Source organism: Pseudomonas sp. PGPPP4, from assembly GCF_002256045.1.
GTDB classification, from domain to species: Bacteria; Pseudomonadota; Gammaproteobacteria; order Pseudomonadales; family Pseudomonadaceae; genus Chryseomonas; species Chryseomonas oryzihabitans.
The window spans coordinates 168,819-222,796 of the sequence record NZ_NKID01000008.1; the positions used below are offsets into that span (position 1 = coordinate 168,819).

At 63.7% G+C, this 53,978-nt stretch carries 58 protein-coding genes, 1 tRNA gene, 1 pseudogene and 1 riboswitch; of the genes and pseudogenes, 33 read left to right on the plus strand and 27 right to left on the minus strand.

Annotation, left to right across the window (positions count from 1 at the left end; all coding sequences use genetic code 11):
* Positions 1–12: 12 nt before the first annotated feature.
* From CFE50_RS15700 to CFE50_RS15735, 8 genes are all read left to right on the plus strand, one after another.
* Positions 13–2,253, plus strand: a complete 2,241-nt coding sequence (locus tag CFE50_RS15700) for a chemotaxis protein CheA (protein WP_286734792.1) — start codon at positions 13–15, stop codon at positions 2,251–2,253.
* 82 nt (positions 2,254–2,335) lie between these two features.
* Positions 2,336–3,454: a protein-glutamate methylesterase/protein-glutamine glutaminase gene (locus CFE50_RS15705; RefSeq protein ID WP_286734795.1), complete on the plus strand. Its 1,119-nt coding sequence runs from the start codon at positions 2,336–2,338 to the stop codon at positions 3,452–3,454.
* A 34-nt stretch (positions 3,455–3,488) separates the two neighbouring features.
* Entirely contained in the window at positions 3,489–4,229 is a 741-nt protein-coding gene (locus CFE50_RS15710) for a flagellar motor protein (protein ID WP_286734797.1), read from the plus strand.
* Between the two features lie 173 nt (positions 4,230–4,402).
* A complete protein-coding gene (gene motD, locus CFE50_RS15715) occupies positions 4,403–5,266 on the plus strand; it encodes a flagellar motor protein MotD (RefSeq protein ID WP_286734798.1) in 864 nt (287 codons plus the stop codon).
* Positions 5,267–5,301: 35 nt separating this feature from the next.
* Entirely contained in the window at positions 5,302–6,090 is a 789-nt protein-coding gene (locus CFE50_RS15720) for a ParA family protein (protein WP_007160359.1), read from the plus strand.
* 57 nt (positions 6,091–6,147) lie between these two features.
* Positions 6,148–7,068, plus strand: a complete 921-nt coding sequence (locus CFE50_RS15725; RefSeq protein WP_286734801.1) for a chemotaxis protein CheW — start codon at positions 6,148–6,150, stop codon at positions 7,066–7,068.
* A gap of 73 nt (positions 7,069–7,141) precedes the next feature.
* Entirely contained in the window at positions 7,142–7,621 is a 480-nt protein-coding gene (locus tag CFE50_RS15730; RefSeq protein ID WP_007160357.1) for a chemotaxis protein CheW, read from the plus strand.
* Positions 7,621–8,037, plus strand: a complete 417-nt coding sequence (locus CFE50_RS15735; protein WP_007160356.1) for a DUF2802 domain-containing protein — start codon at positions 7,621–7,623, stop codon at positions 8,035–8,037. Before CFE50_RS15730 ends, CFE50_RS15735 begins: the two co-directional genes overlap by 1 nt.
* 34 nt (positions 8,038–8,071) lie before the next feature.
* On the opposite strand, the gene CFE50_RS15740 is transcribed toward CFE50_RS15735, so the two are convergent.
* Positions 8,072–8,995 (minus strand): aspartyl/asparaginyl beta-hydroxylase domain-containing protein, encoded by a 924-nt coding sequence (locus CFE50_RS15740; RefSeq protein ID WP_286734805.1) that lies wholly within the window; start codon positions 8,993–8,995, stop codon positions 8,072–8,074.
* 170 nt (positions 8,996–9,165) lie between these two features.
* On the opposite strand from CFE50_RS15740, the gene CFE50_RS15745 reads away from it, so the two are divergent.
* Positions 9,166–9,705 carry a DUF2058 domain-containing protein gene (locus CFE50_RS15745; protein WP_027597961.1) on the plus strand — a complete coding sequence of 180 codons (540 nt, stop codon included), beginning with the start codon at positions 9,166–9,168 and terminating at the stop codon, positions 9,703–9,705.
* A 9-nt stretch (positions 9,706–9,714) separates the two neighbouring features.
* Here the strand turns inward: CFE50_RS15745 and CFE50_RS15750 are convergent, their stop codons facing one another.
* Both CFE50_RS15750 and CFE50_RS15755 read right to left on the minus strand, forming a co-directional pair.
* The gene (locus tag CFE50_RS15750; RefSeq protein ID WP_286734809.1) at positions 9,715–10,359 is read right to left on the minus strand and encodes a YciC family protein; all 645 of its coding nucleotides are present in this window, start codon (positions 10,357–10,359) and stop codon (positions 9,715–9,717) included.
* A gap of 30 nt (positions 10,360–10,389) precedes the next feature.
* The gene (locus CFE50_RS15755; RefSeq protein WP_286734811.1) at positions 10,390–10,956 is read right to left on the minus strand and encodes a cysteine hydrolase family protein; all 567 of its coding nucleotides are present in this window, start codon (positions 10,954–10,956) and stop codon (positions 10,390–10,392) included.
* A gap of 275 nt (positions 10,957–11,231) precedes the next feature.
* Here CFE50_RS15755 and CFE50_RS15760 point away from each other — a divergent pair, with 275 nt between their 5' ends.
* Positions 11,232–12,017, plus strand: coding sequence for a DUF2076 domain-containing protein (locus tag CFE50_RS15760; protein WP_027597958.1), 786 nt, complete (start codon positions 11,232–11,234; stop codon positions 12,015–12,017).
* Positions 12,018–12,078: 61 nt separating this feature from the next.
* Here the strand turns inward: CFE50_RS15760 and CFE50_RS15765 are convergent, their stop codons facing one another.
* Positions 12,079–12,516, minus strand: a complete 438-nt coding sequence (locus CFE50_RS15765; protein WP_286734814.1) for an Lrp/AsnC family transcriptional regulator — start codon at positions 12,514–12,516, stop codon at positions 12,079–12,081.
* A gap of 149 nt (positions 12,517–12,665) precedes the next feature.
* Here CFE50_RS15765 and yedA point away from each other — a divergent pair, with 149 nt between their 5' ends.
* Both yedA and CFE50_RS15775 read left to right on the plus strand, forming a co-directional pair.
* Positions 12,666–13,571, plus strand: a complete 906-nt coding sequence (gene yedA, locus CFE50_RS15770; RefSeq protein ID WP_286734817.1) for a drug/metabolite exporter YedA — start codon at positions 12,666–12,668, stop codon at positions 13,569–13,571.
* Positions 13,572–13,798: 227 nt separating this feature from the next.
* The gene (locus CFE50_RS15775; protein WP_058791644.1) at positions 13,799–14,464 is read left to right on the plus strand and encodes a YceH family protein; all 666 of its coding nucleotides are present in this window, start codon (positions 13,799–13,801) and stop codon (positions 14,462–14,464) included.
* Here the strand turns inward: CFE50_RS15775 and CFE50_RS15780 are convergent.
* Genes CFE50_RS15780 through CFE50_RS15805 form a run of 6 tightly spaced genes read right to left on the minus strand, consistent with a single transcriptional unit; the run spans position 14,452 to position 21,080 of the window.
* Positions 14,452–16,032 carry a BatD family protein gene (locus tag CFE50_RS15780; protein ID WP_007160347.1) on the minus strand — a complete coding sequence of 527 codons (1,581 nt, stop codon included), beginning with the start codon at positions 16,030–16,032 and terminating at the stop codon, positions 14,452–14,454. The genes CFE50_RS15775 and CFE50_RS15780 overlap by 13 nt on opposite strands.
* Positions 16,029–17,702 carry a tetratricopeptide repeat protein gene (locus tag CFE50_RS15785; protein ID WP_286734821.1) on the minus strand — a complete coding sequence of 558 codons (1,674 nt, stop codon included), beginning with the start codon at positions 17,700–17,702 and terminating at the stop codon, positions 16,029–16,031. Before CFE50_RS15785 ends, CFE50_RS15780 begins: the two co-directional genes overlap by 4 nt.
* Positions 17,699–18,697 carry a VWA domain-containing protein gene (locus tag CFE50_RS15790; RefSeq protein ID WP_286734822.1) on the minus strand — a complete coding sequence of 333 codons (999 nt, stop codon included), beginning with the start codon at positions 18,695–18,697 and terminating at the stop codon, positions 17,699–17,701. Before CFE50_RS15790 ends, CFE50_RS15785 begins: the two co-directional genes overlap by 4 nt.
* On the minus strand, positions 18,690–19,184 hold the full coding sequence (locus tag CFE50_RS15795) for a DUF4381 domain-containing protein (RefSeq protein WP_007160344.1): 495 nt from the start codon (positions 19,182–19,184) through the stop codon (positions 18,690–18,692). Before CFE50_RS15795 ends, CFE50_RS15790 begins: the two co-directional genes overlap by 8 nt.
* Positions 19,181–20,119: a DUF58 domain-containing protein gene (locus tag CFE50_RS15800; protein ID WP_286734826.1), complete on the minus strand. Its 939-nt coding sequence runs from the start codon at positions 20,117–20,119 to the stop codon at positions 19,181–19,183. Before CFE50_RS15800 ends, CFE50_RS15795 begins: the two co-directional genes overlap by 4 nt.
* Position 20,120: 1 nt before the next feature.
* Positions 20,121–21,080, minus strand: coding sequence for an AAA family ATPase (locus CFE50_RS15805; RefSeq protein WP_007160342.1), 960 nt, complete (start codon positions 21,078–21,080; stop codon positions 20,121–20,123).
* A 317-nt stretch (positions 21,081–21,397) separates the two neighbouring features.
* Between CFE50_RS15805 and CFE50_RS15810 the strand changes: the two genes are divergently transcribed.
* Positions 21,398–23,488: an LTA synthase family protein gene (locus CFE50_RS15810; protein ID WP_286734829.1), complete on the plus strand. Its 2,091-nt coding sequence runs from the start codon at positions 21,398–21,400 to the stop codon at positions 23,486–23,488.
* A gap of 58 nt (positions 23,489–23,546) precedes the next feature.
* Here the strand turns inward: CFE50_RS15810 and CFE50_RS15815 are convergent, their stop codons facing one another.
* The 3 genes and pseudogenes from CFE50_RS15815 to CFE50_RS15825 form a co-directional block, all read right to left on the minus strand.
* Positions 23,547–23,762 carry a cold shock domain-containing protein gene (locus CFE50_RS15815; RefSeq protein ID WP_160923550.1) on the minus strand — a complete coding sequence of 72 codons (216 nt, stop codon included), beginning with the start codon at positions 23,760–23,762 and terminating at the stop codon, positions 23,547–23,549.
* Between the two features lie 120 nt (positions 23,763–23,882).
* Positions 23,883–24,191: pseudogene (locus tag CFE50_RS15820) on the minus strand (cold shock domain-containing protein membrane protein); the annotation flags it as partial.
* 166 nt (positions 24,192–24,357) lie between these two features.
* Positions 24,358–24,828, minus strand: coding sequence for a Dps family protein (locus CFE50_RS15825; RefSeq protein WP_132832088.1), 471 nt, complete (start codon positions 24,826–24,828; stop codon positions 24,358–24,360).
* Between the two features lie 211 nt (positions 24,829–25,039).
* Between CFE50_RS15825 and aspS the strand changes: the two genes are divergently transcribed.
* From aspS to CFE50_RS15900, 15 genes are all read left to right on the plus strand, one after another.
* Positions 25,040–26,815 (plus strand): aspartate--tRNA ligase, encoded by a 1,776-nt coding sequence (aspS, locus tag CFE50_RS15830; protein ID WP_286734832.1) that lies wholly within the window; start codon positions 25,040–25,042, stop codon positions 26,813–26,815.
* Positions 26,816–26,920: 105 nt separating this feature from the next.
* Positions 26,921–27,667: a YebC/PmpR family DNA-binding transcriptional regulator gene (locus CFE50_RS15835; RefSeq protein WP_007160337.1), complete on the plus strand. Its 747-nt coding sequence runs from the start codon at positions 26,921–26,923 to the stop codon at positions 27,665–27,667.
* Complete coding sequence (ruvC, locus tag CFE50_RS15840) at positions 27,667–28,227, plus strand: crossover junction endodeoxyribonuclease RuvC (RefSeq protein ID WP_007160336.1); 561 nt, start codon at positions 27,667–27,669, stop codon at positions 28,225–28,227. Before CFE50_RS15835 ends, ruvC begins: the two co-directional genes overlap by 1 nt.
* A gap of 46 nt (positions 28,228–28,273) precedes the next feature.
* Positions 28,274–28,876, plus strand: a complete 603-nt coding sequence (gene ruvA / locus CFE50_RS15845) for a Holliday junction branch migration protein RuvA (protein WP_007160335.1) — start codon at positions 28,274–28,276, stop codon at positions 28,874–28,876.
* 4 nt (positions 28,877–28,880) lie between these two features.
* A complete protein-coding gene (gene ruvB, locus CFE50_RS15850; RefSeq protein ID WP_007160334.1) occupies positions 28,881–29,933 on the plus strand; it encodes a Holliday junction branch migration DNA helicase RuvB in 1,053 nt (350 codons plus the stop codon).
* Positions 29,934–29,984: 51 nt separating this feature from the next.
* The gene (ybgC, locus tag CFE50_RS15855) at positions 29,985–30,434 is read left to right on the plus strand and encodes a tol-pal system-associated acyl-CoA thioesterase (RefSeq protein WP_007160333.1); all 450 of its coding nucleotides are present in this window, start codon (positions 29,985–29,987) and stop codon (positions 30,432–30,434) included.
* A gap of 2 nt (positions 30,435–30,436) precedes the next feature.
* Positions 30,437–31,129, plus strand: coding sequence for a protein TolQ (gene tolQ / locus CFE50_RS15860; RefSeq protein WP_132832092.1), 693 nt, complete (start codon positions 30,437–30,439; stop codon positions 31,127–31,129).
* Positions 31,130–31,140: 11 nt separating this feature from the next.
* Positions 31,141–31,587 carry a protein TolR gene (tolR, locus tag CFE50_RS15865; protein ID WP_007160331.1) on the plus strand — a complete coding sequence of 149 codons (447 nt, stop codon included), beginning with the start codon at positions 31,141–31,143 and terminating at the stop codon, positions 31,585–31,587.
* Positions 31,587–32,690: a cell envelope integrity protein TolA gene (gene tolA, locus CFE50_RS15870; protein ID WP_037006956.1), complete on the plus strand. Its 1,104-nt coding sequence runs from the start codon at positions 31,587–31,589 to the stop codon at positions 32,688–32,690. The genes tolR and tolA overlap by 1 nt, the downstream gene beginning before the upstream one ends.
* On the plus strand, positions 32,687–33,985 hold the full coding sequence (tolB, locus tag CFE50_RS15875; protein WP_027597944.1) for a Tol-Pal system beta propeller repeat protein TolB: 1,299 nt from the start codon (positions 32,687–32,689) through the stop codon (positions 33,983–33,985). Before tolA ends, tolB begins: the two co-directional genes overlap by 4 nt.
* A 59-nt stretch (positions 33,986–34,044) precedes the next feature.
* Positions 34,045–34,566, plus strand: coding sequence for a peptidoglycan-associated lipoprotein Pal (gene pal, locus CFE50_RS15880; RefSeq protein WP_007160328.1), 522 nt, complete (start codon positions 34,045–34,047; stop codon positions 34,564–34,566).
* Positions 34,567–34,572: 6 nt separating this feature from the next.
* Positions 34,573–35,400 carry a tol-pal system protein YbgF gene (ybgF, locus tag CFE50_RS15885; protein ID WP_286734842.1) on the plus strand — a complete coding sequence of 276 codons (828 nt, stop codon included), beginning with the start codon at positions 34,573–34,575 and terminating at the stop codon, positions 35,398–35,400.
* A gap of 71 nt (positions 35,401–35,471) precedes the next feature.
* On the plus strand, positions 35,472–36,122 hold the full coding sequence (gene queE, locus CFE50_RS15890; protein ID WP_039975761.1) for a 7-carboxy-7-deazaguanine synthase QueE: 651 nt from the start codon (positions 35,472–35,474) through the stop codon (positions 36,120–36,122).
* 2 nt (positions 36,123–36,124) lie between these two features.
* On the plus strand, positions 36,125–36,799 hold the full coding sequence (gene queC / locus CFE50_RS15895; RefSeq protein WP_027601711.1) for a 7-cyano-7-deazaguanine synthase QueC: 675 nt from the start codon (positions 36,125–36,127) through the stop codon (positions 36,797–36,799).
* Between the two features lie 59 nt (positions 36,800–36,858).
* Positions 36,859–36,934, plus strand: a tRNA-Lys gene (locus tag CFE50_RS15900).
* Between the two features lie 177 nt (positions 36,935–37,111).
* Here CFE50_RS15900 and CFE50_RS22655 read toward each other — a convergent pair.
* From CFE50_RS22655 to CFE50_RS15915, 4 genes are all read right to left on the minus strand, one after another.
* Positions 37,112–38,131: a site-specific integrase gene (locus CFE50_RS22655; protein WP_353744006.1), complete on the minus strand. Its 1,020-nt coding sequence runs from the start codon at positions 38,129–38,131 to the stop codon at positions 37,112–37,114.
* Positions 38,132–38,241: 110 nt separating this feature from the next.
* Positions 38,242–40,107 carry a MobH family relaxase gene (mobH, locus tag CFE50_RS15905; RefSeq protein WP_286734845.1) on the minus strand — a complete coding sequence of 622 codons (1,866 nt, stop codon included), beginning with the start codon at positions 40,105–40,107 and terminating at the stop codon, positions 38,242–38,244.
* 210 nt (positions 40,108–40,317) lie between these two features.
* Positions 40,318–41,073, minus strand: a complete 756-nt coding sequence (locus tag CFE50_RS15910; RefSeq protein ID WP_153005851.1) for an anti-sigma factor family protein — start codon at positions 41,071–41,073, stop codon at positions 40,318–40,320.
* A complete protein-coding gene (locus tag CFE50_RS15915) occupies positions 41,070–41,576 on the minus strand; it encodes a sigma-70 family RNA polymerase sigma factor (protein WP_081323636.1) in 507 nt (168 codons plus the stop codon). The genes CFE50_RS15910 and CFE50_RS15915 overlap by 4 nt, the downstream gene beginning before the upstream one ends.
* Before the next feature lie 136 nt (positions 41,577–41,712).
* Between CFE50_RS15915 and copM the strand changes: the two genes are divergently transcribed.
* From copM to CFE50_RS15935, 4 genes are all read left to right on the plus strand, one after another.
* A complete protein-coding gene (gene copM / locus CFE50_RS15920; RefSeq protein ID WP_242871025.1) occupies positions 41,713–42,066 on the plus strand; it encodes a CopM family metallochaperone in 354 nt (117 codons plus the stop codon).
* Between the two features lie 5 nt (positions 42,067–42,071).
* Positions 42,072–43,553 carry a YncE family protein gene (locus tag CFE50_RS15925; RefSeq protein ID WP_286734851.1) on the plus strand — a complete coding sequence of 494 codons (1,482 nt, stop codon included), beginning with the start codon at positions 42,072–42,074 and terminating at the stop codon, positions 43,551–43,553.
* A gap of 29 nt (positions 43,554–43,582) precedes the next feature.
* Positions 43,583–43,957: a COG4315 family predicted lipoprotein gene (locus CFE50_RS15930; protein WP_058793837.1), complete on the plus strand. Its 375-nt coding sequence runs from the start codon at positions 43,583–43,585 to the stop codon at positions 43,955–43,957.
* 129 nt (positions 43,958–44,086) lie between these two features.
* On the plus strand, positions 44,087–45,250 hold the full coding sequence (locus CFE50_RS15935; protein WP_286734854.1) for a TDT family transporter: 1,164 nt from the start codon (positions 44,087–44,089) through the stop codon (positions 45,248–45,250).
* Positions 45,251–45,415: 165 nt separating this feature from the next.
* On the opposite strand, the gene CFE50_RS15940 is transcribed toward CFE50_RS15935, so the two are convergent.
* From CFE50_RS15940 to CFE50_RS15960, 5 genes are all read right to left on the minus strand, one after another.
* Positions 45,416–45,766: a DUF190 domain-containing protein gene (locus CFE50_RS15940; RefSeq protein ID WP_058764375.1), complete on the minus strand. Its 351-nt coding sequence runs from the start codon at positions 45,764–45,766 to the stop codon at positions 45,416–45,418.
* Between the two features lie 10 nt (positions 45,767–45,776).
* Positions 45,777–46,160, minus strand: a complete 384-nt coding sequence (crcB, locus tag CFE50_RS15945) for a fluoride efflux transporter CrcB (protein WP_027597932.1) — start codon at positions 46,158–46,160, stop codon at positions 45,777–45,779.
* 107 nt (positions 46,161–46,267) lie between these two features.
* A riboswitch (Fluoride riboswitch) is annotated at positions 46,268–46,328 on the minus strand.
* Positions 46,329–46,479: 151 nt separating this feature from the next.
* On the minus strand, positions 46,480–47,850 hold the full coding sequence (locus CFE50_RS15950) for an IS3 family transposase (protein ID WP_081323637.1): 1,371 nt from the start codon (positions 47,848–47,850) through the stop codon (positions 46,480–46,482).
* 130 nt (positions 47,851–47,980) lie between these two features.
* The gene (locus CFE50_RS15955) at positions 47,981–48,334 is read right to left on the minus strand and encodes a type II toxin-antitoxin system RelE/ParE family toxin (RefSeq protein WP_286734859.1); all 354 of its coding nucleotides are present in this window, start codon (positions 48,332–48,334) and stop codon (positions 47,981–47,983) included.
* 4 nt (positions 48,335–48,338) lie between these two features.
* The gene (locus CFE50_RS15960) at positions 48,339–48,620 is read right to left on the minus strand and encodes a type II toxin-antitoxin system ParD family antitoxin (protein ID WP_286734861.1); all 282 of its coding nucleotides are present in this window, start codon (positions 48,618–48,620) and stop codon (positions 48,339–48,341) included.
* A gap of 124 nt (positions 48,621–48,744) precedes the next feature.
* On the opposite strand from CFE50_RS15960, the gene CFE50_RS15965 reads away from it, so the two are divergent.
* Entirely contained in the window at positions 48,745–49,098 is a 354-nt protein-coding gene (locus tag CFE50_RS15965) for a DUF3742 family protein (RefSeq protein ID WP_286734862.1), read from the plus strand.
* A gap of 50 nt (positions 49,099–49,148) precedes the next feature.
* Here CFE50_RS15965 and CFE50_RS15970 read toward each other — a convergent pair whose 3' ends face one another.
* Genes CFE50_RS15970 through CFE50_RS15990 form a run of 5 tightly spaced genes read right to left on the minus strand, consistent with a single transcriptional unit; the run spans position 49,149 to position 53,865 of the window.
* A complete protein-coding gene (locus CFE50_RS15970; protein WP_286734864.1) occupies positions 49,149–50,687 on the minus strand; it encodes a conjugal transfer protein TraG N-terminal domain-containing protein in 1,539 nt (512 codons plus the stop codon).
* A gap of 22 nt (positions 50,688–50,709) precedes the next feature.
* Positions 50,710–51,096: a hypothetical protein gene (locus CFE50_RS15975; RefSeq protein ID WP_286734866.1), complete on the minus strand. Its 387-nt coding sequence runs from the start codon at positions 51,094–51,096 to the stop codon at positions 50,710–50,712.
* Positions 51,093–52,466 carry an integrating conjugative element protein gene (locus CFE50_RS15980; protein WP_286734867.1) on the minus strand — a complete coding sequence of 458 codons (1,374 nt, stop codon included), beginning with the start codon at positions 52,464–52,466 and terminating at the stop codon, positions 51,093–51,095. The genes CFE50_RS15975 and CFE50_RS15980 overlap by 4 nt, the downstream gene beginning before the upstream one ends.
* Before the next feature lie 17 nt (positions 52,467–52,483).
* Positions 52,484–53,431, minus strand: a complete 948-nt coding sequence (locus CFE50_RS15985) for a TIGR03756 family integrating conjugative element protein (RefSeq protein ID WP_286734869.1) — start codon at positions 53,429–53,431, stop codon at positions 52,484–52,486.
* Positions 53,428–53,865 carry a TIGR03757 family integrating conjugative element protein gene (locus CFE50_RS15990; protein WP_286734871.1) on the minus strand — a complete coding sequence of 146 codons (438 nt, stop codon included), beginning with the start codon at positions 53,863–53,865 and terminating at the stop codon, positions 53,428–53,430. Before CFE50_RS15990 ends, CFE50_RS15985 begins: the two co-directional genes overlap by 4 nt.
* Between the last annotated feature and the right edge of the window lie 113 nt (positions 53,866–53,978).

Sequence of the window (53,978 nt, forward strand, 5' to 3'; positions counted from 1 at the left end):
GGGAGTGCAGGAATGAGCTTCGACGCCGATGAAGAGATCCTCCAGGATTTCCTGGTAGAGGCCGGCGAGATTCTCGAACAGTTGTCCGAACAATTGGTCGAGCTGGAAAGCCGCCCGGATGACATGGATCTGCTGAACGCCATTTTCCGTGGCTTCCATACCGTAAAGGGCGGTGCCGGTTTCCTGCAGCTCCATACCCTGGTCGAGTGCTGCCATATCGCGGAAAACGTTTTCGACATCCTGCGCAAGGGCGAACGCCGCGTGGATGCCGAGCTGATGGATGTGGTGCTGCAGGCACTGGATTCCGTCAACGAGATGTTCGGTCAGGTTCGGGAGCGCGAAGAGCCGACCCCGGCCTCGCCCGAATTGCTTGCGGCCCTGGCCCGCCTGGCCGAGCCCGCCGGCAGTGAGCCGGCGCCGGCCCCGGTTGCGCCCGTGGCTGCCGCTCCGGCAGTGGTCGCGGAATCGGCCCCGGTCGCCGCTGCGGCGGCCGAGCCGGAATTGAGCGATGCCGATTTCCAGAATCTGCTCGATGCCCTGGGCAGCGAGCCGGGCGCGGCAGCGGAAACGCCTGCGGCCGCCGGTGGCGACGACATCACCGATGACGAATTCGAAGCCCTGCTCGATCAGCTGCATGGCAAGGGCAAGTTCCAGGAGACGCCGGCCGCCGCGCCGGTTGCCACCGCGGCCCCTGCTTCGGCCGCGGGTGGCGACGACATCACCGACGATGAATTCGAGGCCCTGCTCGACGAATTGCACGGCAAGGGCAAGTTCGTCGCCAACGAAGCCGCGGCACCCGTTGCTGCAGCCCCGGCCGCAGCGGCTCCGGCAGCCGCGGCTAGCGGTGACGAGATCACCGACGACGAATTCGAATCCCTGCTCGACGAATTGCATGGCAAGGGCAAGTTCAGTGGTCCCGCCGCAGCCGCGGAAGCGGTAGCCGCCCCGGTGGCCGCTGCGCCGGCACCGGTGGCCGCACCTCAGCCGGCGGCTCCCGCACCTGCGCCGAAACCGGCGCCGGTGGCCGAGGCCGCGGTGCCCAAGCCGGCAGTCGCCGCGCCTGCCGAGCGTCCCACCAGCGAGGCGGAGACCACCGTGCGGGTCGACACCGCGCGGCTGGACGAGATCATGAACATGGTCGGCGAGCTGGTGCTGGTGCGTAACCGCCTGGTGCGCCTGGGCCTGAACAGCGGCGACGAAGCCATGGCCAAGGCCGTGTCCAACCTCGACGTGGTCACCGCCGATCTGCAGACCTCGGTCATGAAGACCCGGATGCAGCCCATCAAGAAGGTCTTCGGTCGCTTCCCGCGCCTGGTCCGCGATCTGGCGCGCAGCCTGAAGAAAGAGATCAACCTGGAACTGGTCGGCGAAGAAACCGACCTGGACAAGAACCTGGTCGAGGCCCTGGCCGATCCGCTGGTGCACCTGGTGCGCAACGCGGTCGACCACGGTATCGAGGGTCCGGCCGAGCGTGAAGAGAACGGCAAGTCCCGTGCGGGGCGCGTAGTGCTCTCCGCCGAGCAGGAAGGCGACCATATCCTCCTGTCGATCTCCGATGACGGCAAGGGCATGGACGCGGATCTGCTGCGCAACAAGGCCGTGGAAAAAGGTCTGCTCGACCGTGACGCGGCCGATCGCCTGACCGAGACCGAGTGCTTCAACCTGATCTTCGCCCCGGGTTTCTCCACCAAGGCCGAGATCTCCGACATCTCCGGTCGTGGTGTGGGCATGGACGTGGTCAAGACCAAGATCAGCCAGCTCAACGGCACGCTGAACGTCTATTCGACCAAGGGCCAGGGCTCCAAGATCGTCATCAAGGTCCCCCTGACCCTGGCGATCATGCCGACGCTGATGGTGATGCTGGGCAACCAGGCCTTCGCCTTCCCGCTGGTCAACGTCAACGAGATCTTCCACCTCGACCTGTCCCGCACCAACGTGGTCGACGGCCAGGAAGTGGTGGTGGTGCGCGACAAGGCGCTGCCGCTGTTCTACCTCAAGCGCTGGTTGGTGCCGAATGCGGCCCATGTGGAGCAGGGGGAGGGGCATGTGGTGATCCTCTCGGTGGGCACCCAGCGCATCGGCTTCGTGGTCGATCAGCTGGTGGGCCAGGAAGAGGTGGTCATCAAGCCACTGGGCAAGATGCTCCAGGGAACGCCTGGCATGTCCGGGGCGACCATCACCGGCGACGGCCGCATCGCGCTCATCCTCGATGTGCCCAGCATGCTCAAGCGCTACGCCCGTCGCGGGCTCTGAGTCGGTCGGGTACGAGCGGCGTCGGGCCCGTGCCCGGCGCCATCGGGTGGCCTGCGCCGCCCAAGGTTAGGAGTTTCAACGTATGCCGGTAAAAGTACTGGTAGTGGACGATTCCGGCTTCTTCCGGCGTCGGCTCAAGGAGATCCTGGCGGCCGATCCCAACATCTCGGTGGTGGGCACGGCCAGCAACGGGCGCGAAGGGGTCGACCAGGCCCTGGCACTGCGACCCGATGTCATCACCATGGACTACGAGATGCCGATGATGGACGGCATCACCGCGGTCCGCCACATCATGCAGAAGTGCCCGACCCCGGTGCTGATGTTCTCCTCGCTCACCCATGAAGGCGCCCGGGTCACCCTGGACGCTCTGGATGCCGGCGCGGTCGACTACCTGCCCAAGAATTTCGAGGACATCTCGCGCAATCCGGCCAGCGTGCAGAAGCTGCTGTGCGAGAAGATCCATCATATCGCCCGGTCCAATCGGCGCTTCGCCGTGGCGCCCAGCGTCGCGCCGGCAGCGCCCGCAAGCGCCGCCGCGGCGCCGGCCACGGCCCGCCCGGCAGCGCGTCCGGCTGCGCCTAGCGGCGCTGCAGCGGGTCATGCACCCGCCGCCCCGGCTTCGCCGCCGCCCAAGCGCAAGCACTATCGCCTGGTGGCCATCGGCACCTCCACTGGCGGGCCGGTGGCTCTGCAGCGGGTGCTCACCCAGTTGCCAGCCAATTTCCCGGCGCCTCTGGTGCTGATCCAGCACATGCCTGCCGCCTTTACCAAGGCCTTCGCCGAGCGCCTGGACAAGCTTTGCCGCATCAGCGTCAAGGAAGCCGAGGACGGTGACCAGCTGCGTCCGGGCCTGGCCCTGCTGGCACCGGGTGGCAAGCAGATGATGGTCGACGGCCGCGGCATGGTGAAGATCCTGCCCGGTGACGAACGCCTCAACTACAAGCCCTGCGTCGACGTGACCTTTGGCTCCGCGGCCAAGGCCTATGCCGACAAGGTGCTGGCGGTGGTCCTGACCGGCATGGGCGCCGACGGCCGCGAAGGCGCCCGGATGCTCAAGCAGTCCGGTAGCCAGGTGTGGGCCCAGGACGAGGCCAGTTGCGTCATCTACGGCATGCCCATGGCCATCGCCAAGGCCAATCTGGCCGACGCCATCTATGGCCTGGACGACATCGGCAGACACCTGACCGAGGCCTGTTCGTGACGGCAGGCGTTCTCCGGCCAGAAGGGCATTGAGCGTGGACGTGCTCAGTCTCATCGGCATCCTGCTGGCCTTTACCGCCATCATGGGCGGCAACCTGCTGGAGGGCGGCTCCTTTACCGCCCTGGCCAATGGCCCGGCGGCGCTGATCGTGGTCGGCGGCACCCTGGGTGCCGTCCTGCTGCAGACCCGCCTGCCGGTGTTGCGTCGCGCCCTGACCATGCTGGCCTGGGTGTTCATGCCGCCGCGGCTGGACCTCACCGGTGGCATCCGCAAGGTGGTCAACTGGAGCAACGTGGCACGCAAGGAAGGCCTGCTGGGGCTCGAACCCCTGGTCGGCCGCGAAGCCGATCCCTATGCCGCCAAGGGCCTGCAACTGCTGGTGGACGGCACCGAGCCCGAAGCCCTGCGCAGCATTCTCGAGGTGGATCTCTACGGCCAGGAAGACCGCGACATCGCCGCTGCCAAGGTCTATGAGGCCATGGGCGGCTATGCGCCCACGGTCGGCATCATCGGCGCGGTGATGGGCCTGATCCACGTCATGCAGAATCTCGCCGATCCCTCGCAACTGGGCAGCGGCATCGCCGTGGCCTTTGTCGCTACCATCTATGGGGTCGGCTTCGCCAACCTGCTGTTGCTGCCCGTCGGCAACAAGCTCAAGGCGCTGGCGCAGCAACAGTCCCGCTACCGGGAAATGCTGCTGGAAGGGCTGATGTCCATCGGCGAGGGCGAGAATCCCCGCTCCATCGAAATGAAGCTGCAAGGTTTTCTGGACTAGTGCGGTGTATCAGAAGTTATCTACACAATTTTGGCGGCGCTTTTTTGGCCTGGGCGGTGTTGCCACTCCTCGCCATAGCCCTGCTATGACTCGTCGCGGCGCCTGGCCCAGATCAAAAAATCACTCGCCAATTCTTGTGCGAACTCCTGATACACCACACTAGAGGACGCCGCATGCCTCGTCGCCGCCGCCGTCCCGAAGAGCACGAGAACCACGAACGCTGGCTGGTCTCCTACGCGGACTTCATCACCCTGCTGTTCGCCTTCTTCGTGGTCATGTATTCCATTTCCTCGCTGAACGAGAGCAAGTACAAGGTGCTCTCGGACAGCCTGTCGGGCATCTTCAGCCAGCCGGAGCGTTCGCTCAAACCCATCCCCCTCGGCGACCAGCGTCCCGCCGGCGTGACGCCGACGGTGATGGATGCCAGCGCCGCCCAGCCGGCCAAGGGCACCCCCAACGATCCGCTGCAGCAGATCGCCGACAGCGTGCGGGCCACCTTCGGCGATCTCATCGCGGGCGATCAGCTGAACATCAAGGCCAGTGAGATGTGGCTGGAAATCGAGCTCAGCTCCAACCTGCTGTTCGCCAGCGGCGATTCCCTGCCGAGCAATCCCGCCTTCGGCCTCATGGAGAAGGTGGCCAAGATTCTGGCACCCTTCAAGAATCCGATTCAGGTCCAGGGTTACACGGACGACCGGCCGATCAGCACGGCGTTGTATCCCACCAACTGGGAGCTGTCGGCAGCCCGGGCCGCCAGTATCGTGCGCCTGCTGATCGGCAATGGTATCGCGCCGCAGCGCCTGGCCGTGGTGGGCTATGGCGCCTATCAGCCGGTGGTCGACAACACCAGTGACGTCAACCGCGCCCGCAATCGGCGGGTGGTGCTGCTGATCTCGCGCAATCTCGATCTGTTCCGGCCGCAGAGCACCTTGCAAAATCCGTCGACTGGCACACAATCTGCAGCATCGCCTGGAGAACCGGCGCCCGGAGTGGCGCCTGTCAAATCTTCGTCGCCGGCCCCAACGCCGGCACCTTGACCCGGCTGGTCGTGTCGTCGGGAGGAAGTCTGCACATGAGAGTCTGGGCTGTCGCCAATCAGAAGGGTGGGGTGGGCAAGACCACCACCACCGTTGCCCTCGCCGGGTTGCTCGGCGATGAGGGCAAGCGCGTCCTGCTGGTGGATCTCGATCCCCACGGTTCCCTGACCAGCTATTTCGGTCAGGATCCGGACAGCCTCGAACACAGCGTGTTCGACCTGTTCCAGCACGGGGGTCAGGTTCCGGAAGGGCTGCCGAAGCGGCTGCTGCTGCCCACCAGCCATCCGCAGCTGTCCATGTTGCCATCCAGCACGGCCCTGGCCACCTTGGAGCGGCAGTCGCCGGGCCAGAGCGGCCTGGGGCTGGTGATCTCCAAGAGCCTGGCGCAGCTGTGGAACGACTTCGATCACGTGCTGATCGACAGTCCGCCGCTGCTTGGCGTCCTCATGGTCAATGCCCTGGCGGCCAGCCAGCATCTGGTGATTCCCACCCAGACCGAATTCCTCGCGCTCAAGGGGCTCGAACGCATGGTCAACACCCTGACCATGATCAACCGTTCGCGCAAGCAGGCGCTGCCCTACACCATAGTGCCGACCCTGTTCGACCGCCGTACCCAGGCGTCCATCGGCACGCTCAAGGTCCTGCGCAACACCTATCCGGCCCAGCTGTGGCAGGCCTTCATCCCCATCGATACCCGGCTGCGCGATGCCAGTCGCTCCGGCCAGGTGCCGTCGCGCTACGAGCTGAACAGCCGCGGCGTCATCGCCTACCGGGCGTTGCTGCGGCATCTGCTCGACGGTGCGCCCAGCAGCCAGGTCGCCTGATTCAAGTTTTCCACTCCGCCGGCCGATAGGCTGGACAACTCACTCACGTAGATCGCCATGAGCCAACCGACGTCCCTCGACAATCGTCCTCAGCGTGTCCTCCAGGGCTATCTCGATGCCCTGCTGCTGGACGCGTTCCTGGAACTGCCGACTGCCGAAGCCGCGCCTGTCGTGGCGCCCCTGGTGGTGCCGGCCGCGCCGATCGCCAGCGTGAGCGAAGACGAATTCGCCGCCGCGGTACGCGAAGAACTCGAGCGGGATGCTGCACGGCAGTCGCGGGTCGTGCCGCTGGCCGCCCGGCGTCCCGCGGTCGCCCTGGCCGAGCGTACCTTGCCCGAGGTGCTGCTGCCTGCGCCCCAGCCGCTGCTGGCGCCCGAAACCGATATCGAGCTGGACTGGCGCGTCCCCGAACTGGCACCGGTCGCCGAGCCGGCCCGTCCGGCGGTGGAAGGCATCGCCGTGGGTACCCCGGTGACGCAGCCGGTGGCAGCGGCTGGCGTACCGCCCAGCGCCGTGCAGCTGGACGGTCGCCCGGAGTGGGGTGAAGAGCCCTTCGAATGCCTGCTGTTCGACGTCGCCGGCCTGACCCTGGCCGCCCCCCTGGTGTGCCTGGGTTCCATCTATCCGCTGGCCGACGAAGAGTTGACGCCGCTGTTCGGTCAGCCAGACTGGTTCCTGGGCCTGCTACCCTGCCAGGCAGGTAATCTGCGTGTGCTCGACGCGGCGCGCTGGGTGATGCCCGAGCGTTACCGTGACGACTATCGCGAAGGGCTGAAGTTCGTGATATCGCTGCAAGGCCTGGATTGGGGCCTGGCCGTGCACGGCGTCAGCCATTCGGTACGTCTGGATCCCGCCGAGGTCAAATGGCGGAATCAGCGCGCTACCCGGCCGTGGCTGGCCGGTACGGTGATCGATCAGATGTGTGCGCTGCTGGATGTGGCGGCGCTCGCTGAACAGGTGGTGGGTGGCCGTCGCTAGGGCTGCTCGCTGCAACTAACCGGCGGGTTCGCCCGCTTCGCCGCACGTGCGGTATTTGACGAGGCTAGGGAACATGAAAAAAACGTCCGCACAGGGTTCCGAAGATCCGGTCCTGCAATGGGTCACCTTCCGCCTGGATAACGAGACCTACGGCATCAACGTGATGCAGGTCCAGGAAGTCCTGCGCTACACCGAAATCGCTCCGGTCCCGGGTGCGCCGAGCTATGTGCTGGGCATCATCAACCTGCGTGGCAACGTGGTGACGGTGATCGACACCCGTCAGCGCTTCGGTCTGCTGCCCACCGAAGTCACCGACAACACCCGTATCGTCATCATCGAGGCCGACAAGCAGGTCGTTGGCATCCTGGTCGACAGCGTGGCCGAGGTGGTCTATCTGCGGCAGTCGGAGATCGAGACCGCGCCGAACGTCGGCAATGACGAATCCGCCAAGTTCATCCAGGGTGTCTGCAACAAGAACGGCGAGCTGCTGATCCTGGTCGAGCTCGACAAGCTGATGACCGAAGAAGAGTGGTCGGAGCTGGAAAGCATCTGATGCTCGTCGGGCTGATCCTGCTCAGCGTCGCCCTGGGGCTGGCCTGTGCCGGCCTCGGCGGTTGCTGCTGGCTGCTCTGGCAACGCCAGCAGCAGCAGGCGGCCAAGCTGGCCGAGCGGGAGGCCCTGGTCGACAAGCGCATGCAGATCCTGCTCAAGCGTCTGGAAACCTACCAGGCCGGGCAGGTACGCATGGGTGAACAGGTGCAGGGACTGGCCAAGGTGGTGGCGCCCTTGCCCGATCGGTTGACCCAGATCGAGCAGAGCGACCCCACCAGTCTGTCGTTTTCCCAGGCGGCGCGCCTGGTGGGACTGGGCGCCAGCGCCGACGATCTCACCCAGGCCTGTGGTCTGTCCCAGGCCGAAGCCGAGCTGGTGGCCCGGCTGCACCGACAGCGCCAGCAGCGTTCCGGCTAGAATCCGCTGACGCCGCCTGCGCCGGATCGTCGCCTCAGCTGACGATCCAGTGGTAGAGCGCGATCACCACCAGCACCGCCAGCACCGGCTTGGCGACGCGATAGGCCTTGGGATGGCGCCGCTTGAATTTCTTCACGCCGCCACCGATACGATCCCCGAATCTCTTGCTGAAGGCATAGGCCTGGTTGATGCCGCCGACGCGTTCGCCTTCGACGTTCTGCGGCGCCGTGGCGCTGCCCAGGAAGCGACTGACCGCCTGGTTGACGCGGGTCAGCAGGCGATTGCGCAGCGGCCGCTCCACGTCGCAGAAGAGGATGACCCGGGTCTGGTCGGTCTCGTTCTTCACCCAGTGCACATAGGTCTCGTCGAACATCACGTCCTCGCCGTCGCGCCAGGCATAGGGCTGGCCGTCGACATAGATGCGGCAGGCATCCGAGTTGGGCGTGGCCAGACCCAGGTGGTAGCGCAGCGAGCCGCCGAAGGGATCACGATGGGGATTCAGATGGCTGCCGCCCGGCAGCAGCGCGAACATGGCGCCCTTGACGTTGGGGATCTGCCGGACCAGCTCCACGGTGCGCGGGCAGAGGGTCTGGGCAGAGGGCAGCGGCTCGCCGTACCAGGTCAGGTAGAAGCGCTTCCAGCCCTTCTTGAAGAAGGAACCGAAGCCGGCGTCATTGTCCTTTTCCGCCGCGCGGATGTAACCCTCGTCGAACAGCCGCAGGGCTTCGACGCGGATCTCCTGCCAGTTGTCCTTGAGCACATCCAGCTCGGGAAAGCGGCTGCGATCCAGATAGGGCTTGGACGGCACGCTGGAGAACAGGTACATCAGGGCGTTGTACGGCGCGAACACCGCCGAGTGGTTGACCAGCTGACGCAGGAAGGGCAGGCGCGCTTGTCCGCGAAGGTGAACGAAAAGCACGCTGGCGACGAAGAGCAGGACGATCGCTAAGGTAATCATGGGCGAATTGTGATCGGCAGCGCCCGAACCAGGGGCGGATAGGTCATGACCGCATTATTTCACCCCAGAGAAAGGCTTGCACTCGGTTCGTCGGCTGCGCAGGATGGACACCCTGGCGCGCGGCCGCTTCCGAGCTGCGCCCCCTTGGATGATCTAGACGAGTCGTATCGATGAGCATGTCCCTACGTGACCAGCTGCTGAAAGCCGGATTGGTCAATGAAAAGCAGGCCAAGCAGGCCGTCAAGCAGAAGCAGAAGCAGAACCGCATGGAGCATCGCGGGCAGGCGGAAAAGGATCGCTCCCAAGAGCTGGCCGTCCAGCAGGCCCAGGCGGAAAAACTGGCCAAGGACCAGGAGCTCAATCGCGCTCAGGAAGACAAGAAGAAGCGCAAGGCCGAGCAGGCGCAGATCAAGCAGCTGATCGAAACCAGCCGCCTGCCCAAGCTGACCACCGAGGACTACTACAACTTCGTTGACGACAAGAAGGTCAAGCGCCTGTCGGTCAACGTCATGATGAGAGACAAGCTCAGCAAGGGCAGTCTGGCCATCGTGCGCTACGAAGGTCGCTACGAGGTGGTGCCCCGGGCTACCGCCGAACGCATCCAGGAGCGCGATCCCAAGCGGGTGGTGCTGCTCAACGTGCAGAGCGGCGAGCCGGATCCGGACGATCCCTACGCGGCCTACCAGGTGCCGGACGACCTGATGTGGTGAGTGACCTGGTCAGGCGTTCTGCCTGACCAGCATGTAGATGCGGTAGACGGCGATGCTGGGGATCAGCTGGAGGAAGCCCGACAGGGTCTGCAGCACGATCTCCGGCACCGCGGCCTCGGCGAAATGCCGGGTGATCCAGGCGTCGAGCAGCCAGGCCGGCAGGACCGTGGCCAGGATGCACGCCAGCAGGGTGAAGAAATGCCCGCGGCTCAGCCGGAAGCTGCCGCGCAGGGCGTCCAGCGGCGCCCGTCCCTCCAGGACCAGCAGGTTCTCGGCAAAGGCCAGCTTGGCCATGATCAGAAAGCCCGGCACGATCAATAGCGAAAAGCCCAGCATCACCAGCCCCGAGGTTACGGCGGCGAGGACGGCGAAGCGCGGCCAAAGCAGCAGGGCGGCGCCCCACACGCCGCTCAGGCGCGGGGTGTTGCCCTGGGTACGCGCCTCCAGAAAGATCAGCAGTGCGGCGGTGTAGAGCGGATAGCAGAGCAGACTGACCAGCATGTCCCACAGGCCGCCGTTGGCGCCGAAGCGCTCCAGCACCTGATAGCGCAGCAGGGCTTCGAGCAGCAGCCAGGGCAGGGTGAGGACGGCCAGAGGGCGCAGATTGCGGGCAAAGAAGGACAGCGAGTCGCGCAGGATATCGACAGGGTTCATGCAACGCTTCCAGACGGGCAGGGGGGCAGTCTAGCAGGGTGACCCGCTCGCTCGCAGGCGTTCGAGCATGGCCGCGGTGGAGGTGACGGTGGCGTACTCGCCGTGCAGGTTGGCCATGGCCATCGCATGGACCTCCTCGGCGCTGCGGGGCCGCCCGGCGAAGTCGGTCTTGGCAAAGGTGTAGCAGGCGTCTTCGGCGACCCAGGTGGTGAAGTCCAGATTGCCGGCGCTGCGGGCCGTGGCCTCCACCGAATTCTCGCTGGCCACGCCGCAGATCAGCAGCGACGCGATGCCGCGCTGATGCAGCCAGCGCTCCAGCCCGCTGTTGGCGAAGGCGTCGGGGACCTGCTTGTCGAACACCGGCTTGCCGGACAGGGGCGCCAGGGCCGGTTGGAATTCCACGCCGGGCTGCCCTGGCCAGAACACCGAATGCGGATCGCGCGACAGGTGCCGGACATGCAGCAGGGGCGCCCTGGCCTGGCGCCAGGCCGCCAGCAGCTCGGCCAGGCGCTGTTCGGCTTCGGGATGGTTGCGTGGGCCCAGGTGCGGGGCGCGGATGCCCTGTTGCTGGTCGATCAGGATGAGCAGGGGCGGCATGCGCAGGCCTCGTGGGCAAAGACTCAGACTCCCGCAGCGCCGGCCGGTTGTCCAGTCCTGGGCGCCCACCCGGAACTCCCTGGCCGGGCGGCTCTTCAGATGGGAAGAGTGCCAGTGCGGCTCTGGCTGAACCTGTGCTGAATGCCGTGCGAACGCAACTTGAAAAGCAACCGCTGCGCCTTTATCTGGCATAACAGTGCGCAGCCTTGCGCCTTTCGACATCCAGGCCGTTCCCCGGGGAAGGCCGCCAGTAGACCGTCTGCGGGAGGGTCATCATGCAACGCGAAGAAAGTCAGCTGATCGAAGGTCTGTTCGACCGTCTCAAGACCACGGAAGCCCAGACCGCGCCCCGTGACCGGGAAGCCGAGGCGCTGATCCAGCAGCGCCTGCGCGAGCAGCCCGCGGCACCCTATTACATGGCCCAGGCGATGCTGATCCAGGAAGCCGCCATCAAGCGGCTTGACCAGCGCGTCCGGGAACTGGAAAGCCAGATGGCCCAGGTCCAGCAGAATCGCCCGAGCAGCGGTGGCTTCCTGTCCAGCCTCTTCGGTGGCGGTAGCAGCCAGCCAGCGGGCGGTCAGGCAGCGGCCAACGCGGCGCCGTCGCGTGGCTGGAATGATCCGGGTCCGGCGGCGTCGCGGCCTGCCAATCCGGGGTATGCCCAGCCCAATCCCGGCTATGCCCAGCCCGCGCCCGGCTATGGCGCACCCCAGGCAGCGCCCTCGCGCATGGGCGGTTTCATGGGCGGTGCGCTGCAGACGGCGGCCGGGGTAGCCGGCGGCGTGCTGGCGGCTCAGGCGATTTCGGGCCTGTTCCACCATTCGCAACCCGAGGAGATCGTCAACGTCATCAATGAGACCCCGGCTGCCGACCAGGGCCTGGCCGATGCCGGCTCCCAGGGAGGCTGGGCGGACAACGCCAGCTACGACAATGGCGGCGGATTCCAGGACGCCGGTGGCTATCAGGATAACGGGGGCTTCCAGGACGCTGCCGACTATGGCGATACCGGCGGCGGTGGCGGCTTCTTCGACGACAGTGGCGACGACGACTCCTTCATCTGACGGGACGTCGCGCTCCGCCAGCCCTGGTGCCGCGAGGCGCTGGAGCTTTCTTTGCGCGCCGTCAGCCCGGCAGGAGCGGCAGGGGTCGCTCGAAGGGCGTCGACAGCACCACCACGGTCCGGCTCATGCCGAACTGGGTCAGCTGATCAATGAGGCTCTCCAGTTCGCCCATGTCGCGTACGGCGACCCGCAGCATCAGACAGTCTTCACCCGTGACCCGGTGGCAGGCGAGCAGCTGGGGCAGGGCCTCCAGCTTCTTCAGTACCGGACCCTGACTGGTGCTGTGCAGGCGCAGGGAGATCAGGCATTCGGTGCCGTAGCCCAGGGCGCGGCGATCGATACGGGTGCCATAGCCGGTGATGATCCCGGCGTCTTCCAGCTTGGCGATGCGCTCGGCGATGGCCGGCGCGGAGAGTCCCAGCCGGCGACCCAGGTCCGCGTAGCTGGCGCGGCCCTCCACCAGCAGCAGGTCGATGAGACGGCGATCGATATGGTCCATGTCCGTTCCCCTGCCTTCGAATCGAAGGTCCTTGCTCCTAAAGTCTGCTGAATCAAAGCCTGATCGGCCCTTTATCCCCTGACTGTATCTTAGCCGTCCCGGCGTGCGCTCCTACAATGGCTGCCTGACCCCTCAGGAATCCCTCGCGCATGGACACCTCCGCCTCGCCCTGCCTCGCGCCGCGCCTACCTCGCTGGCTGCCCCTGCTGGCGGCCTTTTTCGCGCTCTATGTGGTCTGGGGTTCCACCTATCTGGTGATCCGCATCGGCGTGGCCCACTGGCCACCGCTGCTGATGGCGGGGCTGAGGTTCCTGATCGCCGGAGGTCTGCTGCTGGGCTGGCTGCGCCTGCGCGGAACCCCCTGGCCGACGGCGCGCGAGACCGCCGCGGCCGCGGTGATCGGCATCCTGCTGCTGGGTATCGGCAACGGCGGCGTGACCCTCGCCGAGCACTGGGGCGTGACCTCCGGCATCGCGGCCTTGTCGATCGCCACGGTGCCGCTGTTCACCCTGCTGTTCGGCCTGCTCTGGGGACAGCGCAATACCCTGCTGGAATGGGCCGGCATCGCCCTGGGTCTGGTGGGGATAGCCCTGCTCAACCTGGGCGATACCATGAGCGTCACGCCCCTGGGTGCGGCGGTGATCCTGCTCGCCGCGGCGGCCTGGGCCTTCGGCTCGATCTGGAGTCGCTACCTGCCGTTGCCACGGGGAGCCATGGCCAGCGCCGTGGAGATGCTGGTGGCCGGTGCGGCGCTGCTCGGCGCCAGCTACTTCAGCGGTGAGCGCCTGCAGCACTGGCCGGCTCTGGGCGGCTGGCTGGCCTTGGGCTATCTGGTGGTGTTCGGCTCCCTGATCGCCTTCAGCGCTTATCTCTATCTGCTGGGGCGGGTACGACCGGCGGCCGCTACCAGCTATGCCTACGTCAATCCGGTGGTGGCGGTGCTGCTGGGCACCCTGTTCGTCGGTGAACGGATCGGGCCGGCGGAGATGCTGGCCATGCTGGTCATCGTCGGCGCCGTGGTGCTGATTGGGCTGCCGCAGTGGCGACGGCGCTGAGAGCCTGATCAAAGTCTGCTGCGCGTCGGCCAAACTGCGTTGAAAATGGCCTGGAAGGCCAGCCCCGTCGGAATGCTCATTTACCGCTCGTAAACCCGAGCGCGGGTCCGATCCGCTTCCTCAGCCATTTTCGTGAGGCCGGCTAGGCCTTTTGGCTCTAGCTCGCGATACGTTGAACAGGCTCGGAGGGCAGGCTAGGCTGGCGCGTCATCCAAGCGGAGTCCGCCATGAGCCAAGCAGTCACCCCCGCCTTTGCCGAAGAGCCGCTGGAGGCCAACGAGATCCGCGTTCTCGGCAGCCTCATCGAAAAGCAGCTGACCACGCCGGAAAGCTATCCCCTGACCCTCAATGCGCTGGTGCTGGCCTGCAACCAGAAGACCAGTCGCGAGCCGGTGCTCAATCTGACCCCGGGCGAGGTGGGACAGGGGCTGCGGCGCCTGGAAGAACGCGGTCTGGCGCGCCTGGTGATGGGTAGTCGGGCGGATCGCTGGGAACAGCGGCTGGACAAGGCCCTGGAGCTTCCGCCACCCCAGTCGGTGCTCTGCGCGCTGCTGTTCCTGCGCGGACCCCAGACCCTGGGGGAATTGCTGGCCCGCAGCGGCCGGATGCATGCCTTCGACGACACCGAGCAGGTGCGTCACCACCTGGAGCGGTTGATCGCCCGTGGCCTGGCCACCGGTCTGGGGCGGCAACCCGGCCAGCGCGAAGAGCGCTATCTGCATCTGTTCGGCAACGCCGCGGAACGCGATGCCCAGGTCGCGCAACTGGGTAGCGCCGCCGAAGCCAGTGCGTCCGCGGGTGGGCGAGAAGGACGGCTGGAGGCGCTGGAAGCCCGGCTCGCCGCGCTCGAAGAGCGGCTGGCGCGCCTGGAGGAAGGCGCTCAGCGCGGATAGAGCGGCGGCAGGGTGTCGTGCACGGCTGCGGGCGTCAGCGGCGGCAGGGCATTGATCGCCTGCCACAGCGTCTCGCCCTGCCAGCGTTGACCGGCTTCGCTGTAGAGCGCGCCGTTGAGGTCATCGAGGGCCGCGGCCAGGGGTTCGAAGCGCGCGCCCATGGCCGCCAGGGTTTCCGGCTGCTGTCGCGCCCAGGCGTCCAGGGCGTGGCGGGTCGCGTGGGGATCATTACTCTGGCAGGCGCGGCGCAGCTCTTCGCGCTGCAGGCGGCTGTCGAGATCGGGCACCGTCGGCAGGACCGCCGGCTGCCGGCGGGCACGCCACCAGAGGCCGAAGCCGAGCAGGGTGGTCAGGGCGAAAAAGGCCGTTGCCAGCTGCCAGCGCCAGAGGCCGCGGTCATTGCCACTGATCTTGGCCGCGGCGGTCGCCACCGGCTGCAGCGTCGGATCCTCGGCGACCACCAGGGTCTGGGCGGGCAGGGTGGCGCGTTCGAGGGTGTCGGTCTCGGTGTTCCACCAGACCACCTCCACTGGCGGCAGGACCTTGTCCCCCGTGGAGGTGGGAATCAGGGCGACACGCTCTTCGCGTTGCCCGACCAGCCCACGCGCCTGGGTCTGCATGGACAGCCGCGGCTGTTCGGCATAGCGCTTCACCCCCTCGGTCTCGGGCAGCACCAGTGGGGGCAGCTGGCCAGGCGCCAGGCCTTCGGCACGCACCTGCAGGGTGCGGGTCAGGGCACTGCCTTCGCGAGCCTCTGCCGGTGCGGGATTCCATTGCTGCGTCAGGGTCAGGTTGCGCGCCGGCACCCAGGGCGTCTGTGGCGGATAGCTGGCGGGCTGTGGCAGGACGTCCAGGGTCAGGGCCGGCGTGCGCAGCTGGATCGGCTGGCCGGCCCTGGAGCTGTCGTCGAGACCGCCGGCCAGGGTGGCGCTGAAGGTCTGGGGCGGCAATACCAGGGTGCCGCTCTGCAACGGATGGATGGCGTAGCGCCACTCGATCACGCCATGGCGTACGCCCTCGACGTCACGCTCGTAGACCTGCGGCGTACCGAGCAGATCCACCCGGGCCTCGCTGGGATTGGGCGGGGTGAGCACATGATCGTCATAGAGCGCCACGGCGTGGTAGAGGCGAATGGTCAGGATGGTTTCCGCCTGCACATAGAGCCGGGTGCGCTCCACCGAGGCTTCCAGATAGACCGGCTCACGGGCCTGGCGTTTGGCGGCGCTGGCCTCCACGGTGACGGTCAGCGGCTGGCTGCGGGCGCCGTCGAGGGTCAGGGCGGGAATGGTCAGGGCACCGCTGGCCTTGGGTTGCAGGGTGACGTTCCAGCGGGTGGTCACCCGCTCGCCGGGCGGCAGGCTGTTCTGGCGGACCCCGAGCACCCGGAAGTCCTGCTCCAGTGGGCCGAGATCGGGCTTGCCGAACTGCGCGGGATCGGTGGTTTCGAGAATGAGTTCGAGCGTCTCGTTCTGGCTGAGCTGAGTGCGCTCCAGGCGGGCGCTGAGGTCCGCCGCCTGCACCAGGGGCGCGAGCAGCGCGAGGGGCAGCAGCAAGGGATAGGCCTTCATTGCAGCGCGTTCTCCTCGCGTTGTTGTTGCTGGTACCAGAACTTGCGGCGCAGCAGCTCGGCCGGGTTGTCGGGAATCTCGCGCAGCCACTGTTCGGCGGCCTGACGCTGTTCCTCCGCCAGGGGATCTTCGGCATAGGACGGACTGACCAGCCAGTCCGCGCCGGCCTGGGCCTGCTGCTGCGGACTGGCCGCGGCGGCCGCGGTGGACGGCGGGGTACTGCTGCTGGCCGGCTCGTCCGCCTGGGCGCTGCTCTGACTGGCGCTCTGGGCCTGGCGACTGCGGGCGGCGGCCTCGGCCTGGGCCGCGGCGCGCTGGGCGAGCAGGCGTTCGAGGCGGTTGCGATTGCGCAGGGCGGGGATCAGATCCGGACGCAGCACCAGCGCCGCCCGGTAGGCGCGCAGGGCCTCGTCCAGGCGTCCGGCCATGGCCAGGGCATTGCCGCGATTGTAGTGGCCGTCCGCCGAGGGATCCCGGGCGAAGGCCGCGGCGGCGCCGCTGAAGTCGCCGGCGCGATAGAGCGCCACGCCGCGCCAGCGCTCGTCGCTGAAGAGGTCGGCGGCCGCGCCAGCCTGGTCGTCGGCCAGCAGCTGCAGGGCCTGCTGGTCGCGACGCAGCCAGAGATCGTCCCAGCTGCCGGCCTGCGCCGGAGGCGGCGTCAGCAAGAGGCAGAAGGGCAGACATAGCAGCCAGCCGCGGCGTGCGCCACAGGCGACCAGGACCAGCAGGGGCAGGAGCAGCAGGTAACCCTGGTCGCGCCAGTCGGAAGGTCCCTGACCCTCGCTGGCCCGCACATCGTCGGGTCGCTCCAGCAGACCGAGGCGACGCAGGTCGCTGTCATCGCGTTGCAGGCGCTGATAGCGGCCACCCAGCTCGCGGGCGACGTCCTGCAGGCGGCCTTCGGCCAGGCGGGCGATGCGGATGCCGCCGGCGGCGTCGCTCAGGTAGTTGCCGGTCTCGGCGGCCACCGGGGCACCCTGGGGCGTACCCGGGCCGAGGATCGCCAGCTGGCGCAGCCGACCCTGCAGCTGGCGCTCGAGGCCCAGCCGCTCGCGGTCGTCCAGGTCGCTGGCGATGAGCAGCAGCCGGGCGCTGGCGCTGGGCGCTGGGCCGAGCAGCTCCAGGGCCTGGGCGATACCCAGGTCGGCGCGCTGGCCGGGCACCGGCATGATCGACGGCCGCAACGCCTTGAGCAGGTTGTCCATGGTCGGCAGGTCGTCGGTCAGGGGCACCAGGGTATGGGCGCTGCCGGCATAGACGACGATGGCGGTCTCGCCGTCCTGGCGCGCCTTGAGCAGGTCCTGCAGCTTGCGCTGCACGGCCAGCAGGCGATTGGGGGTGACGTCGGTGGCGAGCAGATCGGGCGTCAGCGCCAAGACCACCACCAGCGGATCGTTGCGCCGAAAGTTCTGCGCTTCGCCCTGCTGCCAGCTGGGACCGGCCAGGGCCAGACAGGCCAGCACCCCGGCCAGCCCCAGCAGCACCAGCCCGAGGGGCGAGCGCTGGCGATCGCTGTCGCTGAGCAGCCAGGGTTGCAGCGCCGGGGGCAGCAGCGCCTGCCAGCGCCCGTGGCGATGCCGGCGCCGACGCAGCGAGCCGATCACCAGGGCGACCGGCACCAGGGCCAGCAGCCACCAGGGACGCAGGAGTAGCGGCAGCCAGTCGCTCATCGGGCCTTGCCTCCACGCTGCCGGCGTGTCGGCCACGGCAGGCGGCCAAGCGCCAGGGCCAAGCCGAGCAGCAGTGCCCCGGCCAGCGGCCAGGCATAGAGTTCGCGGGTGGGGCGGGCCTGGTCCGGTTGCTGGCGGATGGGTTCGAGACGATCGAGCTGGCGCGACACGGCGGCCAGTTCGGTGCTGGATCTCACCCGGAAATAGGCGCCGTTGGTGACCTCGGCGAGGTGGCGCAGCATGGGTTCGTCGAGATCGCTGGGCGTCGCGCCGGCGCCCAGGGTGTCCGGGTCGGCGCCGATGCCCAGGGTATAGACGCGGACCCGCTCGCTGGCCGCCAGGCTGGCCGCCACCTTGGGCGTCACCACGCCGCCGTTGCTGGCGCCGTCGGTCACCAGGATCAGGGTGCGACTGTTGTCCGGGCGCTTGCGCAGGTGCTTGACCGCCAGACCCACGGCATCGCCCACCGCGGTGTTGCGCCCGGCCAGGCCGATCTGGGCTTCTTCCAGGAGCGCATGCACGGTGCGCCGGTCGGCGGTCAGCGGCGCCTGCAGATAGGCCTGGGAACCGAACAGGATCAGGCCGACGCGATCGCCCTGGCGACTGTCGATGAAGCGGCCGAGCAGTTGCTTGACCAGGCTCAGGCGACTGACGTTCTCGTCGCCCAGTTGCATGTCCGGGGTGTCCATCGAGCCGGAGACATCCACCGCCAGCAACAGATCGCGCCCGCTCACGTCCAGCGGCTGGGGTGGCCCCACCCACTGCGGACGCGCCGCGGCGGCCAGGATCAGCAGCCAGCCCAGCAGAAAGGGCAGCAGGCGGCGGGCGCCGCTCAGGCCGCCGGTGTGGCGGGTGCGCCCACCCAGGTGTTCGAGTTCAGCGAGGAATTCCACCCGTAGGGCCGCCTGGCCGCTGTCGGCCGCCGGCAGGAGCACGCGCAGCGCCCAGGGCAGCGGCAGCAGCAGCCACAACCAGGGCCAGGCGAATTCAAACATGCTTGCGGATCCAGGTGGCGACGGCGTCCTGCAGGCCGTCGATGGCGCGGTCATCCAGCCGGCAATCCGGGCGATAGCCGCCGTCGACCAGGATCATGTAGCGCGTCAGGCCGGCCGCCGGACAGCGCGAATCGAGAAAGGCCAGCCAGTCGCGGCCGCTCAGGGTCTGGCTGAGCTGATCCGGATAGCTGGCGCGGCAGAGGCGCTTGAGCAGGGCGTTCAGCGCCTGCAACCAGGGTCCGGCCGGCGCGCCATAGGGGCGCGGCAGGCGGGCCAGTTCGGCCAGGGCGGTGGTGCGCAGATCCTCTTCGGTGGTCGCCTCGGCGAGGGGCGCGCTGACCAGCGGCCGCCGGCCATGGCGATGGCGCAGAAAGAAGCCCAGCGCCACCACTACCAGCAGCAACAGCCACCAGCCCGGCGCCGGTGGCCAGAGGGTCGGCTCCGGCGGCAACCGCAGCGGCTCCAGATTCGGCAGGCCGGGGGTCACGAGGTGTACCCCGGACGGTGCTGGCGTAGGAGGTGCCGCAACTGCTCGATCAGGTCGTCCGCTGTGGACAGCGGCAGCAGCGGAATGCCCAGGCGCAGGCTGAGTTCGGTCCAGCGTTCGCGGCGCTGCGCGGCCTGTTCGGCATAGCCCCGGCGCACGTCGGCGCGGTCGGTGTCCAGTTCCACTTCTGCCGGACCGCTGGTGAAGCGCAGCAGGCCGGCCTGGGGCAATTCGTGATCCAGCGGATCGGAAAGCGGCAGCAGGACCAGGTCGCTGTGCCGCGAAAGCAGCGTGAGGTGCTGCTCGGTGGCTGCGTCCAGGCTGCGCTCGTCGCAGATCACCAGGGCCAGGCTGCCGGGACGCAGCACCTCGCGGGCGCGGCGCAGGACCTGATTGAAGGTGATGCGCGGCACCTGGGCCAGGGCCGGATCCTGCAGCGCCCGATTGGCGTTGATCAGGTGATCGAAGAAACGCAGCAGATTCTGCTTGCTGCGCCTTGGCCGTACCTCGTGCAGGCGTTCGCCGCCAAAGATCATGCCGCCGATACGGTCGTTGTGCTCCAGCACCGCCCAGCCGATCAGCGCGGCCAGGCGCCCGGCCAGCACCGACTTGAATTGCTGGCGGGTGCCGAAGAAGGTGCGCGGACTCTGTTCCAGCAGGAGATAGACCGGTCGCTCGCGTTCTTCGTGGAACAGCTTGGTATGGGGCTCGCGGGTGCGGGCGGTGACGCGCCAGTCGATGGCGCGCACGTCATCGCCGGGCTGGTAGGCGCGCACCTGGTCGAAGTCCACGCCGCGCCCGCGCAGGCGCGAGTGGTGCAGGCCGATCAGCGGACTGCGCCGTCCGGCGGCGGAAAACAGCTGCACCTCGACCACCCGGTGGCGCATCTCGATGAGCTCGGCCAGGCCCAGGGTCACGCCGTTGCGCTCGGCCATCTCAGGCCACGGCCACCAGATCGAGGATGCGCTGCACCACCCGGTCGTGATCGATGCCGGCGGCTTCCGCCTCGAAGGACAGGATGATGCGGTGGCGCAGGACGTCGAAGACCACCGCCTGGATGTCCTCCGGACTGACGAAGTCCCGCCCGGCCAGCCAGGCGTGGGCGCGGGCGCAGCGATCCAGGGCGATGGAACCGCGCGGACTGGCGCCGTAGGTGATCCAGTGCGCCAGATCCTGGTCGAAGCGCCCCGGGGTGCGGGTCGCCATGATCAGCTGGACCAGGTATTCCTCCACGGCGTCGGCCATGTACAGCCCGAGCACCTCGCGGCGGGCCGCGTTGATGGCCGCCTGGGTGACGCGCTCGGTCGGCAGGGTCTCGCCGTCCAGGGCTTCGCCACGGGCCTGGGCGAGGATGCGCCGCTCCACCGAGGCGTCGGGGTAGCCGATCTTGACGTGCATTAGGAAGCGGTCGAGCTGGGCCTCGGGCAGGGGATAGGTGCCTTCCTGCTCGATGGGATTCTGGGTGGCCATCACCAGGAAGAGGTCGGGCAGGGCATAGGAGGTGCGACCGATGCTCACCTGGCGTTCGGCCATGGCTTCCAGCAGCGCGGATTGCACCTTGGCCGGCGCCCGGTTGATCTCGTCGGCCAGCACCAGGTTGTGGAAGATCGGCCCCTGCTGGAAGGAGAAGGTCGCCGTGTCGGGGCGATAGATCTCGGTGCCGGTGATGTCGGCCGGCAGCAGGTCGGGGGTGAACTGGATGCGGTGGAAATCCGCTTCCAGGCCTTCCGCCAGGTCCTTGATGGCCTTGGTCTTGGCCAGCCCGGGGGCGCCTTCCACCAGCAGATGACCGTCCGCCAGCACCGCGATGAGCAGCCGCTCCACCAGGGTTTCCTGGCCAAGGATCTGGCTGGTGAGGTAGGTGCGAAGCACCTGCAGAGCGTCACGGTGAGCCATGGGGCATCCTGAATACGGCGCTGGAGCGGTCGAGGGTGCTGGATTTTACTGCAAGCGGCGGCTGCCGCCCATGCCTGCGCTGACGTCGCATCCAGAGCAGTCCTTGACGAAATTTTGACGAGCTCCTGCTCAGGCTGGGCGCTGGTCGGCGCGGCGGAGGTCTCGCTTCGCCCACGTCGCGCAGGCCAGGACTGGCGTGATCGCGCCGGATGGTTAAACTCCCACGCCTGCCGACCGCGCCCGAGGCCTCTGCGTGGGCGATCCCGAGCCGCTGGCCACACGCCGCGAATCCCTGCTGCTTTTGACAAGGTGTTTTCATGTCGCAAACGGAAGTCCCCCACACCCCGCGCGCCGCTGGCATCCGCCCGCTGCCGACGCTGGGCAGCCACCTCAGCTTCGTGCTGGGTTGCGCCCTGGCGCTGATGGTCATGTTCACCCTGCTGCGCCTGGCGCTGCTGGGCTACAACACCGATCTGATCGGCGACTCGCCCTTCGCCACCTTTGCCGAGGCCTTCTTCAACGGCGCGCGCTTCGACCTGCGCCTGGTGGTCTATATCTGCGTGCCCTCGCTGCTCTGCCTGCTCAGCGCCAGAGCCATGGCCGCCCGCCGCCTGCAGGCCGGCTGGTTCACCCTGGCCGCCAGCCTCTGCCTGCTGCTGGGCGTCGGCGAGCTGAACTTCTACCGCGAATTCCACCAGCGCCTGAACAGCCTGGTGTTCCAGTACATGCAGGAAGACCTGCACACCGTCACCAGCATGATCTGGAACGGCTTCCCGGTGCTGCGCCTGCTGCTGGCCTGGGCCGTGGCGACCCTGCTGCTGGGCCTGGTGTTCTTTGGCGTCGAGCGAGCCACCCGCCGTTATGCCACGGCGCGACCGGCCGCCTGGTATCGCCGGGGCGCGGTGTTCCTGCTCTGCCTGGTGGTGGCCGTCATCGCCGCCCGCGGCACCCTGAGATCCGGCCCGCCGCTGCGCTGGGGCGACGCCTACACCACCGATTCCATGTTCGCCAACCACCTCGGCCTGAACGGCACCCTGACCCTCATCAATGCCGCCGAGAACAGCTTCTCCGACCATCGCGACAACAGCTGGAAGGCGACCATGCCGGCCGCCGACGCCCTGGCGGTGACCCGGCAACTGCTGCTGACCCCGCGTGACGAGCTGATCGACGCCGACAAGGCCGCCATCCGCCGGATCTACACCCCGCCCACCGACGGTCAGTTGCCCAAGGTGCGCAACGTCGTGGTGATCCTCATGGAAAGCATGGCCGGTCGCTACATCGGCGCCCTGGGCAACGAAGACGGCATCACCCCCAACTTCGACGCCCTGGCCAAGCAGGGCACCCTGTTCACCCGCTTCTTCTCCAACGGCACCCATACCCACCAGGGCATGTTCGCCACCATGGCCTGCTTCCCCAACCTGCCGGCCTTCGAGTACCTGATGCGCATGCCCGAGGGCGCGCACCAGTTCTCCGGTCTGCCGCAACTGCTCAGCACCCGTGGCTTCGACGACGTCTACGTCTACAACGGCAACTTCCAGTGGGACAACCAGTCCGGCTTCTTCAGCAACCAGGGCATGACCAGCTTCGTCGGTCGCGAGGACTTCGTGAATCCGGTGTTCATGGATCCGACCTGGGGCGTTTCCGACCAGGACATGTTCGACCGCTCGGTGCAGGAGCTGGACAAGCTGGCCAAGGCGCCGGATGGCAAGCCCTTCTATGCGCTGCTGCAGACCCTGTCCAACCACACCCCCTATGCGCTGCCCAAGGACCTGCCGGTCACTCCGGTCACCGGTCACGGCTCGCTCGACGAACACCTCACCGCCATGCGCTACGCCGACTGGTCGCTGGGTCAGTTCTTTGCCAAGGTCAAGAACGAACCCTGGTACCAGGACACCCTGTTCGTCATCGTCGGTGACCATGGCTTCGGCAACAACGAGCAGATCACCGAGATGGACCTGTCGCGCTTCAACGTACCGCTGCTGCTGATCGGTCCGGGCGTGCAGGAAACCTTTGGTGCCCGTCGCGACACCGTCGGCAGCCAGATCGACGTGGTGCCCACGGTGCTGGCGCGCTTCGGCAAGCCGACCCAGCACCAGTGCTGGGGCCGTGATCTGCTGGGTCTGCCCCAGGGCGATCCGGGCGTGGCGGTGATCAAGCCGTCGGGCAGCGACCAGACCGTGGCCCTGGTCACCGGCGATCGCATCCTGGTCAAGCCGCGCGACCGCGACGCCGTGCTCTATCGCTATCACCTGGGCACCCAGGCCGGTGGCGAGGTGCTCAAGGGTGATGCCAGTGCGCCCGAGCTGCAGAAGCGCCTGGAGGCCTTTATCCAGACCGCGACCGCCAGCCTGCTGGGTAATACCACCGGCATGACCGACAGCAAGGCCGCCGAGGCTCAGCGGCAGTAGTCTCGTCGTCCATGAAAAAGGCCGCCCGAGGGCGGCCTTTCTTTTTTGCCTGCAGCGATCAGGCCGCGATGACCACGTCTTCGGCCTGTAGGCCCTTGTCGCGCTGGATCACCGAGAATTCCACGCGCTGGCCTTCCATCAGCACCCGATGACCTTCGCCACGGATCGCGCGGAAGTGCACGAAGATGTCGTCGCCAGTGTCGCGGGAGATGAAGCCGAAGCCCTTGGAGGTGTTGAACCACTTCACCGTGCCGCGCTCGCGGTCATCGGCCAGCGGACGGGCCGGAGCGGCGGCGGCAGGGGCGGGACGCACGGCCTGCCGCTGCCGAACCTCGCTGTCGGCCACTGCGGCGTTGCCCGCCGGGGCGCGAAACTTTTCCGGCAGGCTGGCGAGGGCGGCGACCAGGGTCAGACCCAGCGGCAGCAATTCGGCCGGCAGGCCGCCGATCTGCTCGAGGGGCGCCAGCAGGATAAAGGTCTGGGCCACGACGGCGATCACCAGCAGGGCGCTGGCGAGTTTCTGGGCACCGCTGCTGCGGCTACGGGAGAAAGGCGTGAAGAGGAGGGTGGCAAGACCCAGCAGGGCCAGATGGATGGACTCGGGTTGATCGAAGGACGAGGTGTCGGACTGCAGTCCGGGAATTGCCGATAACAGGAGCGCAGCAGCGCCCACCACGACATGGACAGTAGATAACGTGTTCAATGTGAAATCACCTTGGGATAGAGAACACGGGTCTGCCGAAACTGCCGGAGCGGTGCCCGACAGCGGAGTGACCCGGCGCGAAAAGCGCGTCCTTATTTAACCCAAAAGGTGAGGGCCGCTCAATCGTGGCACCGTCGCGGGCCGCGGCCCGCGACGATGGCCGGACTCAGGCGGCCAGCAGGCTGCGCAGCATCCAGGCGGTCTTCTCGTGGGTCTGCATGCGCTGGGTCAGCAGATCGGCGGTGGGTTCGTCGCTGACCTTGTCCAGCAGCGGGAAGATGCCCCGCGCGGTGCGCACCACGGCTTCCTGACCCTGCACCAGCAGGCGGATCATCTCCTGGGCGTCCGGCACCCCTTCCTCTTCCTTGATGCTCGACAGGCGGGCATAGGCGGCATAGGTACCCGGCGCCGGGAAGCCCAGGGCGCGGATGCGCTCGGCGATGTCGTCCACCGCCACGGCCAGCTCGGTGTACTGGGTCTCGAACATCAGGTGCAGGGTGTTGAACATCGGCCCGGTCACGTTCCAGTGGAAGTTGTGGGTCTTCAGATACAGGGTGTAGGTGTCGGCCAGGAGGCGCGACAGGCCCTCGGCGATCTGGGCACGATCCTGTTCGGCGATTCCGATGTTGATTTCCATGCTGACGGCTCCTGTGCGTCGGTTGCGAAGGGCTCCGAGGCTATCACAGAACCGCTGGCCGTTTAGCCAGTGTTCGCACGTCGAGCTGCGTGCCCGGCTACGGTAAAATCGTGACGGATGATATAGAATCTCCCGTTCAGTCGAGCGCCCGGTCTTGCCGGCCCGGCGCCTCCACGCATTCAGCCTGTTCTAGAGAAGCGAAACCACGACCATGATGCGCAGCCACTATTGCGGCCAGTTGAACGAGAGCCTGGACGGCCAGGAAATCACCCTCTGCGGTTGGGTCCACCGCCGCCGTGACCACGGCGGGGTCATCTTCCTCGACATCCGCGATCGCGAAGGCCTGGCCCAGGTGGTGTTCGATCCGGATCGCGCCGAAACCTTCGCCAAGGCCGACCGCGTGCGCAGCGAGTACGTCGTCAAGCTCACCGGCAAGGTGCGCCTGCGTCCCGAAGGCGCGCGCAACGCCAACATGGCCTCCGGCGCCATCGAGGTGCTGGGCTACGAACTGGAAGTGCTCAACGAGGCAGAAACCCCGCCGTTCCCGCTCAACGAATACACCGATGTCGGCGAAGAGACCCGCCTGCGCTATCGCTTCATCGATCTGCGCCGTCCGGAGATGGCCGAGAAGCTGAAGCTGCGTTCGCGCATCACCTCCAGCATCCGCCGCTACCTGGACGAGAATGGTTTCCTCGACGTGGAAACCCCGATCCTGACCCGGGCCACCCCCGAGGGTGCCCGCGACTACCTGGTGCCCAGCCGCACCCATCCCGGCAGCTTCTTCGCCCTGCCGCAGTCGCCCCAGCTGTTCAAGCAGCTGCTGATGGTCGCCGGCTTCGATCGCTACTATCAGATCGCCAAGTGCTTCCGCGACGAAGACCTGCGGGCCGACCGCCAGCCGGAATTCACCCAGATCGACATCGAGACCAGCTTCCTCGATGAAAAAGACATCATGGACATCACCGAGACCATGGTGCGCAACCTGTTCAAGGAAGTCCTGGACGTCGAATTCGGCGAGCTGCCGCACATGACTCTGGCCGAGGCCATGCGTCGCTTCGGTTCCGACAAGCCGGACCTGCGCATCCCGCTGGAACTGGTGGACGTGGAAGACCAGCTCAAGGACGTCGACTTCAAGGTCTTCGCCGGTCCGGCCAACGATCCCAAGTGCCGCGTCGCCGCCCTGCGCGTACCGGGCGGGGCGAGCATGCCGCGCAAGCAGATCGACGACTACACCAAGTTCGTCGGCATCTACGGCGCCAAGGGCCTGGCCTACATCAAGGTCAACGAGCGCGCCGCCGGCGTCGAGGGCCTGCAGTCGCCCATCGTCAAGAACATCCCGCTGGACAACATCAACGTCATCCTCGACCGCGTCGGCGCGGTGGATGGCGACATCGTGTTCTTTGGCGCGGACAAGACCAAGATCGTTTCCGAGGCTCTGGGCGCGCTGCGCATCAAGCTCGGTCACGACCTCAATCTGCTGACCTGCCAGTGGGCGCCGCTGTGGGTGGTCGACTTCCCGATGTTCGAGGAAAACGACGATGGCAGCCTGACCGCCATGCACCACCCCTTCACCTCGCCCAAGTGCAGCCCGGACGAGCTCAAGGCCAATCCGGGTGCGGCGCTGTCGCGTGCCTACGACATGGTGCTCAACGGCACCGAGCTGGGCGGCGGTTCCATTCGTATCCACGACAAGAAGATGCAGCAGGCGGTCTTCGAGGTGCTGGGGATTAGCGCAGAGGAACAGGAAGAGAAGTTCGGCTTCCTGCTGGACGCCCTGAAGTTCGGCGCCCCGCCCCATGGCGGCCTGGCCTTTGGCCTGGATCGCCTGGTGATGCTGATGACCGGCGCCTCGTCCATTCGTGAAGTCATCGCCTTCCCGAAGACCCAGAGCGCCGCCGACGTCATGACCCAGGCGCCCGGCGCCGTCGACGCCAAGGCGCTGCGCGAACTGCACATCCGCCTGCGCGAGCAGCCCAAGGCGGAATAAGCCTTATCGGAGGAGGGCGCCCGGACGGGTGCCCGCCGTTTCCCTTTTTCAGTGCGCCGCGGTCATTGCCGCGGCGCCGTCTTCGTCAAGACATTGGAGTAGCTTATGGCCGGTCATTCCAAATGGGCCAACATCAAGCATCGCAAAGAGCGTCAGGATGCCAAGAAGGGCAAGATCTTCACCAAGATCATCCGTGAGCTGACCGTGGCCGCGCGCCAGGGTGGCGGCGTTCCGGCCGACAACCCCCGCCTGCGCCTGGCAGTGGACAAGGCGCTGACCGCCAATATGACCCGCGACACCATCGACCGGGCCATCGCCCGCGGCGTGGGCGCCGGCGAAGGCGAGAACGTCGAGGAACTGACCTATGAAGGCTACGCCCCGAGCGGCGTCGCCATCATCGTCGAGGCCATGACCGACAACCGCAACCGCACCGCGGCCGAAGTCCGCCACGCCTTCAACAAGTGCGGTGGCAACCTGGGCACCGACGGTTCGGTGGCCTATCTGTTCGAGCGCAAGGGCCAGATCAGCTACGCCCCCGGCCTGGACGAGGACGCCCTGATGGAAGCGGCCCTGGAAGCCGGTGCCGACGACGTGGTCGCCAACGACGATGGCTCCATCGACGTCTTCACCAGCTTCGCCGACTTCATCGCCGTCAACGAAGCCCTGACCGCCGCCGGCTACAAGGCCGACGAAGCCGAGGTGACCATGATCCCCTCGACCTCCGCGACCCTGGACCTGGAAACCGCGCAGAAGGTGCTCAAGCTGATCGACATGCTCGAAGACCTGGACGACGTGCAGAACGTCTACTCCAACGCCGACATCCCCGAGGATGTCATGGCGCAGCTCGGCTGATGTCCCTCTACGAGCGCCTGCCGCCCGATGCGCCCGGCACCCTGGTGCTGGGCATCGACCCGGGCTCGCGGCTGACCGGCTTCGGCGTGGTGCGCGACACCGGGCGCGGCTGCGAGTACGTCGCCTCCGGCTGCATCCGCACCGGTAACGGTCCGTTGCCGGAGCGGCTGCAGATCGTCTATCGCGGCGTGCGCGACGTCATCGCCCAGTACGGGCCGGTCACCATGGGCATCGAGCAGGTGTTCATGGCGCGCAACGCCGATTCGGCGCTCAAGCTGGGTCAGGCCCGGGGGGCGGCCATCGTCGCCGGTGCCGAGGGTGGTCTGGAGATTTCCGAATACACCGCGAGCCAGGTCAAGCAGGCCGTGGTCGGCAATGGTGGGGCGGACAAGCAGCAGGTGATGCTGATGGTCATGCACCTGCTGCGCCTGACCGAGAAACCCCAGATCGACGCCTCCGACGCCCTGGCCATCGCCCTGTGCCATGCCCACACCCGGCAGAGCCTGGTGCCTCATGGCCTGCTGGCGACCCGTCGCCGCGGCGGTCGCCTGCGTCTCTAGCGCTATCCGCTCCATCATTTCGCTCCAACGTTAGGAAGGTATCCCAGTGATCGGTCGTCTACGTGGCACCCTGGCGGAAAAGCAGCCGCCCCATCTCCTGCTCGACGTGGGCGGAGTCGGCTACGAGGTCGAAGTGCCCATGACGACCCTTTATCGGCTGCCGGCCCAGGGCGAAGTCGTCACATTGCATACCCACCTCGTGGTACGGGAAGATGCGCACCTGCTCTATGGGTTCGGGGAAAAACGCGAGCGAGAGCTGTTTCGCGAGCTGATCCGACTCAATGGTGTCGGCCCCAAGCTGGCCCTGGCGTTGATGTCCAGTCTCGAGGTGGATGAATTGGTTCGCTGTGTGCAAGCCCAGGACACGGCCGCCCTGGTCAAGGTGCCCGGGGTGGGCAAGAAGACCGCCGAGCGTCTGCTGGTCGAACTCAAGGACAGATTCAAGGCCTGGGAGAATCTGCCCGCCATCGCCCCCCTGGTCTTGCCGAATCAGGCCGCCGTCGCGGCCAGCGCCGAGGCCGACGCGGTCAGCGCCCTGGTCGCCCTGGGCTTCAAGCCCCAGGAAGCCAGCCGCGCCGTCGCCGCCGTGGAAGGGGAAGACCTTTCCAGCGAGGAACTCATCCGTCGCGCCCTGAAGGGCATGGTCTGATCCCATGATAGAAACCGATCGTCTCATCTCGGCCGGTGGCCGCGACCGCGAGGAAGTCCAGGATCGCGCCATTCGCCCGGTACGGCTGGCGGACTACATCGGTCAGCCGGTGGTGCGCGACCAGATGGGCCTGTTCATCCAGGCGGCCAAGGGCAGGGGCGAGGCCCTCGACCACACCCTGATCTTCGGCCCGCCCGGTCTGGGCAAGACCACCCTGGCCAACATCATCGCCCAGGAAATGCGGGTGTCCCTGAAGAGCACCTCAGGTCCGGTACTGGAACGCCCGGGCGATCTCGCCGCGCTGCTGACCAATCTGGAAGCCGGCGATGTGCTCTTCATCGACGAGATCCATCGCCTCTCGCCCATCGTCGAGGAGGTCCTCTATCCGGCGATGGAGGACTACCAGCTCGACATCATGATCGGCGAAGGCCCGGCGGCGCGCTCCATCAAGCTGGATCTGCCGCCCTTCACCCTGGTCGGGGCGACCACCCGGGCCGGTATGCTGACCAATCCGCTGCGCGACCGCTTCGGGATCGTCCAGCGCCTGGAGTTCTACGGCACCGCGGACCTGGCCACCATCGTCACCCGCTCTGCCGGCATCCTCGGCCTCGCCATCGAAGCCGAGGGCGCGATGGAAATCGCCCGCCGCGCGCGGGGCACGCCGCGGATCGCCAATCGCCTGCTGCGGCGGGTGCGGGACTTCGCCGAGGTGCGCGGGCAGGGCCATATCAGCCACGACATCGCCAGTCGTGCCCTCGACCTGCTGGACGTCGATGCTCAGGGCTTCGATCACCAGGATCGCCGGCTGCTGCTGACCATGATCGACAAGTTCGACGGTGGTCCGGTGGGCGTGGACAGCCTGGCGGCGGCCATCAGCGAAGAACGTCACACCATCGAAGACGTACTAGAACCCTATTTGATCCAGCAAGGCTATATCATGCGCACGCCGCGCGGGCGGGTGGTGACCCGGCATGCCTATCTGCACTTCGGACTCAACCTGCCGACGCGTCTGGCCCAGGGCGGTACGCCCGATCTGTTCGAGGTCAATGGTAACTAAATGCAGTTGCGAACATTTCTGATTGGCAACGGCGAGGCTAGGTTCTAGAGTATGCACGCGCAATCGCGGAGCCCGTCGCCGTCCGTCCTCAGGTGTCGTGTCTACTACGAAGATACCGATGCCGGCGGCATCGTCTATTACGTCAACTACCTCAAGTTCATGGAACGCGCCCGCACCGAGCGACTGCGCGCGCTGGGCTATGCCCAGTCCGAACTCGCCCGGGACGGTCTGCTCTTCGTCGTCCACAGCAGCGAAGCGCGCTACCATGCGCCCGCGCGGCTGGATGACGAGTTGCTGATCGGCGCTGAGGTGGTCGAAGCGAAGCGCGCCAGCCTCAGGTTTCACCAGGAGGTCCGGCGTGCCACGGACGATGTCCTGCTTTGTGAAGGGTGGGTGACGGTCGCCTGCGTGCGTGCTGACAGCTTCAGGCCGAGGGCCATGCCCGAAGCCATGCGAACGGTTCTTGCCGGAAGTCCGGCGTCAATTCAATCAGGAGATTAAGCGTGCAACCCAACGTCGACCATACGTCCATGTGGAGCCTCATCGCCAACGCCAGTCTGGTGGTGCAACTGGTGATGCTCATCCTGGTCGCAGCCTCTGTCACGTCCTGGATTATGATCATCCAGCGTGGCAATGCCATGCGCGCCGCCAAGCGTTCCCTGGATGCCTTCGAAGAGAAATTCTGGTCGGGCATCGATCTGTCCAAGCTCTACCGCCAGGCCGGCAGCAACCCCGATCCGGATTCCGGCGTCGAGCAGATCTTCCGCGCTGGCTTCAAGGAATTCTCCCGTCTGCGTCAGCAGCCCGGCGTGGATCCCGATGCGGTCATGGAAGGTGTCGCCCGCGCCATGCGCGTCGCCATCTCCCGTGAGGAAGAAAAGCTTGAGCAGGCCCTGCCGTTCCTGGCTACCGTCGGCTCTACCAGCCCCTACGTAGGTCTGTTCGGTACCGTCTGGGGCATCATGAACTCCTTCCGCGGCCTGTCCACTGCCCAGCAGGCGACCCTGGCCACCGTGGCACCCGGCATCGCCGAAGCCCTGATCGCCACCGCCATCGGTCTGTTCGCCGCCATTCCCGCCGTCGTGGCCTACAACCGTTTCGCCGCCCGCTCGGAAATGCTGATCAACCGCTACTACACCTTTGCGGATGAATTCCAGGCCATCCTGCACCGCAAAGTCCACACCAGCGACGAATAAAGAGGTATCCCATGGTCCCTCGCCGCCAGAAACGCAAGCCCGTCGCCGAGATGAACGTGGTGCCTTACATCGACGTGATGTTGGTGCTCCTCGTCATCTTCATGGTGACGGCGCCCATGCTCAACCAGGGCGTCAAGGTCGACCTGCCCAAGGTCGACAGCCAGGCCCTGCCGCAGGACAACGACAAGCAGATCCTCACCGTCTCGGTGAAAGCCGACGGTACCTACTACTGGAACGTCGGTTCCGAAGTGGATACCGATCAGAAGGCCAAGTCTTCCACCGCGGTGTCCCTGCCGCAACTGAGTCAGCAGGTCGGTGCCATCATGCGTCAGCGTGCGGACACCCAGGTGTTCATCCGCGGTGACAAGGCCGCCAACTATGGCGTCGTCGCCGGCGCCATGGGTGCCTTGCAACAGGCCGGCGTCCCCAACGTCGGGTTGATTACCGAGGCGCCTTGATGCGACACCGCGAGCGTTCGTCGTCCGAAAGTTATTTCTGGCCGGTCATCTGGGCAGTCGCCCTGCATGTGCTGATCTTCGGCCTGCTGTTTGTCAGCTTCGCCTTTACCCCTGAATTGCCCCAGTCGCGTCCGGTCGTCCAGGCGACCCTGGTCCAGCTCAAATCCAAGAGTTCGGCGCAGGTGCAGACCGAGCAGAAACTGGCGGGGGAGGCGAAGAAGACCGCGGCCAAGCAGTACGAGCAGGAACAACTGGAGCAGCGTCGTCAGCAACAGGAAGCCCAGCGTGAAGCGGCGGCGGCCAAGGCGGCTCAGCAACAGAAGGAAGCCCAGCAACAGGCCGCGGAACAAAAGAAAGCCGACGACGCTCGAAAGGCGCAGCAAGCGGAAGCGGCGGCCAAGGCCGCCGAAGCCAAGGCTGAGGCCGAGAAACAGTCCGAGGCCGCCAAGGCGGCTGCGGAAGCCAAGCAGGCCGCCGAGCAGAAGAAGCAGGCGGACATCGCCAAGAAGAAGGCTGACGAAGCGGCCAAGCAGAAAGCGGCCGAGGAAGCAGCGAAGAAGGCTGCGGCAGAGGCAGCCAAGCAGAAGTCGGCCGAAGAAGCCAAGCAGAAGGCTGCTGCCGAGGCGGCCAAGAAAGAGGCTGCTGCGGAGGCCGCCAAGAAGAAAGCGGCGGACGACGCCAAGAAGAAGGCTGCTCAGGCGGCTGCGCGCAAGGCGGCGGAAGACAAGAAGGCGCAGGCCCTGGCCGAATTGTTGTCCGATGATACCCAGCGACAACAGGCACTGGCTGAAGAGCAGGGCGACGAGGTGGCATCGAGTTTCGATGACCTGATCGTGCGGCTGGTCAGCGAGCAGTGGACGCGTCCGCAGTCCGCGCGCAACGGCATGAGCGTCGAGGTGCAGATCAACATGCTGCCGGACGGCACCATCACCAGCGCGACGGTGACCCGCTCCAGTGGCAACAAGGAATTCGATAATTCAGCGGTATCGGCCGTGCGTAACGTCGGTCGTATCCGTGAGCTGCAGCAGCTGGATCGCAAGACCTTCGATCAGCTGTACCGTCAGCGCCGCATGATCTTCAAACCGGAGGACCTGAGTCTGTGAACACCCTGATCCGTTACATCCTGCTGGGCCTGGTCCTGGTGGTGGGCTCCGCCCAGGCGGCCGATCCGCTGGTGATTTCCAGCGGTAGTGATCGCGCCATCCCGATCGCCGTCGTGCCCTTCGGGTGGCAGGGTGGTCAGCCACTGCCGGAAGACCTGGCCAACATCGTCAGCGACGACCTGCGCAATTCCGGGGTGTTCTCGCCGATTCCGCGACAGAACATGCTGAGCCAGCCGAGCCAGGCCAGTGAGGTCATCTTCCGTGACTGGAAGGCCCTGGGTGCCAACTACGTGCTGGTGGGCAACATCGTGCCCAATGGCGGTCGGCTGCAGATCAACTACGCCCTGTTCAACGTTTCCACCGAACAGCAGGTCCTCACCGGCAATGTCGGCGGCGGCACCGATCAGCTGCGCGACATGGCCCACTTCATCTCCGACCAGGCCTATGAAAAGCTGACCGGTGTGAAGGGTGCCTTCTCGACGCGCATCCTCTATGTGACCGCCGAGCGCTTCTCCGCCACCAACACCCGTTACACCCTGCAGCGCGCCGACTATGACGGTGCCCGTGCCGTTACCCTGCTGCAGTCGCGCGAGCCGATCCTGTCGCCGCGTTTCGCACCGGATGGCAAGCGCATCGCCTATGTCTCCTTCGAGCAGCAGCGCCCGCGCATCTTCATGCAGTACATCGACACCGGTCGCCGCGAGCAGCTGACCAACTTCGAAGGCCTGAATGGCGCGCCGGCGTTTTCGCCCGATGGCAATCGCCTGGCCTTCGTGCTGTCCAAGGACGGCAACCCCGAGATCTACGTGATGGACCTTGGTTCGCGTGCCATTCGTCGTGTGACGAATGACTCGGCCATCGATACCGAGCCCTTCTGGGGCAAGGATGGCCAGACCATCTATTTCACCTCCGATCGTTCCGGCAAGCCGCAGATCTACAAGACCAACGCCAATGGCGGGGGTGCTGAGCGCGTGACTTTCGTCGGTAACTACAATGCCAACCCGAAACTTTCGGCGGATGAAAAGACGCTGGTCATGGTGCATCGCCAGGAAGGTTTCACCAACTTCCAGATCGCTGCGCAAGACCTCCAACGCGGCTCTGTGCGGGTACTTTCCAACACCAGCCTCAATGATTCGCCCACTGTTGCGCCCAATGGCACCATGCTAATCTACGCCACCCGCCAGCAGGACCGAGGCGTCCTGATGCTTGTCTCCATCAATGGTCGCGTCCGGATTCCTATTCCCACCGCCCAGGGTGACGTGCGCGAGCCTTCCTGGTCTCCTTACCTGAACTGACGGCTAATTAGAAAAGTCCTTAGTTACACCAACATTGCGGTTCTTTTAGGAGTTACATGATGGAAATGCTGAAATTCGGCAAGTTCGCTGCACTGGCTCTGGCCATGGCCGTGGCCGTGGGCTGTTCCTCCAAGGGCGGCGACGCCTCCGGTGAAGGCGCTGGTGCTGGCGCTGGCGCCGGTGCTGTCGACCCGAACGCTGGCTACGGTGCCAACTCGGGTGCCGTCGACGGCAGCATGGGCGACGAAGCCGCTCTGCGCGCCATCACCACCTTCTACTTCGAGTACGACAGCTCCGACCTGAAGCCGGAAGCCATGCGCGCTCTGGACGTTCACGCTCGTGACCTGAAGGCCAGTGGCCAGCGCGTCGTTCTGGAAGGCAACACCGACGAACGCGGTACCCGCGAGTACAACCTGGCTCTGGGCGAGCGTCGTGCCAAGGCCGTTCAGCGCTACCTGGTGCTGCAGGGCGTGTCCCCGGCTCAGCTGGAGCTGGTTTCCTACGGTAAAGAGCGTCCGGTTGCCGTCGGTCACGACGAAGCTTCCTGGGCTCAGAACCGTCGCGTCGAGCTGAAGAAGTAATAAACGATGTCCAAGCGCCTGCAGTTCTTGATCGCCCTGACCCTTGGTGTACCGGTTGTCGCCGGGGCTCAGGTTCCCGTACAGGATGGTAGTTATGGCGTTGCCCAGTCCGCTGGGCAAGGCTATGGCAACGCAGGCGCGGCCAGTGCCGGAAACGGGGCTCCCGTTTCCGGCATGGGTCAACTGTTCATGCAGTTGCAACAGATGCAGGATGATATCGCGCGCCTGCGTGGCCAGGTCGAGGTTCAGGAAAACGAGATCCGCCAGCTCAAACAGGAAGGATTGGATCGTTACCAGGATCTGGATGGCCGTATTTCCCAGCTTTCTTCCGCGCCTGCCAATGCGGGCGGCGGATCCGCTGCCGGTGCCGCCCAGGGTGGCGCCATCGCGGCCAACAATGCGCCGACGCCGCCTGCTTCCGCAGGCGCACCGGCCGCCAGCAATGAACCGGGCGATCCGGCGAAGGAAAAGCTGTACTACGACGCTGCCTTCGATCTGATCAAGGCCAAGGATTTCGACAAGGCCAGCCAGGCATTCAATGCCTTCCTGCGCAAATATCCCAACAGCCAGTATGCGGGCAATGCCCAGTACTGGCTGGGTGAAGTGAATCTGGCCAAGGGCGATCTGCAGGCTGCTGGCCAGGCCTTCGCCAAGGTCAGTCAGGCCTATCCCACCAGCAACAAGGTGCCGGATTCGCTGTACAAACTGGGTGGCGTCGAGCAGAAGCTCGGCCGCACCGATCGGGCCAAGGGCATGTACCAGCAGGTCATCAGCCAATATCCCGGAACCTCCGCTGCGCAACTGGCGCAGCGGGATCTGAAAAGCCTGCCCTAGCGCAGGCTTTTTTCTTCTATCTACCGCAACGGAGGCGGATGGCCTGTGTAGCCGTCACGCCCGTGGCTTCCATGCAAAAAGATACCCTACGTCTTACCGAGATTTTCTATTCGCTCCAGGGTGAAGCCCGCACCGCCGGTCTTCCTACCGTCTTCGTCCGGCTCACCGGCTGCCCGCTGCGCTGCCACTATTGCGACACGGCCTATGCCTTCACCGGCGGCGAGATCCATCACCTCGATGCCATCCTGGAGCAGGTTGCGAGCTACCGGCCGCGGCACATCTGCGTGACCGGCGGCGAGCCGCTGGCCCAGCCCAACTGCCTCAAGCTGCTCGAGCAGCTGTGCGACGCCGGCTACGAGGTGTCGCTGGAAACCAGTGGCGCCCTGGATGTCAGTGGCGTGGACGGGCGTGTCAGCAAGGTCGTCGACCTCAAGACGCCGGGCTCGGGGGAGGTGGGGCGCAACCTGTACGCCAACCTCGACCACCTGACGCCCAACGATCAGGTCAAGTTCGTCATCTGCTCCCGCGAGGACTATGACTGGGCCGTCTCCAAGCTGATCGAGTATCGCCTGGAGCAACGGGCGGGCGAGGTGCTGTTCTCGCCCAGCCATGGCCAGGTGGTGCCGCGTGAGCTGGCGGAGTGGATCGTGGCGGACAACCTGCCGGTGCGCTTCCAGCTGCAGCTGCACAAGATTCTCTGGAACGACGAACCGGGACACTGAGCATGAGTCAGCCTAAAGCGGTCATCCTTCTTTCCGGCGGCCTGGATTCCGCCACCATCGTCGCCATGGCCAAGGCCCAGGGCTTCGCCTGCTACACCATGAGCTTCGACTACGGCCAGCGCCATCGCGCCGAGCTGCAAGCCGCCGAACGCGTGGCGCGCCAGCTGGGCGTCGTCGAGCACAAGGTGATCGGCCTGGATCTCAATGGCATCGGTGGCTCGGCGCTCACCGACCCAAACATCGCCGTCCCGGAGACCCCGGGCGAGGGCATCCCGGTCACCTACGTACCGGCACGCAATACCGTGTTCCTGTCCCTGGCCTTGGGCTGGGCCGAGGTGCTCGGTGCCCGTCATCTCTTCATCGGGGTGAATGCGGTGGACTACTCCGGCTATCCGGATTGCCGGCCGGAGTTCGTCGAAGCCTTCGAGCGCCTGGCCAATCTCGCCACCAAGGCCGGTGTGGAAGGGGATACCTTCAAGATCGAGGCCCCGCTGCAGTTCCTTTCCAAGGCGCAGATCGTCCAGGCTGGCAGCCAGCTGGGCGTCGACTATGCCCTGACCGTCTCGTGCTACCAGGCCGACGATGAAGGCCAGGCTTGCGGTCGCTGCGACAGCTGCCGCCTGCGCGCCGAAGGCTTCAAGGCGGCGGGAATTTCCGACCCTACGCGCTACCAGTAAAAAATTTCATCTAGGGTGTTGATTCTCCTGAGAAAATCGCTAGAATGGCGCCCACTAACGGGTCGTTAGCTCAGTCGGTAGAGCAGTTGGCTTTTAACCAATTGGTCGTAGGTTCGAATCCCACACGACCCACCATCTTCACCAGAAACCCTCCGCAATGGAGGGTTTTTGCGTCCTCGCAGCCGAAACAAGCAGCCGTCTGCGACGGAATCTAGCCCTGCGGTTTGATGATGTCAAACTGAATCAGCAGGCGCCCTGAGCCTTGCGCCGCACGGCCTTGGCGCAAATTCGTACGTCAGCTCCGCTGTGTAGCTATCCACGCCTTCCTACCGCTGTAAGCGGTCTCGCTCCATTGCTGATCCATTCTGCGAGCTGATCGAACGCTTCCGGCGTAGAGGGTCCGGAGATACTCCCCGGTTGCTGAAAGGGTAGGGAGGGGGGCGGCGTAGGCGGATCCAGTCGCTGTTCCTGGTGTTGCCGCGCGCTGTAATCCACTCGAGCGATCAGGTTCCTCGGTACCTTATCGGCACGTTCTTCAAGGACATGTCGCATCTGGTGTGGATCCGTCTCGATGTATTCCATCGTGGTAGCGATGCTTGAGTGGTTCAGCAGGGCCTTCGCTACGTGAATGTTGCGATCCGCTTGTCGCATTAGGTCGGACGCCAGGGTGTGCCTGAACCGATGGGGAGTCATCCGAGTCCCAACTATCGCCGTCAGCTTTCTATACATTGCCTCAATCTGATTAATATCCATAGTTTCTCGTCTGTAATGCGAGGAGAACCTATTGACGTTAAATAGCTGGTCCGTGGCTTTGAAATTCAGAGAGTCTGCCCACGCTACAACGCGGTCTATGTACTCATAAAGAGGTCCAGGAATGGGTAGGAGGAATTCTTTGTGAGTCTTGTCTCCTTCGCTTCGAACATTAATAGTTCTACGTCTTAGGCAGATGTCTCGTCTCTGTATACTCAATAAAGAGTTCAGGCGAATTCCGGTGTAGTGAAAGGTTTCGTAGACAGATAGCCAGAACCAAGCTGGGGTTATGCTGCTACGCTCGCCTGATACCCGTTCGATCTCTTGTAGCCTGATAAGCTGGTTGCGGCCCTGAGTAATGGCCTCGTGAGGTACAGTTTTTTTCCGCTTTCTAGGTGGAACTACAGAGGTGTCAGTGAAGGGGTTTTTACGGAGCGTCAATAGGTCTTGAGAAATGGCGTATCCGAAAAGCGTTTTAAGATGACTCGCGTACGTGTTCCAGCTGCGCTTGGCTAAGCCTGAATCCAAGGCCTCCTTGCGCCAGATCAGAACATCTCGATGATGTAGCTTTTCGAGTTCCACGTCATCGCCGAATCTCCGGGTTAATGCACGAGCAGCTGCTAGATATATAGTTCTAGTCGCTGGTCTGAGGTCGTGAGTGTCATTGTATTCGCTAGCGATATCGATAATATTCAACTTTCGCTAGCTCCCATATTCTGCAATCGAAGGCTAGTATTATCGAATGGCGGATGCGTGAAGATGGCGCCAGGGTCATTCAAAAGATAGCCTTTGAGCAGTTTGGATTTTCGCGGGCCGATTACCTCGCATGTCCATATATTGAGATTGTCCGGTGTCTTGCGGTTAGTTTTGAGTTTTTCAAATCCGCGTTGAACTAGCTGCCAGGTTTCAATCCCTCTCGCCTCGGCTTCCCTCTGAAGGTGAGGATGCTCCAAGGCATAGCGCTTGAATAATCCGGGGCTGACGAGAAACGCAGTGCCATCCACTGTGTGGATCATTGCTTTGGCATCGTTGATCACCAGCGTGTGTGAAAGCACGCCCTGCCGCGCCCAAGCTATGAAAGCTTGGCCGAGATCAGCTGTGTCCTTGGCCGAAAATGCCTCTTTAGATAGGTGCTCGGCGATGCAATCAGTGGAGTTGTTTCCGGTGACGTCAGGGAGCAGCTGAGAAGTCGAAATTTCTGAATATGAAGCAGCTTCACCAAAAAGCTCATCTGCTAGTGCAAGGGTCTCGTCCATGGGGTCCAAACCGGTCTGGAATGCGGGCGGCGGCAGTGTTTCGGATGAGGACACATCTTGTGAAGATGTGACATGCGTCACGCTTTGTGGTATCGGGAATGATGGCGTAGTGATATCGCTCGCAGGTGCAGGCCGCTCCTGATCTAGCTCGGTGTCTTCCGGCTGCTCGAGTTTGAAAATGCCAGTAAATGGAGATGGTCGATCTGCGGGATCTGGCCAAATCAACGCGGGGGAAACCTTGAGTAAAGTGAAGGTGTTCTTCCAGCCGTGGCCGGTGTCGATTGTTGCCTTCCAGATAGCCTTGTCCTGAGCGTTGACCTGGATGATGGCCTGGTCCTGGATCAGGTTGAAGAATGGGGCGTTCGACGTTGGGATACCTTCAACGCCTTGGGAGAGCATCAGTGCCCGCAGCTGGTCTGAGGCAGGCTTGCTGACGAGCCATAGCGCATCCTGAGTCAGCCACCCGTCCGAGGGCCCATCTGGCTGGTTCAGCTTGAACTTCTCAATGACCAGGGTGCGCAACCCATCTGCCAGTTGACGCTGGATCGTATTCTTGGGGGCCTCCATCGCACGTTGCGGGTTGGCGCCGAGCTCCTGGGCGACACTCGCTTGGTCAGCCTGGATGATCATCTCGCCCAGTACGCCGGCATGCTGGTATTGCCCGGCCAAGACGAAGATCAGCGATGACCATAGCTCGCGGTAGCCACTGAGCCAGTCCAGCACGTGGGGCGGCAGCACCTGGAAATAGACGAGTGCTGAGGCAGCGCCATGAAGCTGGTAGTCGCGACCTTTGACGTACCTGAAGCGGTAGGGCTTCTGAATGCGACCGTGCCAGGGGTGCCATGGCTTGCCGTCTTCGAGAACGACCTCGATGTCGACGGCGATCTTGCCCAAGTCGTGGAGGAGGGCGCCGTAGGCTACCGCTGCTGACCACGCTTCGGCCTGGGCTGCTTGTGACTCAGGCGGTGCGCCGATGGGGAGGAGGTAGTTCTGCCGGATCTTCAGTGCGTAGGCGACGATCTCCAGCCCGTGGTCTAGCAGGCCCCCGGGATAGGCATGGTGGTGGTTTTCCGAAGCTGGAAGCTGCTGGACCAGGTCGGCGTAGCGTTCGAGGGGGTCGCGGTAGAGCGAGGCGAATTGCTCGCGCGACAGCGACGTTCGCTGCCAGATGTTCTCGATGAGCTTCTGCCGGCGGGGGAGGGCCAGTAGGTCCTTGCCTGCAGACGGCATTGTGAAGCCTTGTTTGCGGGGGCCCGAAGGCGCTGAGGCTGGAGTTTTCTTCCTGAAAAAGAGATCGAACATGGCATGCCCTTGGTGGTTCTTGGGCCTGCGTTGTCGATCAGTAGGATCGGTCGGACAATGGTAAACCGCTATCACGGCTCAGGAGGTTGGGGCGGCGGATGGCTACTATGGCCGGGAGCCTGGGGACCCTTTGCTCTTCGCAGCCATGAAATGACCCCCAAATGTTGGACAGGGTTGATTTCCAGCAACGAGCACTGGTCTGAACGGGAACTAGAGAGGTGGCCTCTGCGAGATCGCCTCACGCAAGGTATCAAACGATGCTTCGCTAGGACTTACTAACGCGAAGTTATAGCCCTGTCCTGACCAGTAGTCAGCCGTGACATCACTTTCCCTACGAGAACCCTGACCAACGTCGCGCTGGCTGTTGGGATGCCGCACATAGAAGATCACTTGGCGCCCTTTCGTGTCGCGGTAGAGCACCATCGCGGCGGCGCCGGTGTCCGTGGCCATGAGACGACCACCCACTGGGATCAAGCCGAAGCGCTCCAGGTTAGGGAGGGCGGGCGCCTGCACAAATGTCTTTTCAAGCCAATGCTGAATCGCACCGTCCTGGCCGGTTACATCGACTGGCGGCCTCCCTTCGGCGCTCGCAAATAGTCGATAAGCCTCCACGGCATCCGCCATTGGAACGTGCGCCCGCCGCAGCATCGATTCCCGTGCCTGCCACCCTAAGCCGCTACCCAGGCCTAAAGTCAGCACTAGCGAAGCGAGATAGGTCATACGCCTTTTACGTCTGGCGACTATCCGGTGTCGCACGACTGCTGGCATAAGGTGTGTCGGTAAAGGCTCAAGCACGGGAGAAAAAATCAGCCGTAGCCGACGATTCTGCTCGCGGATATCAGCTACCTGTGCAGCATCTTCCGGATGGGTTGCAAGATAGCGCATCACCTCCTCGTGCCGCAGCGCATCCAACTGATTGTCGGCATAAGCCATCAACTCTTCAGGAGTAGGAGGTTGATACATCATTTCAATACTCGCAGAGCGGCGGTAACTGAAGGACTTTCGTGAATCTGTCTCAAGGCCGCGCGTGCCCGCGCCAAACGAGACATGACGGTTCCAAGTGGAATGCCAAGCGCCTGTGAAACATCGCGATAGCTCATGCCTTCCACCGCGACCAACAGCAGCAGGGCGCGCTGTTCATCACTGAGTTGCTCAAGATTCGTCAATGCTTCTTGATTCAGATAGACCGTCTCAGCCGAAGGCTCAACCAAGACCTCTTGGAATCCTAGCCACTCCAGCAGACGACCGTAGCGACGCTCACGACGTCGGCTATCAACGAATTGGCGGTACAGGATGGTAAACAGCCAGGCTCGCACATCACCGTCGGGATAGCGCGTGTTCCCATGCGTAAGCGCCCGTTCTAGACAACTCTGGACCAAGTCATCGGCGCTGGCTTCGTGACGAGTAAGGGATCTTGCGAAGCGACGCAGAGACGGTAGCAGCTGAGAAAGCGTGGCGTCATCAAGCATGGACGTTCCCCTGGTATCGCTGACAGACGCTTGAGCTGACCTTTTATTCCCCACAAATTTTATTTTTGTAGGTATGGAATAACCCAGACCGTACAGACGTCTTCACTGGAAACTCACCAATCTGCTGGAGCGCCACGTGTTTTCAGTCAAGCACCCGTTGTTGGCAGTCCCCCTTCTGGTGCTCGTGCTTCCCATTGCCTGGGCCGAACCTGATAGCAGTGCCGCCATGGCGAAGGCCGACAACCGCCAGGCCATGGATCAGATGATGGCCGCGATGCACATGCCCAGCAGTGGCGACGTAGACCGCGACTTTGTGACCCAGATGACGGCACATCACCAGGGTGCGATCGATATGGCGCGGATCCAATTGCGGTATGGCCGTAACGAACGCCTACGCCGTCTGGCCCAAGAGATCATTGTTACCCAACAACAAGAAATCGCCGTCATGCAGCAGGCGCTTTCTGAATTGCCCGCCTCTCCCACTCGGTAATCCTTATGCCTCGATTGTCGCTTACCCCGCTCGCCGCTGCGTTGTTGGTAATCTCCTGCACCGCTTCAGCCGGTCAAGTTCCGCGTGCTGCCGCACAATCCGACATCGCGATTAGCGCCCAAGACCGTGTGTATACGGCGGAGCAGTTTTCCAACACGGTATCGGTTATTGATCCCAGCACGAAAAAATTGCTCGGCGTCATCACCCTGGGCGACAGCCAACCCAAGAACCTGAGCCCTCTGTACAAGGGGGAGCTACTGGTGCATGGCTTAGGGTTTTCGCCAGATGGGCGAACCTTAGCCGTCGTAGCGATAGGCTCGAACTCCGTGTCTTTCATCGACACTGCCAACAACCAGGTGAAGGGTAAAACCTATCTGGGTCGCGCGCCTCATGAAGCCTTTTTCACCCCTGACGGTAAAGAGCTTTGGGTCACGGTACGGGGCGAGGACTATATCGCCGTGATCGACCCGGTGACTTTCAAAGAGAAGACGCGAATTGGTGTACCGCCAGGCCCTGGCATGCAAATTTTCTCCCCTGATGGCCGCTATGGCTACGTCTGCTCCTCGTTCACTCCGGAAACCGTAGTGGTTTCGGTTGCCGAGCATCGAATTGTTGGCCGCGTCGCTCAGGCGAGTCCTTTCTGCCCCAACATCGCTGCGTCTGCAGATGGCCAACAGGTTTGGTTCACCCTAAAAGATGTCGGTAAGACCCAGGTATTCGCAGCCAAACCGCCGTTCGGCTTGATTAAGACGCTTGATACGGGCGCGATCACTAATCACGTCAACTTGGTTCGCAATGCTCACGGAAGCTTCGCCTATGTAACGGTAGGTGGGGAAAATCGAGTCAAGGTCTTCCGAACCGATGACTTCAGCCAAGTCGCCAGCATTCCTGTTGGCGCTTTGCCCCACGGTCTCTGGCCGTCAGGAGATGGCACCCGGCTGTACGTAGGACTAGAGAATGCTGACAGTGTGGCCGTCATCAATACGCTGACCAATAGCGTTGAAACCACTGTGCCAGTGGGGCAGGCGCCTCAGGCTTTGGTCTACGTTCCCAACGCCGCTACCCAGGGCGCTGGGCTGGCAAATCTCAAGCCTCTAAGGAGCGCCGCCAAGAGTATTCAGATCGCCCTGGCTCCGCCGGGTGAGCACCAGCGTCATACCACTCAGGTGACACTTTTCGACCAGGGTTTGACTCAGGTCCTGCAGGCCTCGGTTACGGGCCTGGTGGCCAAGCAGCCCTACGTACTAGCGTTGGCTCGTCATGCAGACGGTAGCGGCGCTCTTGAGTCTCTCGCCGCTTTTCAAACCAATCCCGCCGGCGCAGCTATCGTGAATGCGGTAGGACCGATACGCCAACTGGTTCAGCAGTCCCAGGCGGATGAACAGCGCTACCTCGTCATCGCACCTGGTGCAGCCGATGCGCCAGGTGCTCCCGTGCAAGTGCAAGTGCAAGTGCAAGTGCAAGTGCCCCAATCGAAATACCAATAACCAATAACCAATAACCACCGAGGTCCAGCATGCTCAGACAAGTGTTGATTGCCACTGCCATTTTCTCCATGACAGGGCTGGCCTTGGCGGCCACGCCCGCCAAGGTTGGCGATACCACCTTAGGTAAGGTGCTTGTGGATGAGAAGGGTATGACGCTTTACACCTTCACCAAGGACAGCGAGGGTAAGTCCGCATGCAACGGCCCATGCGCCAAGAACTGGCCGCCGCTGATGGCACCTGCGGGGGCCAAGAGCGGTGACGGCTATACCGTAGTGCAGCGTGACGATGGTAGTCAGCAATGGGCCTATAAGGGGCAGCCACTCTATACCTGGGTAAAGGACAGCAAGCCTGGTGAAACGACCGGTGAAGGCGTCAATCAAGTCTGGCACGTCGCCAAGCCTTGATTGTGGAGCAGTCCCTGCGGACAACAGGGGCTGCTTATCTGCCCGGTAGATTACTTTTTAAATTATATTCAATTTTGCGGATAATAGAGCCGAGCTAGACTGATTGCATTCCTCAGCGGAGCTCACCTCATGACCTTAAAAGATGCTATAGCCCTGCGCACCGGCGGCAAGCCGCTCAGCCAGCTCAAGCAGCCGCTCGAAGTCGTTCGCCAGTTCACTCCCAACTGGTTTGCGGCAACGATGGGCACCGGTATTTTGGCTATTGCCTTAGCAAGCTTTCCCGTGTCGGTACCTGGCTTGCGTCCGATCGCCGAAGGACTGTGGCTGTTCAATATCTTGCTTTTCGTTCTATTCAGCAGCTTGTATGCCGCTCGCTGGATCTTGTTCTACAACGAAGCCAAGCAAATTTTCGCGCACTCCACCGTATCTATGTTCTTCGGCACCATTCCAATGGGGTTGGCAACAATCATCAACGGGATGCTGATCTTCGGGCTGCCACGATGGGGTGAGGTGGCTGTCACGATTGCCACTGGACTCTGGTGGGTTGATGCGGCCATGGCACTGGTGTGCGGAGTAGCGATTCCGTACCTGATGTTCACCCGTCAGCAGCACAGCATCGATCAAATGACGGCGGTATGGTTGCTACCCGTGGTGGCCGCCGAAGTGGCTGCCGCCAGTGGCGGGCTGTTGGCGCCGCACCTTGCCGATAGCGGGCACCAATTTACCGTACTGGTGACCAGCTATGTGCTTTGGGCTTATTCGGTACCTGTCGCCCTAAGTGTCCTCGTGATCCTGCTATTGCGGATGGCGCTGCACAAGCTGCCTCACGAGAACATGGCTGCATCGAGCTGGTTATCGCTGGGCCCCATCGGCACGGGTGCGTTGGGTCTGCTCGTGATGGGCAGCGACGCACCGGTTATCTTCGCTGCGCACGGTATGGCCGGAATTGGCGCCGTCGCGCAGGGGCTAGGCGTAATTGGCGGGATCCTACTGTGGGGACTCGGCTTGTGGTGGATGAGCCTTGCCATACTGATCACGTTGAAGTACGCGCGCCACGGCATCCCTTTCAACCTGGGATGGTGGGGCTTTACTTTTCCATTGGGCGTCTATGCCGTCACGACGCTACGTCTGGGAAGCACGCTTGGATCAGTCTTCTTTACCGTCTTCGGCGCCTTTTTAGTCGTCGCCTTGACTGCTCTGTGGGCGGTGGTCGCGGGACGCACCCTGGCCGGTGCCTACCGTGGGACGCTGTTCGTCTCGCCTTGCATTGCTCATCTGCAACCACGCAAATGAGGTCGGTTAGGTAGCGCCTCGTTGAGCAACGCTACCAAGCCAGGACCATCAGCCCACTCTCTACGACGAGTGAGCTGATGAGTCCGCAAATGGGGCTCAGTGAAAGCCATCCCTTGATGCCGTTGGTTACCGCGGCCGCCTTAACCGATTCAAAGGTGCGTCAGCTCAGGACGAGGGTGACTCTGTCTCTTGGGAAGGGCGGTGGCGTCCTACCGTGCCAATCTCGGCAGGCGTCTTGATGTAGAACAGTGCCAAGTCTTCCGACTCGAGGCGTTGAAACAGCATGTCGTGTTGAATTTGAGTCAGCGCCATCGTCACCTGGATGGGCTGATCGGCAAGCTCAAAAAAATGGGCGGAGTGGCGTTTTCCATCTTGGCCGAAGCCTTCAGCCGCCACTGACAACGTTGCGCCACTTAGGTGAAGCTCTTTAGCAAGATCCAGAAGCCAATCTCCAATCTGCTGATGTTCATGGCGACGATTTTGTTCGGTATAGAACGTAACGAGATAGTCGTTCATGCGATTGCCTCTAGCGTGGGTGAAGCAGGTTGATGGTCAAAATACCCAGGGCTGTCATGCACAGGGACCCCACGACATGAACGCTGATTGCGGTCAGCGCCATGAGCAGCCTTCCTTGCTGGATTAGCATCAGTGTCTCAGCAGAAAACGTCGAGAAGGTGGTTAAGCCGCCGCAAAATCCGGTAATCAGAAACAGACGCCATTCAGGCGCAATCCCGGGCCAAGCAGCGAAGATGGCTACGGCCATGCCGATGATGTAGCCACCTACAAGATTCGCAACGACCGTCCCAGGCGGGAGCGACGGGAACCAGGCATTTAGCTTCAAGCCCAGTATCCAACGGAGCCAGGCACCCAAGGTCGCACCGAGTGCGATGGCTATGAGCGGCTTCAGCATGGAACGTCTCCCAAGGGGAATGGAAGACTAGGGGCCGGGGAGGGATATGGTCGGTGCATAGCGCTGTCCTCGAAAAAGACAGGGCGCACCTACGCACCCTGCCAAGGGGTTACGTAGGCATCATCAGCACGAGGCGGTTTGAGGAGGAATGCCATCTCCTTAGCGGATCATAGCAGCGCAGCAGATGACTTTGAAGATGGCTCGTTCTTGAAGCCGACATGCCTGCCACTGCTTATTGAGACCCGGAGCATGCCTGCACTCCTCAAACGCCGAGGGTCTAGAAACCGATCGACTCTGCGGTAGCTATGAGGCAAACGTCCTATTCGTCACAGGTATTCACAGCTTTCGCTATTGCCAGACGATATTCAGCTGGACTGCGCCCACCCAGTGCCAATTTGATTCGCTCCTTATTGTAGTAGTCGATATAGGCCCGAATTGCTACTGCCAGCTCCTCTACGCTTGAGAACCTGTTGCAGTGGAAAAGCTCAGATTTTAGTACTGCAAAAAAGCTTTCCATTGCCGCATTGTCGAGGCAATTGGCTCGCCTTGACATACTCTGAGTCAGTCCATGCTGACGGATCAGCTGTTGGTAGGCAGGGTATTGATAGTGCCAGCCTTGATCGGAATGGATGAGCGGTTTCTCATGAGACCGAAGGGTCTTCAATCCGTCTTTCAACATACGTAAGACCATCTCGAACGATGGGCGCTCACTTATCTCGAAAGCCACAATTTCCTTATTGAAGAGGTCAAGAATCGGTGACAGGTATAGCCGGTTTTGATTGACACGAAACTCGGTTATGTCAGTCGCCCACCGCTGATTGGGCTGCGGTGCGGTAAAGCGGCGGTCCAACAGGTTAGGCGCCACGCAGGACTCAGGCCCTGTGAATGGACGATAGCGACGGCGTCGCAGCGTGCACTTTAACGACATTTCGCCCATCAGCCGCTGTACGGCCTTGTGATTGATCTGCTGCCCCTGATTGCGTAGCGCCTGCGTGATGCGGCGATAGCCATAGCGACCCCGATGATGCGTGAACATCGTCCGGATGCTCTCTTTGCGGGCACCTTGTTTGTCTGGTTGGCGAGTGACCTTGAGGTGGTAGTAGAAGCTGCTTCGAGGAAGACATGCTCCCTGAAGAAGCGCATCAAGTGGATATCGTGACCGCAACTCCTGCACGATAAGTGCTTTCTGCTGATTGTCCAGGTCACTGTCCTTGAGACCCAAGCTCATGGCTTTGCGCAGAAAGGCGTTTTTGACCTGCAGATAGGCAACCTGCTTTTCCAGCTCTCGGACTGGGTTTGCGATGTGGGGCTTGAAAGCGGATGGATCTGGAACGGGAAGAAGGGGCAAGGAATCACCTCTGCGTTTGCTGGCCAACCCCTCGATACCATACCTCTGCCACGCATTGACCCAGCGCTGCATTTGGGAGCGATTGAGATTAAATCGCTCACTAGCCCGTCGGATTGATAGGCCTTCGACGATCTGTCGCACCACCTCGATCTTGAAATCGATACTGTGATAACGATAACGCGTTTGTAGAGCCGCTTTTCCGTGATTGGCATAGGCGCCAATCCATCCTTTTACCTGCACCACGCTGACGTCATGCGCCCTAGCGAGGTGGCCGTAGCTGCAATCGCCCTTTTGGTACTGAGCGACGATCTTCAATTTGAACGCTAGAGAGTACTTGGGCATGGTACGCCTTCAAGGCAGCGTCCAACTTTCGGGGGTCATTTCACCAACGGCGGAGCCCTTTCAGGTAGGGCTTTTACCCTTAAAGCCCCTTCCATTCCCTCCTTTGCTCCAGCCCATTTGGCCCTTTCGGTTACTGAGGGCTGGTCAGATGTCCCTTGGGCTCCATTAGGTCGTGCAGCAGCCGCACTATCTCGATGACGTCGTCAGCCGCGATCCGGTAGAACACCACATGACGAGGCTGGCCGACGCGCTGCTCGGATGGGATACCCCTTTGGGCATGGGCAAGGTGGAGGCTACGCAGCCCCTCGTGTAGCTCATCGCGGGCACGACTCACAGGCCCGTAGGGATCGGTTGCAATGAGATTGAAGCTGCCTACGAGCAAGCTCTGGTAGCGCTTCCGGGCCGCTGTGCCGAATTGCTGAGCGGAGTACACCAAGATGTCGGCCAAGTCCTGTCGGGCCTCGGCGGAGATACGGTAATTCATCGGTTCAGTGGCCTATGCGACTGTCTTCAACCGACAAGCCTTCCAGGTACTGCTCCAGATCCTCGGCAGGCACCTCGTCAAAAATTCCATGCTCTAGTTGCTGGATCCCTATGCCCGTAGTGTTGCGCAGCGCCTCGATCTTGGCCGAGACCATGTCCTCTTGCTGGATCAGCAGGCGGAGACCGTTGCGTACCACCTCGCTGGCGTTCTGGTAGCGACCGCTATCGACCAGGCGATCTATCTCGTCTGAAAGCGGGTCAGGGATGAGGATATTTCGGGTAGGCATGACTGCTCCATGGGAGACGATGAGGGTCCATGGCAGTTTATGCCATGCCTCTTGTGGTGTCACCGATTGCGGCGTATAAGTGCCGTCATAGAGCCATCGCTCTCCATGGAATGAGGCAGTAGCCATGACCACGCGCAAACCGGGATCAACCGAAGACTGGACCCACCTCGGGAAGCTGGATACGAGCCGTGTGCTCGTTCGGGCTGAGGCGGCTATTTGGAACGGTTTGTCTGCGGTCGGGGTTTCGGCCGGCATCACCAAGGTCCTGAAATGGTCTGTGCGTGGGGCTGTATTGGCTGCTGCCGCAGTCTATTCCCTCTATCTCTTTGTACCGTTGATGCTCGCGCTGAGCTACCTATGGCTGGCATCCAATGGCTCGTTGAGCACGGGTGATACCGATGTGGATGCTCCATACGGTCGTGATGTCTTTGGGCACCCTCTAGATTCGTCCGGTAGCAGAGATGAGTGGCGATTGTGAGGAAGCCGATTTCAAGACTATCCGTGAAATCGGTTCCCTTTAGTTCAGCCCTATTTTGCACCTACAGCCTTCGTCACAACCTCCCCGCCAGTCTGGCCTGCTGATCTTGCAGGTTCGGTTCCCTTCGCCAGCCCCATAACCAAATCTCCTACCTTCACCCCCGCCCAACTCATGGCTGTTATCCAAAACGCCGGCAGCACCAAGAACATCGTGCCCATTACGAAGTCCAGCAGCAGGTCGCCCTGGGCGTTGTTCATGCCCATCATGATGTTGAAGTTCAGGTGGGGTGAGGCACCCATGATGTTGCCGTATAGGGCGTCGAGGATCGTGCTGTCGACCCAGCGGGCCAGCTGCAGCCAGAAGTCGACAAAGATCAGCGCGAACTGGGCGAAGGTCAGCGTCATGGCAACCTTCAAGTCATAGGTACCCAGCACCAGTACGATGGGGATGCAGATGATGAAGGCCATCTTCAGGAAGGCCAGGACCATCGGCGCTGCCTGCCGCACACTGTCGATGGCTGGATACATTGCGATGGAGCCTACCGCCTGACCTGCAGTAGCCGTGACTCGCGAGATGCTGCTGCCGATGCTGCCGCCTACCTGCCCGCCGTAGTCTCCATAGACCTGCCCTTGGGTCAGCACCTGCTTGCGGGGCGATACCAGGTCGCGGATCACCTGGTCCTCTACCTCCTGCTGGTTCATCAGTTTCGCCCACTTGGCGAGCTGGGTGATCAGGTTGGGTTCCACCGCCGCCAGCAGCCGCGCACGCAATCCGATTGTGCCGTCAGACCACCACTGCGAGCAGGTTGGGTAGCCGCCGCCCCCGGTGGTCTCGGCCAGTCCCGCATCCCGCGTCGTGTCATAGGGCCAGGCCTTGCGCGGGGTATGGGAGCGAAAGCCTGAAGCACCATCGCTGTAGTAGCCGCTGGTACTCAGAAAGAACTTCGAGCCAATCCAGCTGACATCTTCGAACTGCGACGCGGACAGGTTTGGCTGCGTCATGAACAGCTTGGCTCGCGCCTGGGCGTAGCAGTCATTTGTGAAGTCCGCGACCTCCTGGGCCAGCAGCGGGTTGCCAATCCGGGTAGCGTTCACCTCTATGCGTAGCTGTTGCAGATCCAATCCGCATGGAATGCCAGCGACCGCACCCGCGGTAAAGCCCTTCGAGAGGGCATGTACCACTGCCCACCAGATGGGAATCCGGGCGCTCTTGCCATTGAGGGTGCTGAAGCTGGTGCCCCATCCCGTCTCGGATGGCTTCAGCACGTCGACCTGACACTGCTTGGAGCGAGTCTTATCGTACTCAAGGGTGGAGAAACTCAGCACCGAGTTCGGCAAGGGCATGAGCCCAAGCATGATGACGAAGATGGCGACATAGAATCGGTTTTCGATCCGCGCCAGGCTCAGCGCCCCCTTGTTACCCTCGTCTTGGCCTTCGCCGCGGGCGCGCAACCATTCCTGGATGACGATGGCAGCAAAGGGTGCTGCGAACAGGCCGGTGCTCCCAATCAGATCCCAGATGGCGCCATTGATCAGCCACCCCACCAGGGTGAGGTAATACTCAAGGTAGTCGTTCGTGTAGAGGACCATGGGTGTCTTTCTCTGCGTAGCGCTACAGGTGGAGTTGCAGTTCGTAGAGCGCAATGACGGCGATCGCCAACCACCCACACCGGGCCAGGCGCCCGGCACCCCCTGGCAGCTTTCGCAACCGCTGGTGGAGTGGCCACCAGCAGGCTGCCAGGGCTGCATACACGACCAATCTCCAGATCTGCAGGCCACTCCGGTGGGTCTCTGCCCAGTGCTGGTAACCTGCAATGTCGCCAAACAGCTGTTGGATCAGCAGGCTACAGGCCAGCGCCAGCAGCACCGTGGTGAGCAAGATCACTGCTACCCATGCGAAGCCCTTCAAGCCGCCCCTGGCGAAGCGTAATACCGGGTTTGGCTTCCGCTTACGGTCGATCTGCGGACGACTATTCGAAGGAACGTTGCTCATGATCATTCGCCCTTCTTGACCGGGTTTTCGACGCGATCCAGCCGGTTCGGCATGGGGTCGCCCTGGAAGATGGTCCTGGAAGCATCCTTGCGCAGCGCCGCGCGCTGCAGGATGGTGGTCGGCGAATTGCCGGCCAGCTCCCGGCGCATGTCCAGCTCGGTCTTGAGGTTCTGGATCTCGGCCTGCAGGTTGGCGGCGTTCTGGTCGACCTGCGTCTGGGCGACCTGGTTGGCCGCGACGTTGGGCTCCTGGCGACCAGCGGCCAGGGTGCGGACCAGCGACAGCGCCTTCTCGATGACATCGGCCAGGGACACCTCCGACACGAGCCGCTTGGCCAGCACGTCCTGGTCTTGCTCGGTACGCAGCGATTCGATGATGCCGCGGGTGATCGGGATGGAGTTGCTGCCGGCAGCGGCCAGGTTTTCAGCCGTCATCGGCTGGGTGCCGGCGATCAGCGCATTCACCGCCTTGAGCTTGGTGTCATAGGTCTCCTGAATCAACGGGGTGAGCCCCACTCCGGCCTGGGTCACGGTCTTCTGGCAGTTATCGCAGGTCTGCTGCTGTTGCTCGCCGAGTACCCGGGTGGCAAAGGTCGCGGCCTCCTGCGGCGACGACCAAGTGCTGCAGACGAGGCCACCGTTGCAGCTGCTGGCCGGGATCGAGCCGGTGGCGGTGGGCGCGCGGCCGCTCAGCAGGTTGTAACCGGCCTTGGTGACGTCGCTGACCACCTTGATGGGCTGCTGGCCACTGCCCCCAGCTTTGCTTCCGCCGACCCAGGTCACGCCCTCATTTCCGCTCTTCTGCTCGACCTGGTTGATCGCGGCGACCGCATCGGTGGTGCCGGCAGCGGCCGACTTCATCGCCTCACCCTCGGCAAGCTTGTTCCAGCCGACCTGGCCGCCGGCGACATCGAGCATCTTGTCGGCGATCGCGCGGCAGGTGCCCTTCGAGCGATCGAAGTCCAGGCGCGCCTGGCCAATGCCGTTGGTGATGAGGTTGTACAGGCCCGGGTTGGCGCGCTGCAGGATCAGGCCGGGCAGGGAAGCAACGGCGCCGGTGGCGTTCTGCAGCACCGAGCTCATGATGGTCTGGAAGCCTTGAGTGGCGCCGTTGAGTTGGTTCTGCAGGGTGTTGGTGAGGCTCATGTTTCCGCAGATCAGGTTGGTATTCCAGCCACCGCCAATCTGGATGCTGTCCATGTTGCCGACGCTGCCCATCGACACGGCATTGCCGCCGCCGATGCTGTAGAGCACGTCGTCACCGATGACGCTACCCTGGGACTGCACACGGTAGGGCTCGGCTGCCTGGACAGCGCTGCTGAGAAGAAGGCCGGCCAAGCAGGTGCTGGCCAGCAGGGTGAGGCGATAGGTGTTCATGATCGACGGCTCCCTGATCATTGAAAGTCGGTGCTGCCCAGGAAGACCTGGCCTTCACGCTTGCAGCAGCTGTAGGGGCGCCAGAGCGCCCAGGCATAGGCGCCCACGGCGTCTTGGACGTGAGGGCCCGGGTTGGGAAAGGCAGCGCAGCTCTGGCTTACCGTGGGCGTGAGCTCCTGCCACTTGCCGGTGGTGGCATCGCCCTCGAGCAGCTCGCCAGCGGGCCAGTAGCCGTCTTCTGGCTGGGCCAACAGCGACTGGTAGACGTGGATCTGGCCAGAGCGCGTAACCACGTCGCCGGCGCGCTGGGCCATGACCGCCGCGGCCTTGTAGTCGTCAGGCTGATGCAGGAAGCCGCTGCGCGGATAGACGTTGCCCCACAGGTCCCCGGACAAGGTGCCGCCGACTTCACGCTTGCCTGGGACGAGAGCCTCCGGATAGACGGCTTCGGGGATGCCGTACCGCCAGGCCAGGTAGTCGTAGTTGCTCAGCAGGTAGGGCATAAAGGCGGTACCGGCGCCCTTGCAGGTATAACCGGATCCGCTGGCGAACTGACTGAAGGCGTACCCACCCGGATGGCCAATAACGTCGGCATTCTTGAACCGAGCGCTGACGGTGGCATTCGCCTGGGTCGCGCTATCGCCGGGGTCATTGCCGCCGGCGGCGACACTGCTGACGGGGCTGAAAGAGGCCATCTCCGTCCAGGGGTTTTCGCCTGTATTGGCGTAGCTGGACACCACTGCATCGGGCACGAAGTGCCGTACCTTGGCCGAGGTCTTCACCTTGCAGCCGTAAGGGGTGCAGAACAGCCAGTAGCAGATGCCGACCACCTTGTATTCGAGGCAGTCGGGCGAGAGCGAGGACGACACAATGGTCGCGGTGGTGACGGCCGCAGTGGCCTGCAGGCTGGTGGCCAGCGGGATCGCCAGGGCAAGGCGCCGTAGACGCTGCACATGTCGACTCATCGTCCACTGCTCCGGTAGCGCTCAATGCTGGCCACGGCGGCCGCCACGTCAGGCTGGCCATAGACCACATACTGGCGATCCACCACGACGGCCGGCAGCTTGGCCACGCCTAAGCTCCAGGCATCGGCCACGTCCTGGTGCGCCCTGGCTAGGTCCCGCCCCAGCTGCTGCGCAGTGGCCGAACGCATCCGCTGCTGCATGATGGCTACGGCCTGGCGTGGATCCGCCGGCAGGCCTTCGGAGAGCTGCTGCTCAAAGCGCTCCGGGGCATCCAAGAGCACAACCCGGGCGCTGGCGCTATTGATGAGGGGGTGAGCGGTGTTGGAGATTGCCAGCACATCCGCTGTGGCGAAGGGGATGCAGCAGGTGGCCAGGGCAAAGCTCAGCAGATGGGCATTCAGGCCTGCTAAGACGGGACGAGGGACGATGGGCATGGGCGGTACCAGGCAGAGGAGTGGCTGGTACAGGAAACGCGATCAGGAGGGCTGGGTCAGCGGGAAACCATATCTTGGTGAAAAGAGGTTTGGACAGCCACGAAAATCGCAGT

What these genes read in the sequence shown, in the direction of transcription:
- CFE50_RS15750 (WP_286734809.1), bottom strand. Translation starts at nt 10,359, where the DNA reads ATGAACCCTGTCGATATCCTGCGCGACTCGCTGTCCTTCTTTGCCCGC.
- CFE50_RS15990 (WP_286734871.1), bottom strand. Translation starts at nt 53,865, where the DNA reads ATGCCCATCGTCCCTCGTCCCGTCTTAGCAGGCCTGAATGCCCATCTG.
- yedA (WP_286734817.1), top strand. Translation starts at nt 12,666, where the DNA reads ATGGACACCTCCGCCTCGCCCTGCCTCGCGCCGCGCCTACCTCGCTGG.
- CFE50_RS15985 (WP_286734869.1), bottom strand. Translation starts at nt 53,431, where the DNA reads ATGAGTCGACATGTGCAGCGTCTACGGCGCCTTGCCCTGGCGATCCCG.
- ruvC (WP_007160336.1), top strand. Translation starts at nt 27,667, where the DNA reads ATGTCCCTCTACGAGCGCCTGCCGCCCGATGCGCCCGGCACCCTGGTG.
- CFE50_RS15825 (WP_132832088.1), bottom strand. Translation starts at nt 24,828, where the DNA reads ATGGAAATCAACATCGGAATCGCCGAACAGGATCGTGCCCAGATCGCC.
- ruvB (WP_007160334.1), top strand. Translation starts at nt 28,881, where the DNA reads ATGATAGAAACCGATCGTCTCATCTCGGCCGGTGGCCGCGACCGCGAG.
- CFE50_RS15745 (WP_027597961.1), top strand. Translation starts at nt 9,166, where the DNA reads ATGAGCATGTCCCTACGTGACCAGCTGCTGAAAGCCGGATTGGTCAAT.
- CFE50_RS15700 (WP_286734792.1), top strand. Translation starts at nt 13, where the DNA reads ATGAGCTTCGACGCCGATGAAGAGATCCTCCAGGATTTCCTGGTAGAG.
- CFE50_RS15915 (WP_081323636.1), bottom strand. Translation starts at nt 41,576, where the DNA reads ATGCTTGATGACGCCACGCTTTCTCAGCTGCTACCGTCTCTGCGTCGC.
- CFE50_RS15720 (WP_007160359.1), top strand. Translation starts at nt 5,302, where the DNA reads ATGAGAGTCTGGGCTGTCGCCAATCAGAAGGGTGGGGTGGGCAAGACC.
- CFE50_RS15765 (WP_286734814.1), bottom strand. Translation starts at nt 12,516, where the DNA reads ATGGACCATATCGATCGCCGTCTCATCGACCTGCTGCTGGTGGAGGGC.
- queE (WP_039975761.1), top strand. Translation starts at nt 35,472, where the DNA reads ATGCAAAAAGATACCCTACGTCTTACCGAGATTTTCTATTCGCTCCAG.
- CFE50_RS15955 (WP_286734859.1), bottom strand. Translation starts at nt 48,334, where the DNA reads ATGAATTACCGTATCTCCGCCGAGGCCCGACAGGACTTGGCCGACATC.
- CFE50_RS15735 (WP_007160356.1), top strand. Translation starts at nt 7,621, where the DNA reads ATGCTCGTCGGGCTGATCCTGCTCAGCGTCGCCCTGGGGCTGGCCTGT.
- ybgC (WP_007160333.1), top strand. Translation starts at nt 29,985, where the DNA reads ATGCACGCGCAATCGCGGAGCCCGTCGCCGTCCGTCCTCAGGTGTCGT.
- CFE50_RS15970 (WP_286734864.1), bottom strand. Translation starts at nt 50,687, where the DNA reads ATGGTCCTCTACACGAACGACTACCTTGAGTATTACCTCACCCTGGTG.
- CFE50_RS15810 (WP_286734829.1), top strand. Translation starts at nt 21,398, where the DNA reads ATGTCGCAAACGGAAGTCCCCCACACCCCGCGCGCCGCTGGCATCCGC.
- CFE50_RS15925 (WP_286734851.1), top strand. Translation starts at nt 42,072, where the DNA reads ATGCCTCGATTGTCGCTTACCCCGCTCGCCGCTGCGTTGTTGGTAATC.
- CFE50_RS15940 (WP_058764375.1), bottom strand. Translation starts at nt 45,766, where the DNA reads ATGAACGACTATCTCGTTACGTTCTATACCGAACAAAATCGTCGCCAT.
- pal (WP_007160328.1), top strand. Translation starts at nt 34,045, where the DNA reads ATGGAAATGCTGAAATTCGGCAAGTTCGCTGCACTGGCTCTGGCCATG.
- tolA (WP_037006956.1), top strand. Translation starts at nt 31,587, where the DNA reads ATGCGACACCGCGAGCGTTCGTCGTCCGAAAGTTATTTCTGGCCGGTC.
- CFE50_RS15725 (WP_286734801.1), top strand. Translation starts at nt 6,148, where the DNA reads ATGAGCCAACCGACGTCCCTCGACAATCGTCCTCAGCGTGTCCTCCAG.
- mobH (WP_286734845.1), bottom strand. Translation starts at nt 40,107, where the DNA reads ATGTTCGATCTCTTTTTCAGGAAGAAAACTCCAGCCTCAGCGCCTTCG.
- crcB (WP_027597932.1), bottom strand. Translation starts at nt 46,160, where the DNA reads ATGCTGAAGCCGCTCATAGCCATCGCACTCGGTGCGACCTTGGGTGCC.
- aspS (WP_286734832.1), top strand. Translation starts at nt 25,040, where the DNA reads ATGATGCGCAGCCACTATTGCGGCCAGTTGAACGAGAGCCTGGACGGC.
- CFE50_RS15910 (WP_153005851.1), bottom strand. Translation starts at nt 41,073, where the DNA reads ATGATGTATCAACCTCCTACTCCTGAAGAGTTGATGGCTTATGCCGAC.
- tolR (WP_007160331.1), top strand. Translation starts at nt 31,141, where the DNA reads ATGGTCCCTCGCCGCCAGAAACGCAAGCCCGTCGCCGAGATGAACGTG.
- CFE50_RS15730 (WP_007160357.1), top strand. Translation starts at nt 7,142, where the DNA reads ATGAAAAAAACGTCCGCACAGGGTTCCGAAGATCCGGTCCTGCAATGG.
- CFE50_RS15935 (WP_286734854.1), top strand. Translation starts at nt 44,087, where the DNA reads ATGACCTTAAAAGATGCTATAGCCCTGCGCACCGGCGGCAAGCCGCTC.
- CFE50_RS15965 (WP_286734862.1), top strand. Translation starts at nt 48,745, where the DNA reads ATGACCACGCGCAAACCGGGATCAACCGAAGACTGGACCCACCTCGGG.
- CFE50_RS15755 (WP_286734811.1), bottom strand. Translation starts at nt 10,956, where the DNA reads ATGCCGCCCCTGCTCATCCTGATCGACCAGCAACAGGGCATCCGCGCC.
- motD (WP_286734798.1), top strand. Translation starts at nt 4,403, where the DNA reads ATGCCTCGTCGCCGCCGCCGTCCCGAAGAGCACGAGAACCACGAACGC.
- CFE50_RS15705 (WP_286734795.1), top strand. Translation starts at nt 2,336, where the DNA reads ATGCCGGTAAAAGTACTGGTAGTGGACGATTCCGGCTTCTTCCGGCGT.
- CFE50_RS15775 (WP_058791644.1), top strand. Translation starts at nt 13,799, where the DNA reads ATGAGCCAAGCAGTCACCCCCGCCTTTGCCGAAGAGCCGCTGGAGGCC.
- queC (WP_027601711.1), top strand. Translation starts at nt 36,125, where the DNA reads ATGAGTCAGCCTAAAGCGGTCATCCTTCTTTCCGGCGGCCTGGATTCC.
- ybgF (WP_286734842.1), top strand. Translation starts at nt 34,573, where the DNA reads ATGTCCAAGCGCCTGCAGTTCTTGATCGCCCTGACCCTTGGTGTACCG.
- CFE50_RS15760 (WP_027597958.1), top strand. Translation starts at nt 11,232, where the DNA reads ATGCAACGCGAAGAAAGTCAGCTGATCGAAGGTCTGTTCGACCGTCTC.
- CFE50_RS15960 (WP_286734861.1), bottom strand. Translation starts at nt 48,620, where the DNA reads ATGCCTACCCGAAATATCCTCATCCCTGACCCGCTTTCAGACGAGATA.
- CFE50_RS15975 (WP_286734866.1), bottom strand. Translation starts at nt 51,096, where the DNA reads ATGATCATGAGCAACGTTCCTTCGAATAGTCGTCCGCAGATCGACCGT.
- CFE50_RS15800 (WP_286734826.1), bottom strand. Translation starts at nt 20,119, where the DNA reads ATGGCCGAGCGCAACGGCGTGACCCTGGGCCTGGCCGAGCTCATCGAG.
- CFE50_RS15835 (WP_007160337.1), top strand. Translation starts at nt 26,921, where the DNA reads ATGGCCGGTCATTCCAAATGGGCCAACATCAAGCATCGCAAAGAGCGT.
- CFE50_RS15785 (WP_286734821.1), bottom strand. Translation starts at nt 17,702, where the DNA reads ATGAGCGACTGGCTGCCGCTACTCCTGCGTCCCTGGTGGCTGCTGGCC.
- CFE50_RS15980 (WP_286734867.1), bottom strand. Translation starts at nt 52,466, where the DNA reads ATGAACACCTATCGCCTCACCCTGCTGGCCAGCACCTGCTTGGCCGGC.
- CFE50_RS15805 (WP_007160342.1), bottom strand. Translation starts at nt 21,080, where the DNA reads ATGGCTCACCGTGACGCTCTGCAGGTGCTTCGCACCTACCTCACCAGC.
- CFE50_RS15780 (WP_007160347.1), bottom strand. Translation starts at nt 16,032, where the DNA reads ATGAAGGCCTATCCCTTGCTGCTGCCCCTCGCGCTGCTCGCGCCCCTG.
- CFE50_RS15930 (WP_058793837.1), top strand. Translation starts at nt 43,583, where the DNA reads ATGCTCAGACAAGTGTTGATTGCCACTGCCATTTTCTCCATGACAGGG.
- CFE50_RS15950 (WP_081323637.1), bottom strand. Translation starts at nt 47,850, where the DNA reads ATGCCCAAGTACTCTCTAGCGTTCAAATTGAAGATCGTCGCTCAGTAC.
- CFE50_RS15740 (WP_286734805.1), bottom strand. Translation starts at nt 8,995, where the DNA reads ATGATTACCTTAGCGATCGTCCTGCTCTTCGTCGCCAGCGTGCTTTTC.
- CFE50_RS15790 (WP_286734822.1), bottom strand. Translation starts at nt 18,697, where the DNA reads ATGTTTGAATTCGCCTGGCCCTGGTTGTGGCTGCTGCTGCCGCTGCCC.